The organism is Novosphingobium sp. (assembly GCF_041915465.1).
In the GTDB taxonomy this organism is placed as follows: Bacteria; Pseudomonadota; Alphaproteobacteria; order Sphingomonadales; family Sphingomonadaceae; genus Novosphingobium.
In genome coordinates this window covers 1-56,398 of record NZ_JAYSBK010000007.1, presented here as the reverse complement: position 1 = coordinate 56,398, position 56,398 = coordinate 1, and the positions used below count along the sequence as shown (strand labels likewise).

Below are 56,398 nucleotides of genomic sequence, written 5' to 3'. Positions count from 1 at the left end.
TATGCCATCCAGGGCAGCTTCGAAGGGCTGATCGCGTGGATCGGCGGCAGCCATTCGGGCGTGATGGGCCTGCCGCTGTTCGAAGCGCGCGCGCTGCTGAAAAGCGCCGGGTTCCCTCTTGGCTGAGTGGCTGGTCGAGAGCGGGATCGGCGAAACCCGCGCGATCCTGCTCGATGGCGGCGAGGTTGTGGCAGCGCGGCTCGATTGGCCGGGCGCCTTGGCTGCAGGGCAAGTTGAAGACGCGCGGCTGGTTGCCCGGTCCAGCGGATCGAAGCGCGGCACCGCCCGCTTTGCCAGCGGCGAGGAGGCCCTCGTCAGCGGCCTGCCTGCCGATGCCAGCGAAGGCGCCGAAATCCGCCTGCTCGTCACCCGTGCGGCAATGGCCGAACTGGGCCGCCTGAAACGTGCACAGGCCCGCCCGAGCAAGGAAGCCACCCGCCCGGCTCCCGGCTCCGAGGGCAAGCGCGTGGCGCAGTTCCCGGCGGGCCTGTGGGAAGATGTCTTTGCCGAGGCATGGAGCGGCGAGGTTGCCTTTGCGGGCGGCGCGCTGACCATTACTCCCACGCCCGCGATGACCGTGATCGACATCGACGGTGACCTGCCGTCGCGGCAACTGGCGCTGGCCGCCGTGCCTGCACTGGCTGCGGCGCTGCGGCGGCTGGACCTGGCGGGTTCAATCGGGATCGACTTTCCCACCCTGTCCGACAAGGCTGACCGCCGCGCGGTGGACGAGGGCCTTGCCGCAGCATTGGACCACTGGCCGCATGAACGCACCGCAATGAACGGGTTCGGCTTCGTCCAGCTGGTTTCCCGGCTCGAACGCCCCTCGTTATTGCACCGCCTTGTCCTGAACCGCACCGGGGCCGCCGCGCGGCTGCTGCTGCGCCGGGCCGAGCGCGTGAGCGAACCGGGTGCTTTGCTCATTACCGCCCATCCTGCCGTGCGCGCTGCCATCACCCCCGCGTGGGAGGCAGAGCTGGCCCGCCGCACCGGCCGCGCGTTGCACTGGCGCGAAGATGCCGCGCTTGCGCTTGACGCCGGTTTCGCGCAGGCGTTCCAGCCATGACGACCCCGCCGAAGAAGTGCCCGATCTGCGGCAAGCCCCGCACTGCCGAGCATAGCCCGTTCTGCTCGACCCGCTGCCGCGACCGCGATCTGGTGAAATGGCTCGACGATGGCTATGCCCTGCCCGGCCCGCGCGCCGATCGCCCTGAGGATGATGAGGGATAATCCCCCTCAGGCGCAATTAGGGCCTTGCAAAGCGGGATTTGCTTCGCCATAGGCGCGCTTCCAACCGCGCGGCTGTCCGGAAACGGACCGTTGCCAAAGGGTTGCCCGGATAGCTCAGTTGGTAGAGCAGCGGATTGAAAATCCGCGTGTCGGTGGTTCGAATCCGCCTCCGGGCACCACTTCCCATTTCGCACAAGTTCACCCAAGGCCTTTCAAGGCCGCACGATTCCGTGTATTTGTGCCATATCGAGGCCGTTGGAGTTCGCCCCGTTTCGGCAGCTGCCGGACAAAATGGGGGCCAGTTTTAGGGGCCACGCCTGAAATCAGGTTGGAAGGTGGCCCCCAGAATGGCGCTAACGGATACAGCGATCAAGAATGCCAAGGCAAAGCCCAAGCCCTACAAGCTGGGGGATGCGCAGGGCCTGTTCCTCCTAGTCCAGCCTTCCGGCGGCAAACTCTGGCGTCTCAAGTACCGGGTCAACGGCAAGGAGAAGAAGCTCGCCCTTGGGACCTATCCCGAGGTCACGCTAGCCGAGGCCAGGAAGCGCAGGGACAAGGCGCGCGAGCAGTTGGCCGAAGGCAAGGATCCCGGCCGCGAAAAGGCGCGGGAGAAAGCCCAACGGCACATTGAGGCGGGCAACACCTTCGAGCTTGTCGCCCGCGAGTATTTCGCCAAGCGCAAGCGGGACGGGGACAGGCCTTGGGCGACCATGACCGCCCAAAAGAACGAATACCTCCTTTCGCTGCTCTCCCCCTCGCTGGGCAATCTGCCGGTAACTGACATTCTGCCAACTGACGTGCTTACGGCCCTTCAAAAGATAGAGGCAAAGGGGAACTTGGAGAGCGCACGCCGGGCAATGCAGCTTGCCAGTGGCATCTTCCGCTATGCAATCGCAACCCAGCGCCTCAAGTCTGATCCGACACGAGACCTTCGCGGCGCGCTCACGGCCCCCCGTTCGAAGCATCGCGCGGCCATTCTGGATGCTGGCAAGCTTGGCGAACTGTTGCGCGCGATCGACGGCTATCAGGGCCACGCTCACACCCGCATCGCGCTTGCACTGGCGCCTCACCTGTTCGTGCGGCCTGGCGAGCTGCGCAATGCGTGCTGGGAAGAAATCGACTTTGACGAAGCGGTGTGGACGATCCCCGCCGGCAAGACGAAGATGCGCAAGCCCCACTTTGTCCCCCTATCGCGGCAAGCCCTCGACCTGTTTCGGCAGTCGCTTGCGCTTACCAGCCGCACGAGCGGGTATGTCTTCCCATCGGTGCGGACCAGCGCGCGGCCGATCAGCGAGAACACCCTCAACGCCGCACTGCGGAGGCTCGGCTTCACCAAGGACGAGGCAACCACACACGGCTTCCGGGCAACGGCTTCAACGCTACTCAATCAGGCCCGCGATCCGCGCACCAAGCGCCCGCTCTGGACAGCGGATGCGATCGAACGCGCTCTTGCACATGGCGACAGTGACAAGGTGCGCGCCGCATATCATCGCGGCGAACATTGGCCCGAACGCGTCGAAATGGCAGATTGGTGGAGCGACTATCTCGACGGCCTGCGCGATGGCGCCGACATTCTGAAATTTCCGGGCAAGGCTCGGGGATAAGCGGGAACAGGTGGAGTTGCGACCTCCACCTGTTCCCTAGCCACAACCAGCAAGGAGTGCTGACAATGGATATTCGAGCGAGTGACACGATCCCGACGATTCAGCAATGGAGCGCACTCGTGCGCGGCTACCAGGATGCCAAAGGTGCCCTGTGTGCTTGCGCAGACCTCGAGAGCGAAGAAGGCGAGAGTGTGCAAAGCGCATACTCGGATGCGCTCGACGCTTTCATGACAGCACCCGCCCCAGATGCAGCGGCGCTGCGGGTTAAGCTGGAACGCTTCCTGATTGGCAATGGGGACGAAGACGAACCGGAATTGCCGTGCTGGCCGTCTGAATATGTGAACTCGATCCTAGCGGACGTGCGCAGGATAATGGGCGGCCCCAGCCGCACCGATCGGATGGCAACCGAAATTCAGACAAAGGCCATTCAAATTGAACACCTGATTGCTGCGGCATTCGATGCAATCGACCCGTTCTATCCTGAGGATCCTGACCCCGCAAAGGCCGCGCAGCTGCGGGAAGATGGAGATAGGGTTGCCGCGTTCCTGCCGCTCGCGGTCGAGGTTGCGCGCGAAATCGGCAATCTCGGCGAAAGGATCGAGCGGGCCGCGGCCGCCCAATCAGTGGAAGCCTAGCCCCATAGGGTTGGCATTCGACCGCGAATTGCGGAATGTCATGTGACCGGGGGCTAGCACGGCCAGCGAAAAGGAGGACCCGCCCTCCCTGCCCCCAACCGAACAATTGCGGGAACCGAGCAGCGGGGCACGGTATGGCAATAGAAAAATGGATCGGAATCGCCGAGGCAGTTGAAGACCTGATTAACAGCCGAATGGCCACACTCGTAGACGACCACACATTAGAATCTTATGCCTACGCATACGACATCCTTGTTGGCGCGCTGGCTGACGGCTCGTTGCCCTCCAAGCCTCTCAACATTGATGAATACAGCCTGGAATTCAGCAGCGATGTTGAAGTTCAATCGATCCCGCTTGGGAATGACGGCACCATTCCTCTTGTCTTCTGGCATCACTTTAAAAGCGTGCGAGCTTCAGTACCGGGACTGCCGGTGGATAAGGTAAATGAGGAATATGTAGAGCTCCTTCCCTTTACTTCGTTTCGACAAACACGCCTCAAGGATAATGGCGTGCTTACTGGTGAGGCCGGCGAAGTCATGGTCTTGAGAGCCCAGATACCTGGGTCACTGCCAAAACGCCGGGGGGAACGTGGTCCCTCTAAATACGCTGAAAAAGACCGCCAAATTGCCCAAGAGGCGGCTCGTTTGATCATGGCCGGGGAGCCTCAGTCTAACGTCGTAAAACGGCTTGCTCTGCAGATGGATGGCGCAAGCGAGAACGCAAAGGAATCACGGCTCCGCGGGTTGCTTAAAGGCCATCCCGAAATGAAGAAGAAATAGACAGCATTTCTTCTCGCTCCGATCCGGCCATTCTCGGGAGTAGTTGGTCATCTCCGAACCTAACCGGAAGGAGATGACAAAGTGCAGTCCAACGACACCAAGGCTCCCGCTCAGCGCACCGCCACTGTGCAGCAGCATATCCCCGAAGACACCTTCGGATACCGCCCGGATGAAGCCCGCGCCCGCCTGAGGGTCGGCAAGACCAAGATGGCGGAAATGATCCGCGAAGGCGTTGTGGAAAGCGTTCTGATCGGAAGAACGCGCATTGTCACCCGCCGCAGCATCGAGGCGCTTCTCTTCGGCCAGCAGGCCGCCTGAATGCCCTGTCACTTGGAGGTGCGGGCATGCCTGACCAGCCGATAACCAGCCGCAGACCGATCGTCATTGCACATGAAACCGCCGATGGCTGGCGGATTTCGTCATGGGCTCCGCCAAGCGGAATCTGGCGGCGTATCGGCGAAGACCAAATCTGCCGCGATCTCGACCACGCTCGCCAGCTTAGCGCCGTTCTGAGCTTTACTACCGGTGCAATCATCGCCCTCGACCCCACGCCATTTAGCGCAAAGGGTGCAGCGTGATCGCGGTTCCGCCACTTCTGCCGGGCGGCTGGCGCGGCATAATCGTCGAGCACCATGAAATCGCCGGTACGCGCCTTGCAGCCGTCACGGTGAAGCCGGGCCTTGGGCGCGCACCCCGGCGCCGGTGGTTTGCAGACAGCACCGTCGCGTTGGCGCATGCGCTCGATCAAGCGGAAACTCTCGCCCTCCCTCTCCTCCACCTGGGCGTCGAGGGCGAATGAACATCGCGACAATCCCATTGCGCCCGACCGACCGGACTCTCTCCAACGTCGAGGCCGAAGCAGCATTGCTCGGCGCTGCGCTGATCGAAAACACGGTCCTCGACCTCGCGGCGGAGAGGCTAGCGCCTTGTGACTTCTACGAGCCGACACATGGCCGAATATTCGATCTAGCCGCGCGCCTCCGGGCCAACGGCTCAACCGTTACTGCTCTCACCCTCAAATCGCACCTGTCCGATGACGAAGGGCTCATTGAGCTGGGCGGACTGTCATACCTCGCGCGCCTAACTGGCGATGCGCAGGGGCTCTTGGCACCAGCGGAATTGATCGGGCAGATTGGTGACTTGTCTACGCTGCGCAGAGTTGCCGAGATCGGGAACGATCTCCGCTCAGCGGCGCTTGAGTCCGGCGGGGCAGTCGATCCCGGTGCCATCCTTGCTGACGCTCAGGAGGCCCTCACGAGCTTACGGGCAACGCGGCCCGGCGCGGTGGCTAGCCCCTTCGTTTGGCGCGACCCTGCGACCATTCCGCCGCGGCCCTGGATCGTCGGGCGATGGCTCCTGCTTGGAACAGTTGCCTGCGTTGTGGCGCCGGGAGGAGCTGGCAAATCTACCTTCATCGCGGCTCTGGCGGCATCGCTGGCAAGCGGTCGCGAGATCATCGGGAAGCGCCTTCCTCGTGGCCGTCAGCGCGTATGGCTCTGGAACCTCGAAGATGACCTGGATGAGCTGCACCGCAGTTTAGCGGCGGCCTGTTTGCACCACGACATCGCCCCGAATGAACTTGAGGACTGGCTATTTGTCGACTCAGGCTTGGAGGGCGCGACTCTTTGCACCGCTCGGGATGAGAGAGACGGCTTCCGGCTTGAAACAAGGGCATTTGACGCAGTCGCCACCGAGATCCGCCGCCGCGCAATCGACGTGCTGGTGATCGACCCCTTCGTTTCATCGCACCAGGTCAACGAAAGCGAGAATGGCCGAATTGACGCGATCGCTAAGGCCTGGGCGCGGATCGCAAAGGCAACGAACTGCCTCATCATTCTGGTGCATCATGTGGCCAAGGCAGGTGCAGGAGAGGTCACCGCCAATTCCGCACGGGGCGCAGTCTCGCTCATCAATGCGGCCCGCTCGGTGCTGGTTCTCAACCGGATGGAGGAGGCCGACGCCGACCGGCTGGGGATCGCAGCGGCGGAACGGCGGCGCTACATTCGCATCGGCGACGACAAGTCTAATCGTGCCCCAGCCGAGGCGGCAGACTGGTTTCGCATCGCATCGGTGGACCTGGGCAATTCTGATAGCGTCGGCGCATTGGAAGCTTGGCAGTTGCCCGGCCTCTTTGATGACGTGTCGCTCGATGATCTCCGCACGGTGCAAGCGCGCATTGGAGAGCGCGACTGGCGGGAAAATCACCAGGCCTCGGATTGGTGCGGACGGCTGGTCGCTGAGGTGCTGGGCCTCGATATTAGCGAGAAGGCCGGCAAGGCGAAGGCCGCCGGGATCCTGAAAGAGTGGATCAAAAGCGGCTCCCTTCGCATCGAGGAGCGCGCCGATCGCAATCGTGAAACCCGAAAATATGTCGTCATGGGAGAGCCCGCATGATGGCTGCAGCACCAATCAAACCCAAGTGCTGCAAAGTGCTGCAGTGCTGCGCGCCGTACCTGCAGCACCACAGCCCCCCCTTTAGGGGGGGGCTAGTGCTGCAAGGCGCTGCAGGCACAATCGGCGGTGCGGCATGAATAACGAGCGAGTCCATCTCCTCGACCTGCGCGAACGCATCAGCGCGGCAGGCAACCGCTACCTGTCCGGATGGCTTGGCAAAGCTTCAGTTGTCGCGTTCCTTGATCGCGAGGCTGACGGCGAAGTCTGGAACGTCTTCCTATCCACACCCACCCCCCGAGCGGCTGTTCCTGACGTGCCCCACGGTGCCAGCCGCTCACCCCTTCATCCCACTCAGTCCCGCAAGCATCGGTCTACCGGAAAGCGCACAGTGCCGCCCGGCCAACTCGACGATGATGTTTCGGACCTTTGACCGATCGGAATTACAATGGGCTCAGTTACAGAATTCCCCGCCTTCCTGTCTCTCAAGACGCGCAGCGATGGCAGCGCCAAGGCAACCCTGCTTGCCGAGATCGACGAAGCGCTGGGGGCGGCCGAGCGGCGGTTCGGGCAGTTCAGCAGCGAAGCGAATCGTTTGCTCGACAGCGCGCTTTCGGTGAAGCGCAACAATGTCGGCAGTCTCGACCTTGGCGTAGAGCAGATGAAGGCCGCTGCGGCGGTTCAGCAGGCCCGTGCAATTGCCGCACGGGAAGTCGCGACCGCAACAGCATTGGCCGCCAGGGAAGAGGGTGACTACAGCGCCGAAGCTCGAGCTGCCCGTGCCGCAACCGAAGCTCTCGCCATTCAGGAAGAAAAGGCGGCCCGGCAGGCGCTTTCCCACGCCGCCGCGCTTGAGCAGGTTCAGGAGCGCCTTAACCGTCAGGCCAGCGCGACTGATGCCGTGGTTGTTGCGAACCGACGCGGCACCGATGCCTTCGGAGCCGTGAACAACTCCGTCCGCGCCGGGCAAGTGGCGATGGCGCAGCTCGGTCAGCAGATGCAGGACATGGTTGTCCAGGCCCAGATGGGCACCTCGGCAATCACCATCTTCACGCAGCAGGTTCCGCAGGCGGCGTATGCTCTGACGGGCCTAGCGGGTAGCGCGAGCAAGACCCAGGCTGCAATTGGCCGCTTCGCCTTGTTCCTGTCCGGCCCATGGGGCGCGGCGATTTTCGCAGCAACGGCTATTCTCGGGCCGTTCATTGCAGGCTTGTTTGAAACTGCCGACGCTGCGGATAAGGCTGGCGACAGCTTTAGATCCGCTGCGGCTGATGCGCGCGACCTGATCGGCGCGATGAACGCTCTGGCGCTTAATCAGAAGCGCATGGACCTGAACAAGCTGACCGAAGAGCAGTTCACGCTTGAGAACTCCATCTCCAAGAGGGTCGATCCTAATGCCGCCTATTGGGAAAGCCGTGGCCGTCCAGATGCGCAGAAGGACCGCCTCCGCGAGATCAAGCTCGAAAAGGCCCGCCTCGAAAGCCTGATCGCCATTGCCGATCGTGAGAACGCAAAGATTGAAGCCGACGCCAAGAACAAGGACAGGCACAAGAAGTCGTCCGATGGCAGCGCCAAGGCCGCGGAGCGCGAAGCGAAGGCCCTTGAAGGGTTTGGCGACCGCTCGGCTGAATCTATCCAGCGGATCAATGAGCAGTTCAACGAACAGCCGAAGCTGATCGACCAGGCCGCGCAGGCGACCCGCAAGCTTGACGACATCATCAAGGATCTGAGCGAGCGCAAGCCGGCTGGCTTCCAGCAGATGATCAAGGACGCGCAGGACACTAAAGCGGTTGTGCAGGACGCGCTTATCCGTCCGTTCCGCGAGTTCGATCAGGATGCCGAGCGCCGCGTTCAGGTGCAGCGCCTTATGGTCACTGGACGCGAGGACGAGGCCGATGCCTTGCAAGCGATCTGGAGCCTCGAATCCCGCCTTGGCCCGCTCAGCGAAGAGCGTAAGCAGCACGTCCGCGAAACCGTCATTGCTGAGAACGAAGCCATGCGCGCGCTCGAAGGGCAGCGCACGATCATGGAGGCGTACCTCGACACGACCCGCTCGGTTCGCACCGAACTGGAGAACCTGTTCCAAGGCAAGACGGTCAACTTCAAGGATCTGTTCAAGCAGCTCCAGTCGAAGGTGCTGGTTGAGCAGTTGTTCGGCCCGGCGCTGCGCAGCCTGGAGGATTACGTCAAGCAAAACACGTTCGGGCCGGCGGTTGACGATCTCAGCAAGGAGACGAAGCGCGCGGGCGGTGCGGTTGGCGATTTTGCCGATGCGATGGACACCGCGACCCAGCGCATCCTCAACGGCCCTAGCGCAGCCAATGACAACTATGTGGGCGGCGGCGGGGTTTCCAGCATCCTCGCGATGGGCTTGGCTCAGGTAAAGGGAAGCGGCGCGGCTGGATCGGCCGGCATGGCTGGCTTGCCGCAACTCTATCTCGACATCTTGAACAAGCTGCCGATCTCCGTCACCGGCCCGCGCCTGACCGGCGGGGAAATGCACTCGATACTCAAGCTTTCCCCGGAAGCCTATTTCGCGAGGATGGCTCAGTCGATCGTGAAGCCGTTCACATCGGCTCTTGATGAAGCATTGGGCGTCAAGTTCTTCGCCAAGCTCGATCCAATGCTCTCTGGCGCATTTACCGGGTACATGACCGGCGGTTCGACCGGCGGCCTTCTTGGCGCACTGCAAGGCGTTGTGGGCGCGAATACCAAGCTCGGCAAAATCCTGGGCAAGGGCATGGAAGGAGCGGCGACCGGAACGATGATTTCCGGCATCGGCAACATGCTCGGCCTCAAGATGTCCGATACCGGCGCGCAAATCGGCGGCGCGCTTGGCTCCGCGCTTCCTATTCCCGGCGGCGCGATCATCGGTTCGGTTGTAGGCGGCCTGATCGGAAAGCTGTTCCACAGCGCAAAGTGGGGCAACGCCACACTCAGCGGCGGGAATCTCAATCTCGGATCTAACCAGGCTGATATGGGTTCGGCAGCCGGCAGCGCTGGTAACGAAGTCCAGAGCGCTCTCGAAAAGATTGCGTCGTCGCTCGGCGCCACCGTTGGGAATTACCTCGTCTCAATCGGTGTGACCGATAACAAGTGGCGCATTTCGACGACTGGCCGCACTGGCGAGCTCAAGTCCAAGTACAGCGACGTGACCGTCTTCGGCACCGGCGATGCGGCTTATGCGGAAGCGGTGAAGGCCGCGATTGCCGATGCGATCAAGGATGGCGCTATTCAGGGCCTTCGAGCCACGACCCAGCGCATTATCCAGATGGCAAAGGACGTTGATACCGGCGTCCAGAACGCGATCGACTTCGAAAGCGTCTTCAAGCGCCTGCGCGAGTACAAGGATCCGGTTGGAGCTGCGATCGACACCCTCGATGCCGAGTTCAAGCGGCTCAAGGGCATCTTCGACTCGGCTGGTGCCACGGTGGCGGAATATGCCCAGCTCGAAGAACTCTACGGGATCGAGCGCGCGAAGGCGATCAAAGAGGCGAATGACAAGATCATCTCGTCAATTCGCAGCCTCTACGAAGATCTGACGATCGGAGACAGCGGGCTTTCACTGCGCGAGCGCCTGGCAAATGCTCAGGCCAAGTATGATCCCCTGAAAGCGCGCGTCATGGCCGGCGATACGACCGCCTATGACGACTTCGCCCAGGCTGCGCGTGACCTGCTCGACATCGAGCGCCAGATGTACGGCTCGCAAAGCCCGTATTTCGACCTGTTTAACGAGATCAAGAACCTCTCCAAGTCGGTTCTCGACGGCCGGGGGGCGATTGACGCCGCTTCGACCAACTCAGACAGCCCGTTCACATCGAGCACTGCCGCAACTGCCACCGCGAACGATAACCAAGTTGTCGTGAATGCCTTGGGGCAACTTGGTCTTACCTTGCTCGACGGACTGACGCCGCAGCTTGCCGCAGTAAATCTCAACCTCGATCGGATTGGCCGGATCGTCGAAGCCGGCACGAACAACCCAACCCCCTTCCCCTCGTTCGCCACCGCGGCGAACTACTTTTGAAAGGACACACGGCAATGAATTCAACAGCAAAAGCAACCGATGCGCTCGGCAAGTTGGGCCTCGCCCGCGTCAATGGCGTTGTGATGACCGAAGCCGAAGCCACCGCCATGCAAAAGCGTCGAGCAACATCGGCCAAGAATAAACCCCAATTGGCCTCTGCTAATGCAAAGGCACCAACCGCAAAGCTTGACCTGGCTCCCCTAGCAAAGGCAATTGCCGACCAGGCAGCTTTGACGGGAGAGTCCCCCGTGATCGGAAGCAAGGCTGCGGCTAGCTCTGCGCCTGCCGCTCCTTCGGCGCCTTCCAATAGCTACGTTGGAAACCGTGACTCCTGGGATGAAGCACGTGCAGACATGCTCCTGCGGACTGGGAGGGCCTGAGCATGGACCAGCATCAAATTCACCAAGCCGCTGAGCGGCTGGAAGCTCTCGACCTTTCGCAGGAGGTGAAGACGCTCGCCGAGCTCCAGGCCATCGCAACCGAAGTAGAGGCTGCACAAGACGCCGCCTCACGCAGGATCAGGGAGATCGGCGACATACTGGAAAGCCAACGAATTGATGCCGAGGCAATCGCTGATGCACTTGTCGCGGGACAGTCGCCCAGCGAAGCCGCAACGGCTGGACCTAGCGCCGATTCACTGCGTGACGAAAAGCAGGCACTGAAAGAAGGGCTGAGCAACCTCAACAATCGGCTGGAGGCTGTTCGCCGCGAAGCCGATGCGCTGCGCGACGAAGCCTACCGCAAGATTGCCATTGCAGCGCGCCCTTTGGCTGACATTATCGAAGCCGACTTGCGCGCCGCAGCTGAGCATATCGTAACAGCATATGCCGCGGCTTCAGCTCTTCATGACGTAACGCGCGGATTTATCAATCTCAGGGGCATGGCCAATACTGCCGCGCAGGCGGTGACTGGTGCGCGCAACATCCTAGGAGATCGAGAACGAGTGCAAACGCCGACCGAGGTCATCCAGGCTCTGACCCCGATCGCAAAGCACGCAACGGCCCTCAAGGCACGGCCGGCTCAATCCTACGTCAAAATCTAGCCATCCAACGTGCTTCCCGCCTTAACATGGGGGGTGGGCTGCACTGGATCCCCGCCGAGCTTGAGCGGGCAATCTGGGCGGTCGGTCTTGTTCAGTCCTTGGCCGGCCGCCCTTTCAACCCACCGCCAGACTCAAACTTCAAACTCATACTAATTCTAATGCGGGAGCTAGGTCCGAAAAATGCGGTCCCTGAGCGCTTAGACCGCCTGAATACCGGGGGTAGGACCCGCAATTCATTCAGAAAGCCCGTTTAGGCGCCTTCTGAATCTCGCACTGTCCCCGATCGATGAAGTTGTATTTGATGACTGTTCGCACAATTGACAGGTCGGTTCGGCTCACCACGTAGCGAACGCCTCCATCGCTAAAGACAACCTCGGATGGGCGGAAGACGCCGGGAACTTGCCTGGCGTATCCTGTACTGACGATCAGAAACGATACTTGGCCGGCCCCCTCATCAATCGTCATATCCACTTGCGAGGTCTGACCATCGGCAGAGATACTGCAGCTGAGATATGTCGGGGCAGCAAGTGCTGGGAGAGGGGCCAGCACTCCAAGTGCGGCAATCGCCTTGGCTAGAGTCCGAAACTGCATAGAACCTCCAACGAATCGTTGCAGCAACATCCACTTCGAGAGCTCGGCCCGCAAGTATGCGCGGTACGGGCTAAGAGGCGCTTCGCACTTGTGGATAACTGAGGGCAGGCACGCCAATTTGGTGGCCACAATGGGGGCCACACATTGGTCCCAATTCCCGAACGGCTAGGAATTCTGCGAATTACTGAACATTTTGCGATGACGCCTCCGGCACCACTTTTCTTCCAGATCGGAAAATCAGCCCTTCAGGCTCCCATGCGCCGTCAGCGCGCGGGCGCGCCCTTCGGTATGGGCGATCAGCTTGCGCGGATAGCCGCGCACCGGCAGCGCGGGATCGTGGATCTCGGCGTCCGAAAGATGCGCAAGCTGCGGCACCCATGTGCGGATATAGGCGGCCGCGTCGAACTTCTCCGACTGGCTGAGAGGGGCCATGATCCGAACGAACATGTTTGAATCGACGCCGGTTCCCGCGCTCCACTGCCAGTTGACCGCGTTGGAGCCGTAATCGGCATCGACCAGCGTATCCCAGAACCATTCCTCGCCGCGCCGCCAGTCGATCAGCAGGTGCTTGATGAGGAAGCTCGCCGCGATCATCCGCACGCGGTTGTGCATCCAGCCCGTTGCCCAGAGCTGACGCATCCCCGCATCGACGATGGGATAGCCGGTGCGGCCCTGCTGCCATGCCGCAAGGTCGGCCTCGGCCGCCTCGCCTGTGCGCCACGGGAACGTGTCATAGGCCTCGCGCGCGTTGCGGCTGCCGTAATCGGGCAATTGCAGGATCACGTTCTGGGCGTAATCGCGCCAGCCGATCTCGCCGAGGAAGGTCTGCACGCTGCCCCCGGCATCGGCCACCGCATGCCAAATCGTCGCGGGCGAAATCTCGCCAAAGTGCAGGTGCGCGGAGAGGCGCGAAGTGCCTTCGACCGCGGGCAGATTGCGGCGCTGCTCATAGCGCGCGGCGCGCCCCGCGAACGCGGCAAGGCGGTCTTGCGCCCCGGCTTCGCCCGGTTGCCATTCGGCGCGGAAGCCGCCCGCCCAATCGGGCTGGGTCGGAAGCAGACGCCACTCCTCGAGTCGCTCGCTCGCCGGCCATGCCGCCGGCGCGGGGATCACCCTTGGCGCGGGCAGCGGCGGCGCGGGCGGCATCCGCTCGCACAGCGCGCGCCAGAACGGGGTGTAGATCTTGAACGGCGAGCCGCTGCCGGTCAGCACCGTGCCCGGCGGGGCAAGGTAGTTGCCATGATGCAGGTGCAGCGTCAGCCGCCTGGCCACGGCGCGTTCAGCATTGCGCCACCACGGCTCGTAATGGTGCAGCGCGTGGACTTCGCGCGCACCGGTTTCCTCGGCAAGCTGCGCCAGCACCGCATCGCAGGCCCCGCGCCGCAGGATCAGGCGCGATCCCCGTGCCTCCAGCGCCGCGGCCAGGCTGGCAAGGCTGTGGTGCAGCCACCAGCGCGACGCCGCGCCCATGCGGCGGTGGCGCGGGGTTTCATCGTCGAGGATGTAGACCGGGATCACCGGGCCAGCGGCGCAAGCCGCCAACAGCGCGGCCTGATCGGCCAGGCGCAGGTCGCGGCGCAGCCAGAGGATCGAGGGAGAAGCCATGCCCGTCACCTAGGGCGACGGGCGGCTCGCTCCAATATGGCCTTCAGGCCGGGTGCCCTTCGTGCTCTGCCACGGTCCAGGTCTGGCCCTTGGCGAGGAGCTTGGCGAGATCGGTGCTCTTGCCTTCGCGGGCCTTGGCGTCCTGGCCCAGCACGGCGTCCTCATAAGTCGGGCGCGGATCGTCGTAGATCACGCCTAGCGCCATCGGGAAGGCTCCGAACGGCATTTCGACCAGCATGTGCGCGACCGAACGGTTGGTCACGTCATGCACGATCACCTGCGCGGCCTGCCAGTCGCCATCGACGACATCGACCACCTTGAGCGTCAGCGTTTCGTGATCGAGCGCGATGCCCTTGACCCCGCCCGACTTTTCCGAGCCGAACAGCATCGGTTCGCCGTGCTTCAGCCACAGCTGGCGATCCTCGGCGCCCTTGGGGGCGGCGAAGTCTTCGAAGCGGTCCTTGTTGTAGACGATGCAGTTCTGGAAGATTTCCACGAACGCCGCGCCCTTGTGATGGTAGGCCGCCTTGAGCACGTCGGGCAGGTGCTTCGACACATCGAACCCGCGCGCCACGAAGCGCGCGCCCGCGCCCAGCGCAAAGGCGCAGGGCAGCGCCGGCCGATCGACCGAACCCAGCGGCGTGGTCGGGCTGTGGGTGCCCTCGCGGCTGGTCGGCGAGTACTGGCCCTTGGTCAGGCCATAGATCTCGTTGTTGAACAGCAGCACCTGGCAGTTCAGGTTGCGGCGCAGCAGGTGCATCGTGTGGTTGCCGCCGATCGACATGCCGTCGCCGTCGCCGGTGACCAGCCAGATGTCGAGTTCAGGATTGGAGAGCTTGATCCCCGTCGCCACCGCCGGCGCGCGGCCGTGGATGGTGTGGAAGCCGTAGCTTTCGACATAGTACGGGAAGCGGCTGGAACAGCCGATGCCCGAGACGAACACGGTGTTGGCGGGGTCAGCGCCCAGTTCCGGCAGGGTGCGCTGCACCGCTTTCAGGATCGCATAGTCCCCGCAGCCGGGGCACCAGCGGACTTCCTGATCCGATTCCCAGTCCTTGAGGGTCGTGGTGACGGTGATGGGAGTTACAGCGTTCATGCCAGAGCTCCTTCGATCGCGGCTTCGATTTCGGCGATGGTGAACGGCTGGCCGCTCACCTTGTTGTAGGGCCTGGCATCGACCAGGAACTGGTCGCGCAGCACGGTCTTGAACTGGCCGGTGTTCATTTCCGGGACCAGGATGCGTTCATAGGAACGCAGCAGATCGCCCAGGTTTTCCGGCAGCGGCCAGATGTGGCGCACGTGGATGTGGCTGACGTCCAGCCCCTTGGCCCGCGCGCGGCGCACGGCCTGGTGGATCGGGCCGAAGGTGCTGCCCCAGCCCACCACGGCGAGCTTGCCCCGTTCCTCGCCCAGGCACACGTCCTGCGCCGGGATGCCCTTCGCAACGCCATCGACCTTCGCCTTGCGCGCATCGGTCATCGCCTGGTGCGCGCCGGGGCTGTAATCGAGGTTGCCGGTGCCGGGGTTCTTCTCGATCCCGCCGATGCGGTGCATCAGGCCCGGCGTACCCGGCTTGATCCACGGACGCGCGCCCTTGTCATCGCGGGCATAGGGCAGCAGCGTGCCGTCCGGCCCGTTGCGTTCCGCCAGGAACTTTGCCGGGAACGGCTTGAACTGCGCCGGATCGGGCACGGCCCACGGCTCTGCCGCGTTGGCGATATAGCCGTCGGTCAGCAGGATCACCGGGGTCATGTACTGCACGGCGATGCGGCAGGCCTCGATCGCGCATTCGAACGCGTCGCTGGCGCTGCGCGCGGCGATCACCGGCATCGGCGTATCGCCGTTGCGGCCATAGACGGCCTGATAGAGGTCCGACTGCTCGGTCTTGGTCGGAAGACCCGTCGAAGGGCCGCCGCGCTGCGAGTTGACGATCACCAGCGGCAGTTCGGTCATCACGGCAAGACCCATCGCCTCGCCCTTGAGCGCGATGCCCGGACCCGACGACGAGGTAACGCCAAGGTGCCCGGCATAGCTGGCGCCGATGGCCGAGGCGATCGCGGCGATTTCGTCTTCCGCCTGGAAGGTGGTGACGCCGAACTCCTTGAGGCCAGCCAGATAGTGCAGGATCGAGCTGGCCGGCGTGATCGGATAGCCGCCGAAGAACATCGGCAGTTCAGCGAGCTGCGCACCGGCAACGAGGCCGAGCGCGACCGCTTCCGCGCCGGTGATCGTGCGGTAGAGGCCCGGCTTGGTATCAACCGGATCGAGGTGGACCTTCTTGATCTGCCCGCCGATTTCAGCGGTTTCACCGTAGGCATGGCCCGCGTTGAGCGCGGCGATGTTGGCTTCGGCCAGCACCGGGTTCTTGCGGAACTTGGCATTGAGCCAGTCGACCAGCGGGGCGCGGTCGCGGTCGAACATCCACAGCGCCAGTCCCAGCGTCCACATGTTCTTGCAGCGCAGCGCTTCCTTGTTGCCAAGGCCGAAGGGCTTGACCGATTCCAGCGTCAGCGCGGAAATGTCGAAGGCCAGCACGGTCCACTTGGCGAGGCTGCCGTCTTCGAGCGGGCTGACCTCGTACTTCGCCTTTTCAAGGTTGCGCTTGGTGAACTCGCCCGTGTCGGCAATGATCAGCCCGCCGGGCTTGAGCGCGCCGACATTGGTCTTGAGCGCCGCCGGGTTCATCGCCACCAGCACATCGGGCGCATCGCCGGCGGTGTCGATCTCGGTCGAGCCGAAGTTGATCTGGAACGCCGAAACGCCGAACAGCGTCCCTTGCGGCGCACGGATTTCGGCCGGAAAATCGGGGAACGTGGCAAAGTCATTGCCCGCCAGCGCGCTCGACAGGGTGAACTGGCCACCCGTAAGCTGCATCCCGTCGCCAGAGTCGCCCGCAAAGCGGACCACCACGGCTTCGGGGACTGAATTGGTACGAACGTCAGGTTCGGCGAATTGCGTTGCCATGCTTGGTCCTTGTCAAGCGACACCCAGGGTCGGTTCTCGTGCCGGCTGCCCTAGGCTCCTCCCTCTATCCAGCGCAAACAAGAAAATCTGTCGCGCCGCGAAAATGCAAAAAACGCCGATATTCCCGGCTAGTCAACTGGCTTCGCGCGTCTTAACCTGCCGATTAAACGATAGCGAGAGAGGATTTTCCGTGAGCACATCCACCCCCTTCATCCGCGAAGACGTTAAAGGTTTCCTTGCCCTGGTGAACTCGCTGCCCCCGCCAGAGGCGCTGGTGCCCGAAGAACAGCGCGCAGGCTACCTTGGCATCAAGGCCATGACCGAGGCCGATCCGCGCCCCATGGCCGTGATCAAGGACCTGACCTGCCCCGGCCCGGCGGGCGAGATTCCGGTGCGTTTCTATGACGTGCGCGAAAACCGCGATCCTTCGCCCGTCGTGCTGTTTTTCCATGGTGGCGGCTTCGTGATTGGCGATCTCGATACGCACAATTCGCTGTGCACCGAACTCTCGGCCGAGCTCGATATGCCGGTACTCGCGGTGCATTACCGCCTCGCCCCCGAGCACCCCTTCCCCGCCGCGCCGGACGATTGCGAAGCTGCTGCGCGTTGGCTCGCTGCCAGCCCGGCTGAGCTGGACCGCACGGTCACCGGCCTGATCACCATCGGCGGCAGCGCCGGCGGCAATCTGGCCACCGTCACCGCGCGCGCGCTGTGCGACAAGCCGGCTGCCGCGCCGATGCTGCTGCAGGTGCTGCTCTATCCCTGCACCGACGAATCGGAAGATGGCTCGATGGTCAGCTTCGCCGAGGGGCATCTGCTGACCAAGGCGGTGATGGACTGGTTCTATTCGCTCTATCAGCCCAAATCCGGCGATCCGCGCGCCTTCCCGCTTAACGCCAGCGCCGAGGGGATGTGCCCCTCGATCGTCGCCACGGCGGGCCTCGACCCGCTGCAGGACCAGGGCCGCCGCATCGCCGCCAAGCTGGTCGACGCCGGGGTCGACACGCTGTACCTCCACATGGAAGGGCTGACCCACGACTTTTCCTCCACGCGCAAGGCCCTGCCGAGCGCCCAGGCGGAAATGAACCGGATTATTGCCGCCATGAAGTTGATGCTGGCCAAGGTTTCCGCGTAAGGCGGGACCATGTCCGATCCGCACGCCAATCTGCCTTATCGCCCCTGTGTCGGGGTGATGCTCGTCAATGCCGCCGGCCACGCCTTTGTCGGCCGGCGCATCGACATGCGCGAAACCCTGGGCGAGACCGAGGCCGACTTCTGGCAGATGCCGCAAGGTGGGATCGACGATGGCGAGGATGTGCGCGAAGCCGCGCTGCGCGAGTTGTGGGAAGAAACCGGGGTGCGCGAACATCACGTCACCCTGCTCGCCCAGACGCGCGAGGAACTGCTTTACGACCTGCCCGATTTCCTGATCGGCAAGATGTGGGGCGGCAAGTATCGCGGCCAGCGCCAGCACTGGATGCTGGCCCGCTTTTCCGGCAGCGACAGCGACATCGACCTTGCCGCGCACAATCCGCCCGAATTCAGCGAATGGCGCTGGGTCGATCCGCTGACCCTGCCGGACCTGATCGTGCCGTTCAAAAAACGCGTCTACCGCGCCGTGCTGGACGAGTTCAGGGATCTGATCTGATCGGCCGGTAAAAGCCGAACCAGGCAGCCACGCCGCCAATGGCACCGCACACAAGGTAAAGGCACAGCGGAGCTAGCGAGTGTGCGGATAGCACACCGGGTTCTGGTATTGATGGCCAAGCCATCCATACTCCCATCGGCATGGCAAACACCAAGCCGAGCAGACCCCAGACCCATGCTTCTTGCAGTAAGGCAGCTTTCTGTTCGAACCTCACCATGAACGCGATGAAGGGAAACGCAGTCGGGCTGGCGAAGACCAGACCGACCAGCAGAACCATTAATGTGACACTCGCGAAATTCAGCAGTCCGGCGACGGCTTCGCTCAGGTCCCCTGAGATTAGGGCAGCGAAGAGTTGGAGACTTGCCCGAAAACTACTCTCGGTCTCCAACCATAGAAACGCAGCACCGATACCAGCCAGCAAGCCATAGATCAGTGAGCGCCCATAATTGCGTGCTGGCCGCGTCCAAGTGCCTTCAATCGCATCTGGACCAAAGCCACGGCCGGGCATGGCGCGCTCAGTTCGCCGTTACCTGCGGCTCGGCCTTGACCTGATCGGCGCTTACCACCTGCGGCGCAGGGCCCTTGGCGATGGCGGCGGCGAGGTCCTTGGCAGGAGCGCAGTTGGCATTGCCACAAAGTTGTTCAAGCCGCGCGAGGTTGCGCTTCGCCTTTTCGGTCGCGCCCTTTTCGACCAACGCCATGCCTTCGCCGGCGATGGCGAACTGGTTGTCCGGCTCAAGCTCAAGCGCTTCGCGGTAATAGTGCAGCGCCTTGCCCTGCATCCCCTGCTTGCGCGAGGCTTCGGCCAGGTTGAGGTAGATCGCGACATGGCCCGGCTGGATCGCCAGGGCGGATTCAAACGCGTCGATCGCGCCGTCGGCATTGCCACCGGCGAGCGCGGCGCGGCCCTGCTGGACCAGCGCGGCGGCACGCGGGTCAAGCGGCTGGGCGGGCGCGGAATGGCTGACGCTGGCAGTCACAGCGACAAGCAGGGCCAGCGCGGCAGCGGCGGGGGTATAGCGCATCAATTGCTCCTTGAGCGTAGGCATTTGCCGGATTGCTATCACAGCAATTTGAAACGTGCGATGAAAAACCCGTCAGTCCCATCGCGCCCGGGCGAAAGCCGCACACCCCCGCCGCGCGGCGTTCCGGCGCCGAAATCGGGGGTATCGGCGCGCCAATCGGGATTGCGGCGCAAGAAGGCCCCGGCCTGATCCGCGCCCTCGGCATCGAGCAGCGAACAGGTGATGAAGATCAGCCGCCCGCCCGGCCTGACCAGCCCCGCCGCGACATCGAGCAGCCGCGCCTGCAAGGCGGCGAGCCGGGCAAGTTCCTCCGCGGTCAGCCGCCAGCGCGCCTCGGGATTGCGCCGCCAGGTCCCCGCGCCCGAACACGGCGCATCGACCAGCACCATGTCGCAGCCCCCGGCCAGATCCCCAAGCGCGGCCATTTCGCGTCCCGAATCGAGCAGGCGCGTCTCGATGAACCCGGCCCCCGCCCGCTCGGCGCGCGGAGCCAGGCGCGAGAGCCGCGCGCGGTCGCTGTCGCAGGCGATCAGCCGCCCGCGCGCGTCCATCGCGGCAGCCAGCGCCAGCGTCTTGCCGCCCGCCCCGGCGCACAGGTCCACCACGGTTTCGCCGGGCCGCGCATCGGCGATCAGGCAGGCCAGCTGCGATCCGCCATCCTGCACTTCGATCCGGCCGTCCTGATAGGCATCCCATTGCTCGACCTGCGTGCCATAGGGCAGGCGCAGGCCCTGGGGGGCAAGCAGCGGCAATCCCGCGATGGGCAATTCCAGCGTCTCGCGATCCGCCTTCAGGCTGTTGACCCGGATATCGAGAGGGGCGCGCTCCAGCAGGGCGGCGGCTTCATCGCCGGAGATCCCGCTTTCCGCCAGCGCGGCCACCAGCCATGCGGGGGCGATACCCTTCACGGCCACCGGCTCGCCCGGCGCATAGGGAGCGGGCGCGTGGCGCGAACCGTCGAAGAGGGCGAGCAATGCGGGATCGTCCTGCGCCACCCGCAGCATCGCGGCGCGGCCGGTTTCAGGCACTTCGCCGCAGCACCGGATCGCGGCGTAGATCAGGTCGCGCACCGCGCGCCGGTCCTTGCTGCCGGCAAAGCGGCGGGCGCGCAGCCATTCGGCAATGATGCGGTCGGCGCTCGCCCCGCGATTGCGCGCCGCCGCGATCACGAGGTCGAGCACCTCGATCGCTGCCTGAACCCGCGCTGCGGGGGTCATGCGCGGTTACCGCGTCGGGTAGTTCGGCGCTTCGCGGGTGATCGTCACGTCGTGGACGTGGCTTTCCTTGAGACCCGCGCCGGTGATCCGCACGAAGTTGGCCTTGGCGCAAAGCTCTTCGATCGTGCTGGCGCCGGTGTAACCCATCGCCGCCTTGATCCCGCCGACCAGCTGGTGGACCACGTCCTTGGCCGGGCCCTTGTAGGGCACCTGGCCCTCGATCCCTTCGGGAACGAGCTTCATCTGGTCCTTGATGTCCTGCTGGAAATAGCGGTCAGCACTGCCGCGCGCCATCGCGCCGACCGAGCCCATGCCGCGGTACGACTTGTAGGCGCGCCCCTGATAGAGGAACGTCTCGCCCGGCGCTTCCTCGGTCCCCGCCAGCAGCGAGCCGACCATGATCGTGCTGGCCCCGGCGGCCAGCGCCTTGGCCGCATCGCCCGAAGTGCGCAGGCCGCCGTCGGCGATGATCGGCACCCCGGCTTCGCGCGCGGCGCGGGCCGATTCCATGATCGCCGTCAGCTGCGGCACGCCGACACCGGCAACGACGCGGGTGGTGCAGATCGAGCCAGGCCCGATGCCCACCTTGACCGCATCCGCGCCCGCATCGATCAGCGCGCGGGTGGCGTCATAGGTGGCGACGTTGCCGGCCACGACCTGGGCCGAATTCGACAGCTTCTTCACGCGTTCGACCGCGCGGGCCACGTCCTTGTTGTGGCCGTGGGCGGTGTCGATGATCACCACGTCGCATTCGGCGGCAAGCAGCGCCTCGGTGCGTTCAAAGCCCTTGTCACCGACGGTCGTGGCGGCGGCGACGCGCAGGCGGCCGGCAGCGTCCTTGGTGGCGCTGGGATAGGTCACCGCCTTTTCGATGTCCTTCACCGTCACCAGCCCGACGCAGTGGAACGCATCGTCGACCACCAGCAGCTTTTCGATCCGGCGCTGGTGCAGCAGGCGGCGCGCCTCGTCCTGGCTGACCCCGGCGCGCACCGTGGCAAGGTTTTCGTGCGTCATCAGTTCGCGCACCGGCTGGAGCGGATTGTCGGCAAAGCGCACATCGCGGTTGGTCAGGATGCCGACCAGCTTGCCGCCCGCTTCGACCACCGGAATGCCCGAAATGCGGTTCGCGACCATCAGCGCCTGCGCCTCGCCCAGGGTGGCGTCGGGCGAGATCGTGATCGGGTTGACCACCATACCGCTTTCAAAGCGCTTGACCGCGCGCACCGCGGCGCACTGTTCTTCAAGCGAGAGGTTGCGGTGCAGCACGCCGATCCCGCCCAGCTGCGCCATGACGATCGCCATGTCGGCTTCGGTCACGGTGTCCATCGCCGATGACAGCACCGGGATGTTGAGCGCGATTTCCTTGGTCAGGCGGGTGCGGGTATCGGCCATCGACGGAACGATGTCGGACTCCCCCGGCTGGAGAAGCACGTCGTCAAATGTGAGGCCGAGAGGGATGTCCATGGTGCCACTATGCCTTTGCGGGTCTGGATTCGTGGCGGCCCATGTAACGACACGGGGACAAAAGGGCTAGTGCGATTACAAGTGCTTTTTCGCAAGCAACGTTCGTCTACTGCGCGATCCGCGAGGGAACCTTGCGGGGATCGGCAAACCAGCGGGTCAGCGCGACCAGAAACAGCACATCGTCCGCCGCCCCGCCCAGTTCCAGCCCCGGTTTCACCTGGTCGCTGGGGCGATGGTAATCGCTTTCCATGAAAGCATCGACCCGGGCGATATCGCCCCACGAGCTTGACACCATCACCGCCGGAACATCGTGCTGCAGCAGCGCCCAGCCATCCTGGCGGCGAACATAGGCATTGGCCTTGTCATCCTGAACCAGCTTTTTCTTCTGCGCCTTGGCGACGGCGGCGATCTGCGCGTCGAGCGGGGTCATGCCCTTGCCGACAATCGCGATCGGCTGCCCGGCGGGGCCAATCGCGACGGTATCGATATTGAAGGCCGCGACGATATGGCCAAGCGGGATCGGCGGGTCCTGGGCAAAGGCTTCCGCACCCAGCAACCCCAGTTCCTCGCCCGTCGTGGCAAGGAAATAGACATCGCGCTCCATCCCCGGCCCCTTGGCCAGACGCCGGGCCACCTCGGTCAGCACGGCCAGGCCGCTGGCATTGTCGACCGCGCCGTTGCAGATCTGGTCCTCGGCGGGCGGGGCCACGCAGCGCCCGAAATGATCCCAGTGGGCCACCAGCAGCACCGCGCCCAGTTCGGGATGCCGTCCGGGGATCTTGCCAATGACATTGTGCGTCTTGATCCGCGTCTCACGCGTCGTCGCCTCAAGCGAAACGGTGAGATCGAGCGGGCGCGCCACGAAATTTGGCTGATCGGCGCTCTTCTGCAAGCTCACGAGGGTCTGGCCGGAACCGACCAGCAGCTTGTCAAAGGCAGCCGCGGTAACGAACCCCTCGATGTCGCCGCCCAGTTCCTCGCCGGCCAGGAAATAGCCCATGCGCTGCCGGTGACCCGCGACATTATCCATGCTGCGATCACCATCCAGCACGGTCAGCACCGCGCTTGCCCCGCCCTTGAGCAGGGCGTTCTGGCGCTCGGACGTTCCATCCTCCTCGCCGTCGAGCAGCAGCGCCACCCGCCCCGCCAATTCCGCGCGCGGCGGAACGACCTTGCCATCGCCGACGAACAGGATCGGCGCGTTTTCGACGAGGCCGCGCTTGCCGGACGTCAGCACCAGGGTGGCATTGGCCGGCAGGATGATCCGCCGCCCCTTGCGCATGAACTGGGCGCGGCTGCCATCGGGTTCGCGGCCCACGATCGTCACCGGCGCGAACCATGGATTGCCGGGGTCATTGGTGCCGGATTCAAGCCCGATGTCGAACCATTGCTTGCCCAGATAGCGCAGCGTCATCGCCTCGCCATTGGTGCCCGGCTCGCGGCCTTCATAGGCGTCGCTGGCGAGTTCGGTGATGTGCGCGAGCAGCTGGCCCTTGAGCTCGGCATTGGCCTGTTCGGCGCGCGACGGCTTGCGCGGAGCGGCTGAGAGCGGGCTGAACAGCAGCGACGCCGCAAGCAGCGGCGCAAACAAGCGGTTCATCGTTCTCCAAAAACGCTTCATCGCGGCCTAGACACCAGAAACCGGGCCACCCCGCAAGCGCCGACAGCGCGGGAATGGCGGTAAAACCCAACTGGTGGCTCTAAAGTTACACTCGCCAGAACCAGCAACCCTATTCGGCGGTCCAGCCCCCATCCATCGAGATATTCGTGCCGGTGATGTTGGCCGCCGCATCGCGGCACAGGAACACCGCCATTTCGCCGACATCGCTGGGCTGGACGAACTTCTTGGTCGGCTGGCGCGTCAGCAGCACGTCGTTGATCACCTGCTCGCGGGTCAGCCCGCGCGCCGCCATCGTATCGGGGATCTGGTTCTCCACCAGCGGGGTCCAGACATAGCCGGGGCTGATGCAGTTGGCGGTGATGTTGTGCGTCGCCAGTTCCAGCGCCAGCGTCTTGGTCAGCCCGGCCAGGCCGTGCTTGGCGGAAACATAAGCCGCCTTGAACGGCGAGGCGGTGAGCGAGTGGGCGCTGGCGGTGTTGATGATCCGCCCCCACCCGGCCTGCTTCATGTGCGGGATCGCCAGGCGGCAGGCATCGAAGGCCGCCGTCAGGTTGAGCGCGATGATCGTGTCCCACTTGTCGACCGGGAATTCCTCGACCGGGGCGACGTGCTGCATACCCGCATTGTTCACCAGGATGTCGATCGGCCCGGCGCCCGCCATCAGCGCTTCCACGCCTTCGCGCTTGGACAGGTCCGCGCCGACATGGATCGCGCCCAGTTCCTCGCACAGCGCGGCGATCGTCGCCGTGTCGCCAAAGCCCGACAGGACAACCTCCGCCCCTTCGGCATGCAGTGAACGGGCGATCGCCAACCCGATGCCCGATGTCGACCCAGTAACCAGCGCGCGCTTTCCAGCGAGGAACATTCCCGACTCCAACCTGTTTGAGAAATGGCTATAAGCGTATGAATTCGGCTGGATCGGGCGACTTGTCCAGCCCCTGTTAGGGCGCAAGACATGAAGCTGGACGAATTCGACCCCAACGCGATCGACATCGAGGATCAGCGGGGTGGGCGCGGTCGCGCAATGCGGATTGGCGGGCGCGGCGGACAGGTGGGTTGCGGCACTATTCTGATCGCGCTGATCGCCTATTTCGCCTTCGGGATCGATCCCAGCCAGCTGCTTGGCGGGATGGAGCAGATCCAGCCGCCGGCCCAGCAGGAAGGCCCGGCGCAGGGCGGCACCACCGCCGCCGAAAGCTGCACGGTCGATGCCGCCAGCCGCGAGGCGTGCAATGCCCTCTCCTCGCTCAACAAGACCTGGGAGCCGATTTTCGCGGCCACAAACGTGCCCTTCTCGCGGCCCAAGCTGGTATTCTATTCGCAGGCCGGTTCCTCCGGCTGTGGCACGGCGCAGAGCGCGATGGGGCCGTTCTATTGCCCGGAGGACAAGGGCATCTATCTCGACACCGATTTCTTCAAGCAGATGGACCGCGAACTGGGCGCCACGGGCCAGTTCGCGCGCGATTACGTGATCGCCCACGAATACGGCCACCACATCCAGCGGCTTACCGGCATGTCGGGCCAGGTGCGCCAGCTGCAATCGCGCGATCCGCAAAATGCCAACCGCTATTCGGTGATGCTGGAATTGCAGGCCGATTGCTATGCCGGGGTCTGGGCCGCGAAGAACAAGGACCGGCTGGAGCCGGGCGACATGGAAAGCGGGATGAACGCCGCCCATGCCATCGGCGATGACACCTTGCTGAAGAATGCCGGCCGCAATCCCAGTCCCGAACAATTCACCCACGGCACCAGCAAACAACGCATGCAATGGTTGCGCACCGGGATGGAGAGCGGCAACGAGGACGCCTGCGATACCTTTGCGAGCCTGCGGAAGTGAAGCTGACCGATTGCCACAACATCGACGATTTCCGCAGCCTCGCAAAGCAGCGCCTGCCCTGGCCGGTGTTCGACTATATCGACGGCGCGGCCGATGACGAGGTGACCAAGGCGCGCAACACCGCCGCGTTCAACAGCGCCGATCTTGTGCCAGACGTGCTGGCCGGCGTGGAGTCCATCGACACCAGCTGCACGATCCTTGGCCGCAAGAGCGCGCTGCCGCTGATCCTCTCCCCCACCGCGCTGCAACGCGTGTTCCACTGGCAGGGCGAACGCGCCGTGGCGCGCGCGGCGGAAAAGTTCGGGGTGTGGTGCGGGATTTCCAGCCTTGCAACCGTTTCCATCGAGGAAATCGGCGCGCTGATCTCCACGCCCAAGATGTTCCAGCTCTATGTTCACAAGGACAAGGGCCTCAACCGCTCGATGATCGAACGCTGCCAGGCGGCCAAGTTCGACGCCATCGCGCTGACGGTCGACACCATCGTTTCGGGCAAGCGCGAACGCTGCGCCCGCAGCGGCTTTACCTCGCCGCCCAAGTTCACGCCCCGCAACCTGCTGGGCTATGCGATGAAGCCGCGCTGGGGGCTGGACTATGTTTTCCGCGAAAAGTTCGCCCTCCCCAACCTCGACACCCATGTGAAGGAAGGGACCGGCGAGGCCGTGTCGATCGCGGGCTATTTCAACACCATGCTTGACCAGTCGATGGACTGGAAAGTGGCCGAGCAGATCCGCAATGACTGGGGCGGCAAGTTCGCGCTGAAGGGCGTGATGAGCGCCGCTGACGCGCGCCGCGCGGCGGAAATCGGCGCGGACGCGATCATGATCTCGAACCACGGCGGCCGCCAACTTGATGGCAGCCGCGCGCCCTTCGACCAACTGACCGAGATTGTCGATGCGGTCGGCGGGAAGATCGAGATCATCTGCGATGGCGGCGTGCGGCGCGGCACCCATGCGCTCAAGGCCTTGTGCGCCGGGGCCACTGCGGCCTCGGGCGGGCGGCTTTACCTCTATGCGCTGGCCGCCGCCGGACAGGCCGGCGTCGAGCGCGCGCTCGGCATCCTGCAGGACGAGATCGAGCGCGGCATGAAGCTGATGGGCGTCAAGAGCGTCGACCAGCTGACCAGCGACCGGCTGCGCTGGCGCTGAGTTTCCGACTTCATTTCCCGTCACCCCGGACTTGATCCGGGGTCCAGCTGCCATGCCCCGAGCTCGCCGAACAAGCGGGATCCCGGGTCAAGCCCGGGATGACGGTTGGAATAGAGTGGCTGACGATGAACTCACTTGTCGCGAAAGCGCGGACCTAGCCCAAGGTAGATCACATAACCCATCGCTAGAAATATTGACGCTGCGAAACCCAACACAACTGGGACCGCAATCGCGTCTGGCATGTTTGGAAACAGGAACAGTGCCGCGCCTGTCCCAAACATGACCCCAGCAAGCGCTATCGCAAACGCTTTCGAACTGCGGACATTCTGCCACATCTTGGCGATTGCGTCCCCGAAAGGCGTCCAGACCGAAGGGACGAAATGCGAAACGACCAAGAGTACGAACAGAATAAGGAGCATATCCATTCCGCACATTACTCCTTCCCCAGCGCCTTCCTGATCGGAGCGAAGGGGCCGAACTTGTGCTGCTCGGCGCTGAAGCTGTCGGCATAGGGGCCATAGGGCGCGTCGACCGGCTTTTCCTTGCGCTTGGGATAGTCGGCGTCCAGCCCTTCCTTGTGCGGGCGCGGCTGCGAGATGAGATAGGCGGCGACGTCCCAGGCATCTTCCTCGCCCACCACCGGCGCGCGCCAATCGGCGCCGTGCGGCATGTTGCTGCGCACGAAATTCGCCGCCGTGCCGAGCCGCGCCATACCCGCGCCGTCGTTGAAGCTGTCCGGCCCCCACAGCGGCGGCACGGCATAGCCCGGAGCCCCGTCGTCCGCGCGCTGGCCCTGCCCGTTCTGGCCGTGACAGGCCGCGCAGGTCTGCACGAACACCGCGCGCCCGCGCACCGGATCGGCGGCGCGGGTCAGTTCGGCCATCTTGCCGCTGCCGCGCCCCTTGGTCTTCGCGCCCGCCGGACGCCCGGTGGAGAGGAACTGGATATAGGCGACCATTGCCTTCATTTCCGGGCTGGCATCGGGCATCGCACGGCCGTTCATGCTGCGCATCAGGCAGCCGTTGATGCGGTCCTCCAGCGTACCGATCCGCCCCTCGCGCGCACGATAGCTCGGAAAATCGCCATAGACGCCGACATAGGGCAGACCGAACTGCTTGGTACCCGCCGCGATGTGGCAGCTCTGGCAATCGAGGTTGTTGCCCGCAAAGCGCAGCGCCGGATCGGCCGCCGCCGGACCGATCAGCGCCGCCGTATGGCTGACCAGCTCGCGCCCGCGCCGCACCATGCGGCCCCACTCGTCATCGGGCAGGCTGCTCACATCGGGCACGTTCCAGGCATCCGCCCCGCGCGTCGGCGCCGCCCCCGGACGCCCGCTCAGCGTCAACAAGGCCACCCCGGCCCCCACCGCCAGCACCGCCACCAGTCCGATCGCCTTGTTCATGCCCTGCCCGCCCTGTCTGTCTCGCCGATTGTGCCTGCACTTGCCCGTTCAGACAAGAAAGGCCGGAGTGCTTCCACCCCGGCCCATCCGTTTTCCATGCTGAAGCAGCAGCTTAGTAAACGCGCTTCTTCGGCTTGATGTATTCCACATCGTCGGTCAGCGTGAATTCGTGGACCGGGCGATAGTCGATGCGGACATCGCCGCCCTGACCGCCCCAGCCGTTGAACCAGGCCGCGGTGTGCTTCATCCATTCGGCGTCGTTGCGATCGGGGAAATCCTCGTGCGCGTGGGCGCCGCGGCTTTCCTTGCGGTTCTGCGCGCTGTGAAGCGTGACAGTGGCCTGGCTGATCAGGTTGTCGAGCTCCATCGTCTCGACGAGGTCCGAGTTCCAGATCAGGCCGCGATCCGACACGTGGATGTCTTCCATCCGCTTGTAGGTTTCAGCAAGCTTCGCCTTGCCTTCCACCATCAGTTCGTCGGTGCGGAACACGGCGGCGTGCTGGCTCATGCAGCGTTGCATTTCGGTGCGGATTTCGGCCGTGGGCGAACCGCCCTTGGCGTTGCGGAAGTGGTCGAGGCGGGTCAGCGCGAGGTCGGCGCTGTCCTTGGGCAGTTCGGCATGGGCCGAATTCGGCTTGATCAGTTCCTTGAGCCGCAGGCCCGCCGCGCGGCCGAACACCACGAGGTCGGTCAGCGAGTTCGAACCCAGGCGGTTGGCACCGTGGACCGAAACGCAGGCAGCTTCACCCACCGCAAACAGGCCGGGGACGACCGTTTCGGGGTTGCCGTCGGCACCGATGGTGACGACTTCACCGTGATAGTTCGTCGGGATGCCGCCCATGTTGTAGTGCACGGTCGGCACCACCGGGAGCGGCTGGCGGGTCAGGTCGACACCGGCAAAGATCTTGCCGCTTTCGGTGATCCCCGGCAGGCGCTGGGCCAACACCGCCGGATCGATGTGATCGAGGTGCAGATAGATGTGGTCCTTGTGCGGACCGACGCCGCGCCCTTCGCGGATTTCCATCGCCATCGAGCGCGACACGACGTCACGGCTGGCAAGGTCCTTGGCCGAGGGGGCATAGCGTTCCATGAACCGCTCGCCTTCGGAGTTGGTGAGATACCCGCCCTCGCCGCGCGCGCCTTCGGTGATCAGCACGCCAGCGCCGTAGATGCCGGTCGGGTGGAACTGCACGAATTCCATGTCCTGCAGCGGGAGCCCTGCGCGCAGCACCATGCCGCCGCCGTCACCGGTGCAGGTGTGGGCCGAGGTGCAGGTGTAGTACGAACGGCCATAGCCGCCGGTCGCCAGCACCACCGCCTTCGAGCGGAAGCGGTGGATCGAGCCATCGTCCATGCACAGCGCGATCACGCCGCGGCATTCGCCGTTCTCCATGATCAGGTCGATCGCGAAGTATTCGATGAAGAAGTCGGCGTCGTACTTCAGGCTCTGCTGGTAGAGCGTGTGGAGCAGCGCGTGGCCGGTCCGGTCCGCCGCGGCGCAGGTGCGCTGCACCGGCGGGCCTTCGCCCATGTTCTGCATGTGGCCGCCGAACGGGCGCTGGTAGATCGTGCCGTCGTCGTTGCGGCTGAAGGGCATCCCGGCGTGTTCCAGCTCGAGAATGGCCTGCGGCGCTTCGCGTACGAGGTATTCGATCGCGTCCTGGTCACCCAGCCAGTCCGACCCCTTGACGGTATCGTACATGTGCCAGGTCCAGTGGTCCGGCGTGTTGTTCTTGAGACTGGCGGCGATCCCGCCCTGTGCCGCAACGGTGTGCGAACGGGTCGGGAAGACCTTGGTAATGCAAGCGGTGCGCAGGCCGGCTTCGGCCGAGCCCATCGTGGCGCGCAGGCCAGAGCCGCCGGCGCCAACGACGACCGTGTCGTAAGTGTGGTCGATGATCTTGTAAGCAGGGGCGTTCATTGACTTAGGCTCCCAGCACGAGGCGGATCACGCACAGCAGGCCAAAGCCCGCCCCGGCGAAAGTGGCAAGGTTAAGCGCCGCGATGGCGGCGAACTTGTTGGCGTGTTCGTGGACATAGTCTTCCACCAGCACCTGCAGCCCAAGCCGCGCGTGCCAGAAGGTGGACAGCACGAACAGGCCCAGCAGGGTGCCCGGCAGCGGCCGCGCGACCCATTCGTGGACCGTGCCGTAATGCAGGTTCGGCAGGCCGACCAGCGAAGCCAGCAGCCAGATCCCTGTCACCAAGTTGCCGATGGCGGTGAAGCGCTGCACCAGCCAGTGGTGCGTACCCGAGTGCGCCGAGCCGTGGCCGCGCACGCGTCCGATCGAAGTTCCGTTACCCATGTTGCGTCAACCTCAGCGGAGGACCGTCGCCCAGGTGGCGACAGTCAGCACGATGGCGATGATCGGCGTTGCGGCCGACCAGAAAGCGTTGCTCTTCAGTTCGAAACCCGCGCCGATATCGAGCACGAAGTGACGGATGCCAGAGCACATGTGATTGAAGAAGGCCCAGGTCAGGCCGACCAGCACGACCTTGCCGTACCAGGCGCCGGCGTGGGTCAGGAACGCGTTGTAGCTTGCCTCACCCCCGGCGAGCGCGCCGAGCCAGTAGAGCAGCACACCCAGGCCGACGAAGGCCATGCCATCGCCGCTCACGCGGTGCAGGATGGAAACCAGCATTGCCGGCCCCCAACGCCAGATTTGCAGATGCGGCGAGATCGGACGGTTCTTCGCGGCGGCCATGCGGCGGTATCCCCTTAGATTGCTGATGCGGGCGGCAAGCGCCCTTGCGCACCCCCCTTAATCAAAACGCCGCCCTGTGCAAGCCGTGGCTTGGCGGTTTTCTCGCACTCGCCTAGAGCAAGCCGCATGACCACCCTTACCGCTCTTGTCACCGGCTCCTCGCGCGGGATCGGTGCCGCTACTGCCGCCGCCCTGCGCGCGCGCGGCGTCACCGTGATCGGCCATGCCCGCAGCGCAGTCGATTCGCAGACGATTCCCGCCGATCTGGCGGATCCCGCCGCGCCTTCGCGAATCTGGGAACAGGCGCTGGCGCGCAGCGGCGGCAGGATCGACCTGCTGATCAACAACGCCGGGCTGTTCGAGGCGAATCCGCTTGGCCTGTCCGACATCGAATGGCTCGACAACTGGGAAGATACCCTGCGGATCAATCTGACCGCCGCGGCGGAACTCTCGCGCTTTGCCGTGAAGCACTGGCTGGAAGGCAGCCGTGCGGGCCGGATCGTCCATATCGCCAGCCGCGCCGGATACCGGGGCGACTCGCCCGACCACTGGCACTATGCCGCCGCCAAGGGCGGGATGATCGCCATGCACAAGACCATCGCCCGGCAATATGCGGCGAAGGGCGTGATGAGCTATGCGATCTGCCCGGGCTTTACCGACACCGCGATGGCGGACGATTACCTCGCCAGCCGGGGCGGCCCCGGCCTGCTCGCCGACATTCCGCTGGGCCGGGTCGCCACGCCCGAGGAAATCGCGACCATGGCCGTATTCTGCGCGCTCGACGCGCCCGAAAGCATGACCGGCGCGGTGCTCGATGCGAACGGGGCGAGCTATGTCCGCTGAACAAAGCTGGAAAATCACCGCCTTTGCCCCGCGTGCCGTCATCGAAGGCGCCTTGCTCGCCCACGAGGACGCGCTCGACTGGGATTACGACATCGTCATTTCCGGCAGCGAAATCGCCGAGGACAAGCCCGACGACTGGCAGCTTGAAGCCTGGTTGCCGCGCAAGCCCTCGAAGGCCGACCAACAGGCCGTGGCTGACCTGTTCGCCGGAACGCCGCCAAAGTTCGAGATTGAGCGCCTCCCCGACGTCGACTGGCTGACCCAGAGCCAGCAGGGGCTGGAACCGATCCGGGCAGGCAAATTCTACGTTCACACCCCCGATCACCCTGCGCTCAGCGAACCGGGGGTGCGCGATTTCTGCATTCCCGCCAGTCAGGCCTTCGGGACCGGCCAGCACGCCACCACCGCCGGATGCCTTGCCATGCTGACCCATATGAAGGCCGAGGGTGTGGTGATCCGCAATCTGGCCGATATCGGCACCGGCACGGGCCTGCTCGCCTTCGCCGCGCTTGACCTGTGGCCGCGCGCGCTGGCGACGGCGAGCGACATCGACGAGGTGTGCCTTGGCGTGGTGACCGACAATGCCGCCGACAACGGCGTGGCGACGGGCGGGCGCGGCGGCGAACTCGTGATGCTCGCCGCCGACGGGATGGACCACCCGCTGCTCGAAGCGCGCGGCCCCTATGACCTTGTCATCGCCAATATCCTGGCCGGGCCGCTGATTTCCCTCGCCCCCGATTTCGGCAAGGCGCTGGTGCCGGGTGGGCACCTGCTGCTCGCCGGTCTGCTGGAAACGCAGGAGCCGCAAGTGCGCGCCGCCTGCCGCCGCGCCGGGCTGCGGCTCGCCAAGCGGCTCGTCAATGGCGACTGGTCGATCCTGTGGCTGCGCAAGCGGGCGACTGCGCGCCAGCCATGAACCTGCGCGACTTCATCCTGCTGGTTTGCGTCTGCCTGATCTGGGCGATGAGCAATGTCGTGTCCAAGATCGTGGTCGGCAACTGGGGGGTTCCGCCGCTGTTCTTTGCCGGGGTGCGCTTTGCGATCGTCGTTCTGGCCACCCTGCCCTGGCTACGTCCGGTGCCGCGTCCGCTGTGGCGGATCGTCGCAATCGGGCTGCTGATGGGGGCGGGCAATTTCGCGCTGCTGTTTGTCGGCCTGCAGACTTCGACGCCATCGGCGGCGGCGGTCGTGGTTCAGGCCGGGGTGCCGATCACCACCCTGCTCTCGATCGTGATGCTGGGCGAGCGGATCCACTGGCGCCGCGCGCTGGGGATCAGCCTGACGCTGGCCGGCGTGCTGATCGTGGTCTGGCATCCGGGCATCGCGCTGTCGCGCGGATTGCTGTTCGTGCTGGGCGCGGCCTTTTCCGGCTCGCTCGGCGCGATCCTGATGAAGCAGGCCGAGGAAATCGCCCCGTTGCGGTTCCAGGCCTGGGTTGGCCTGGTATCGGCCGCGCCCCTGCTGGTGGCCTCTGCCCTGGTCGAGCATGGCCAGATCGCCGCCTCGTTCACGGCCGGGCTGCCGTTCCTGGCGGCACTGCTGTTTTCGGCGCTGGTGGTCTCGGTCGGGGCGCATACGGCCTATTACGGCCTGATCGCCAGATACGAGGCGAACCTGCTTTCCCCGCTCACCCTCATCACCCCGCTCTCGACGATCGGGCTTGGCGTGCTGATCACCGGCGACCAGCTTGATGCGCGGACCATCGCCGGTTCGGCCATCGCGCTGATCGGCGTGCTGATCGTAGCCGTAAGGCGCACCGGCGCGCCAATCGCCCAGGCCCAGGAGCACGCCTGATCCGATAAAATTGTGTTAACCTGGGCGGGCTACCCTGCCGCTCATGGGCTTTCAGGGGATCCCTTCAAACCGCCACGGTGCGCGCCGGTCCAACCGGCTGCGGCTGGCCGTGCCCGCCTCGCTCTTGTTGACCCACGAAACCCGCCCCTGCCTGATCGAGGACATTTCCGCGACTGGCGCCCATATCCGTCTGCCGCAGCCGCTGCCAGTGGGACGCTCGCTGATGCTTGTGTTCCACGAGCTGCGCCTGTTCGCGACCGTGGTGTGGAGCGAGGGGCAGGAATGCGGCTTGCGCTTCGCCCAGCCGCTTGAGCGCGAGGACATGGAAGGGATGCTGTGGATCCGCGAAAACCGCGAACTCTATGACCGGATCTGCCAGTCCGGCCACGCCGAGGACTGGTCGAACGGCCTGCGCGACTAACCGAATGCCGGACTGATCGCGCCCTGATCGAGCGCCAGCGTTTCGTCCAGCAGTTCCAGCGCATTGCGGGTAAACAGCGCCATGTTGGCGATGCGGTCGTCGTTGTGGGTTTCGCTGACCCGCACCCGCTCGATCCCCGGGCCAACCACCGCGCAGCAGCTCTGCCCCGAAGGCACGCCGAGCGGATGGGTGCTGCCGCCGGCCGAACCGCTCTCCGCGATCCCCCAGGCCACCCCGAACCGCTCGCGGATCGCGCGCGCCTGTAGCAGGGCATATTCCGGCGTCGCGGACTGCATTCCTTCATAGGCCCCGCGCGGCAGGGCAAACATCACGTCGCGCGCCTTGAACGAATAGACGATCCCGCCGCCGACGAAGAACTTGAGCGCCCCCGGCACCGTCAGCAACGAAGCCGAGATCAGTCCGCCGGTCGCCCCGTCGGCCACCGCGATCTTTTCGCGCCGATCCTTCAGCGCAGCGGCAATTCGTGCCGCGATCAGATTGAATTCGTTGAGCATTTGCGACCCGTCAGTTGGCTTTGGCGGGTTTTATCCGATATCCGGCGCGGTGCAATTGGTTTGGTGGCAGAATGATCACGTCGAGTGGTTTTCCGTCGAAAAAATCCGCCCCCGACAGTTTGCCGAACAACGGCGCGACCTCGTCACGCGGAGCTGTGGTGCCGACTTCCAGCAACCAGACCCACTCGTCCGTCTCGGGCCAGTGGGCCAGCGCCAGCCAGACTTCACTGATCCGGGGGTCACCAGCAGCGATAGCCTCGATTCCGGCAATCAACCGGTCGGGGCGCTGCTTGGCCTGCCCCATTTCGATTGGCGTGTCCTTTTTCAAGGTGCGCGAAACGGGGCGGCCAAGCAGCATGGAAACGTCGCTGGCAGTCCAATAGACGCCATAGTCGGCGCCGGGATTGAGCACGACCCCGCCCGCTTTCCCGTCGGGACCATCTGCCAGCATTTCCAGTGCCGCGCGCCCGTTCATGGCGATATAGCCCGTGCCTGGGCCAAAGAAGGCCGCGATGCGCCCGATCGAGGTGAAGATCGCGGGGATAGACTTGCCATCCTGGTCTCTCGCGTTGAGCAGGTTCAACTTCTCGCCCGCCTTCAACTGTCTTTCCCCGGCCTCGGCAGGCCTTTCGGGTGTGGCCAGATAGACCTCCGATTCGAGCAGCAACTTGTTGAAGGCGTCTCGTTGTTCAGGATCGGTCGCGGCCAGGATCAACGCCTCTTCCAGCGGGTTCTTTGCCTTGAAACCCTGCTTCGGCTCGGACACCTGCGGCGCAGGCTCTGCCGCCCATGCGGCGGGTGCAAAGGCCAGCGCGGCCAGCGCGAAAACGATCGCCCGCACCGCCGCCCTATCCCGCCGCCTTGACGATCTCGGCCCAGGCGGCCTCGTCGATCACTTCGATCCCCAGCGCAGCCGCCTGCTTGAGCTTGCTGCCCGCGCCCGGCCCGGCGACCACCAGGTCGGTCTTGGCCGAAACCGATCCCGCCGCCTTGGCGCCGAGCCGTTCGGCCTGGGCCTTGGCCTCGTCGCGGCTCATGGTTTCAAGCTTGCCGGTGAACACCACCGTCTTGCCTGCAACCGCGCTGTCCTTGGTCTCGATCACGTAGGGCGGCGGGCTGACTTCAGACAGAAGATCGTCCCACACCGCGCCGTTGTGCGGTTCATGGAAGAAATCGCCCAAGGCCTCGACCACGGCGGGGCCGATCCCGTCGATGGAAGTCAGCTCCGCCTTCGCTTCCTCATCGCCCGTGTGGGCGCGTTCGGCCACGTCGCGCAGCGCCGGAAGCGTCACGAAGCGTTTGAGCAAATCGCGCGCCGTCACCGCGCCAACATGGCGCACGCCCAGCCCGAACAGCAGCCGCGCGGCGTCAGGACTGCGCTTGGCCTCGATCGCGGCGATCAGGTTGTCGACCGACTTGTCCTTCCAGCCCTCGCGCTCGAGGATTTCCGCACGACGGCTGCGCAGGCGGAAGATGTCTGCCGGGCTTTCCAGCCAGCCGAGGGCAAAGAACTCGTCGATGGTCTTTTCCCCCAGCCCCTCGATATCGAGCGCGGCGCGGCTGACGAAGTGCTTCAATCGCTCGGTCCGCTGCGCCGGGCAGATCAGCCCGCCGGTGCAGCGCACATCGACCTCGCCCTCTTCCGCAACGGCTTCGCTGCCGCATTCGGGGCAATGGTCGGGGAAGTGATAGGCGGGGCGCTCTGTCTCGCGGGTCAGGTTTTCGACCACCTGCGGGATCACGTCGCCCGCGCGCTGGATCACCACGCGGTCGCCGATCCGCACGCCAAGCCGGGCGATCTCGTCGCGGTTGTGCAGCGTGACGTTGGAAACGACCACGCCGCCCACGGTGACTGGCGTCAGCCGCCCGACCGGGGTCAGCTTGCCGGTGCGACCAACCTGGATGTCGATTGCCTCCAGCGTGGTTTCGGCGCGTTCGGCGGGGAACTTGTGCGCAATGCCCCAGCGCGGCGCCTTGGCGACAAAGCCGAGCCGCCCCTGCCAGTCGAGCCGGTCAACCTTGTAGACCACGCCGTCGATATCATAGCCCATTTCCGCGCGCGCGTGTTCGATGCTGCGGTAATGCGCGACCATCTGCTCGACAGAAGTGCATCGCGCCAGCAGCGGCGAGACGGGCAGGCCCCATTCGGCAATCCGCTGCATCATTTCAAACTGGCTGCTAGCGGGAACGGCGCTCGCCGCGCCCCAGCCCCAGGCAAGGAACCGCAAGGGGCGACTGGCGGTGACGCTGGCGTCCTTCTGGCGCAGCGAACCGGCGGCGGCATTGCGCGGATTGGCAAACAGCTTGTCGCCGCGTTCTTCCTGTGCGGCGTTGAGCGCGGCGAAATCGGCCTTGCTCATGTAGACCTCGCCCCGCACTTCGAACACGTCGGGCACTTCGCCCGCCAACTGGTGCGGAATGTCGGCAATCGTCAGCACGTTGGGCGTCACATCCTCACCCACCTGCCCGTCACCGCGCGTCGCGGCGCGCACCAGCTTGCCCTGTTCATAGCGCAGCGAGCAGGACAGCCCGTCGATCTTGTCCTCGGCCGTCATCACCACTTCGGCGTCCTCGCCCAGCGCCAGGAAGCGGCGGACGCGGGCCGCGAAATCGGCCACGTCCTCGTCCGAAAAGGCGTTGTCGAGGCTGAACATCCGCACCTCGTGCGCCACCTTGGACAGCGGCGAGGCGGCGACATCGTGGCCGATAAGGCGGCTCGGGCTATCCTCGCGCACGAGGTGCGGGAAAGCCGCCTCAAGCTCGGCATTGCGGCGCACCAGCGCATCGAATTCCGCGTCGGAAATCTCCGGCGCATCGTGCGCGTGATAGAGCTTGTTGTGGTGCGCAATCGCCCGCGCAAGCCGCATCAGTTCATTGGCGGCTTCGGCTTCGGAAATAATCGTCACACTCCCTCCAACAACCGGTCCGCCTGCGCACGCGCTTCCGCAGTCACTTCCGCCCCGGAGAGCATCCGGGCGATCTCCTCCTTACGCCCGCCAGCATCGAGCAGCGCGACCGAGGTGCGCGTGACCGTGCCTTCGGAGCTCTTGGCGATCATGTAGTGCTGCCCGCCGCGCGCGGCGACCTGCGGGCTGTGGGTGACGGCCAGCAGCTGCCCGTTGCTCGCAAGCCGCGCCAGCCGTTCGCCGATGGCGCTGGCCACGGCCCCGCCGACGCCGCGGTCGATCTCGTCGAAGATCACCGTCGCCGCGCCGCCTTCTTCGGCCAGCGCCACCTTGAGCGCGAGGATGAAGCGCGACAGTTCGCCGCCCGATGCGATCTTGTTCAGCGGCGCAAAGTCCGCGCCGGGATTGGTGGAAATCAGGAATTCGACCGCGTCGATCCCGGCCCCGCTCCACCGGTCTTCGGAGAGGCGCGTCACGCTGGTGCGGAAGCGCGCGGCATCGAGTTTGAGCGGCGCGAGTTCCCCGGCCACTGCCGCATCGAGCCGCAACGCGGCTTCGCTGCGCAGCGCGGACAGCGCCTCGGCCTTCTCGCGATAGGTCTTGCCCGCTGCCTCGGCAGCGGCTTCCAGCCCGGCAATCTGCGCCTCGCCGCCCTCGATCGCATCGAGGCTAGCGCGCATTTCGCGCATCGTGTGCGGCAGATCGTCGACCTGGCAGCCGTGCTTGCGGGCGGCGGCGCGCAGATCGAACAGGCGGGTTTCTATCCGGTCGAGCGCGGCGGGATCGTGGCTCAGCGCCTCGGCGGCGCGTTCCAGCTTGTCCTCGGCCTCGCTCGCCTCGATCACCGCGCGGTCGAGCGCGGCCAGCGCCTCGCCCAGCAGGGGATGCTCGCCCGCGATCCGGTCGAGCCGCCGCGCCGCGCTGCGCAGGGCTGCCAGCGCCGAATCCGATCCGGCCCATAGCGCTTGCAGCGCGGCAAGGTCGTCCGCCAGCCTTTCGCCCTTCTGCATCGCGGCGCGCGCTTCGGCGAGTTCGGCTTCCTCGCCCTCGACCGGGGCAAGCGCGGTGAGTTCGGCAAGGTGGGCGAGCAGCAGGTCGCGGTCGGCACTGGCCTGCGCCACGCGTGCCCGCGCGCCGTCCAGTTCGTCGCGGGCCGCGCGCCATTCGCTCCACGCTGCTTCCACCCCGGCCACATCCCCGCGCGCATAGCGATCGAGCAGCGCACGGTGGCCGCGCGGATTGACGAGGCCGCGATCGTCGTGCTGGCCGTGGAGTTCGACCAGCGAGGCGGACAGTTCGCGCAGCAGCGCGGCGCTGACCGGCTGGTCGTTGACGAAAGCCTTGGAGCCGCCGTCAGCCTTGAGGCGGCGCTTGATCAGCAGCGGCTCACCCGGTTCGATGTCCACTTCCGCTTCGGAGAGAACTGTTCGGATCGCAGCGGGCAGCCGGTCGAATTCAAAGCTGGCGGTAACGCTGGCCTGATCTTCCCCTGCGCGGACCAGCCCGCTGTCGGCGCGCGCGCCCAGCACCAGTCCCAGCGCATCGAGCAGGATCGACTTGCCCGCTCCCGTCTCACCCGTGAGCACGCCCAGACCGCCGCTGAAATCGAGGTCCAGCGCCTCGATCAGCACGATGTTGCGGATAGAGAGACGAGTCAGCATGTTCGCCGCCTGTTCTAACGCGCGATTATCCGCGCGTCACCGGGAAATGGTCCGCTTTCCCCGACTGTCACAGTCGCGTCACATCGCCACACAACCGCAATGCTGGCGGCCCAATGGCGACTTCGATGAACCAATCGAAGGGGACCTGACCGATGCCGATTCGCCCCACTGGCGACAAGAGCCTGCCCGCCTGGCTCGACCTGCCCGAACCGCGCGGGTTCCGCCCCAAGCGGCGTTATCGCACCGTCTGGATCAGCGACATCCACCTCGGCACGCGCGGCTGCAATGCCGAAATGCTGCTCGATTTCCTGCGCTCGATCGAGTGCGAGACGCTCTATCTGGTCGGCGACATCGTCGATGGCTGGCGGCTGCGCAAGGGCTGGTACTGGCCCGATGCCCACAACGAAGTGGTCCGCCGCGTGCTCAAGCTGGCGCATCGCGGCACCCACGTGGTGCTGGTTGCAGGCAACCACGACGAAATGCTGCGCCCCTATGCCGGGATGAGCTTCGGCGGGGTCGAGGTCGCGCTCGAGGCGATCCACGTGACGGCAGACGGCCGCCGCTTGCTGATCACCCACGGCGACGGGTTCGACCAGGTGGTGCTCTACGCCCGCTGGCTCGCGTTTCTCGGCGACAAGGCCTATTCGTTGCTGCTGCGGCTCAACGTGGTGCTGAATTCCGTGCGGCGGCGCTTCAAGCTGCCCTACTGGTCGCTGTCGGCGTACCTCAAGAAGCGGGTCAAGAACGCGGTCCAGTTCATCGGCGCCTTCGAAGATGCCGTCGCCCACGCCGCGCGCGACCGGCAGGTCGACGGGGTGGTCTGCGGCCACATCCATTCCGCCGAAATCCGCCAGATCGGCGAGATCACCTATTACAACGACGGCGATTGGGTCGAAAGCTGCACGGCGCTGGTCGAGGACCACACCGGCGCGATGGCGATCGTCGACTGGGCAGCCGAAAACCGCACCGCCGCCGCCGCCAAGGGCGCGCCTGCAAGCACCACCAGCGAAACCGAGAACGACATCGCGCCCGAAAAGGAACCGGCATGAAAATCGCAATCTGCACCGACGCCTGGCACCCGCAGGTCAACGGCGTCGTCCGTTCGCTGGCGATGACCGTTTCCCAACTGATCGAACGCGGTCACGAGGTCGAGCTGATCACGCCCTCGCAGTTCCGCACCCTGCCGCTGCCGGGCTACAGCGAGATCCGCCTCGCCCTCGCCCCGCGTTTCGGCACCCGGCGCACGCTGACCGACTTCAAGCCCGACGTGGTCCACATCGCCACCGAAGGGCCGATCGGCTGGAGCGCGCGGGGCTGGTGCATGGCGCGCAAGGTGCCTTTCACCACCGCCTTCCACACCCGCTTCCCGGATTATGCCGCGGTGCGCACCGGGCTGGACGCGGAACGGTTCTGGCCGTTCATCCGCCGCTTTCACGCGCCTTCGCGCGCGGTGCTGGTATCGACCCATTCGCTGGCCACGGAACTGGCCGCGCGCGGGCTTGGCCAAACCCGGATCTGGTCGCGCGGGATCGACCGCAGCCTGTTCCATCCCGGCCATGCGCCGCTGCCCGAACTGGCCGCCCTGCCCGGCCCGATCCAGCTCTATGTCGGCCGCGTCGCCTCGGAAAAGAACCTGCCCGCGTTCCTTGAGAGCAAGGTTCCCGGCACCAAGGTCGTGGTGGGCAACGGACCGGACCTCGCCGCGCTCAGCGCCCGTTATCCCGACGTCCGCTTTCTCGGCGCGCTCGGCGGCGACGCCCTCGCCCGGGCCTATTGTTCGGCCGACGTGTTCGTCTTCCCCAGCCGCACCGATACCTTCGGACTGGTGCTGATCGAAGCGCTGGCCTGCGGCGTGCCGGTGGCGGCCTATCCCGTGGCTGGCCCGCTCGACATCATTGGCGCGCACGGGCGCGGCGCGGACGGCAGCTTCCCCGCCACGGTCGGCGTGCTCGAGGAAGACCTCGACATGGCGATCCGCAAGGCGCTGCGGCTTGATCCGCTGGCGGCGGCAGTCATCGGCGCGGGCTTCAACTGGGACCGCGCAACCGACCAGTTCCTGGCGGCCCTGCACGAAGCCGCAACCGGCGCAGCCTCGCCCGCGGTCAGTCCTCTGTACCGTCGAACGGCGGTACCGGCGTAATCGGATCGGCCAGGGTTACCTTGTCGAGCATCGCGGCCATTTCGTCGCGCAGGGTGACCATCAGCCCGCGCAGGCGGCATTCCGCCTCGGGTAGGCAATTGGCGCAATGTTCATGCGCATTGCGCGCGGCACAAGGCACCAGCGCCAGGCTGCCGCGCGTAAGGCGGATGATGTCGCCATAACGGATATCGACCGGGGCGAGCGCCAGTTCATAGCCGCCGTCACGCCCGCGGTGTGAAATCACCACCCCTTCGCGGACCATCTCGCTCAGAATGACGGTCAGGAACTTGCGCGGGATGTTCTGGCTTTCGGCGATTGCGTCGAGCCGCACAGGCCCCTGCCGCCAGGTGTCGGCCAGGTGCTGCAAGGCACGGATCGTGTAGCGGGTTTTCTGTGACAGCATGACGAGAGCGCACAAAAGCGCTCGCCGCCTTTAAAAGTCAACCTGCCAAGTAGAAACGCGGCGCGATTAGCGCGCGGAAATTCCCGGCGCGTGCTTTTGCATCAGGTCGTAAGCCTTCTTGTACCACTCGTTACCCGGATAGTTCGCGCCCAGCACGGCGGCATATTTCTGCGCTTCTTCGGGTACGCCCAGCGCCAGGCTGGTTTCGACCATGCGGAACAGCGCCTCGGGCACGTGGCTGGTGGTCTGGTACTTTTCGATCACGTTGCGGAAGCGCAGGTTGGCGGCAAGCCACTTGCCCGAACGCTCGTAGCTGCGGCCGATCTCCATTTCCTTGCCGGCCAGATGATCGTTCACCAGGTCGATCTTGATGCGCGAGTCAGCGGCATATTCGGTGTTGGGATAGCGGCGCACCACTTCGTTCAGCGCATCGAGCGCCAGCATGGTGATCTTCTGGTCGCGGTCCACGTCGCTGATCTGTTCGTAATAGCACAGCGCGATCAGGTAATAGGCATAGGGCGCATCGCGGTTGCCGGGGTGGATCGACAGGAAGCGCTGCGCTGCCTGAATCGCCTTGGTGTAATCGCGGGCGACGTAATAGGAAAAAGCGCTCATCAGCTGGGCGCGGCGGGCCCAGGGCGAATAGGGATGCTGGCGCTCCACCTCGTCGAACAGGGCGGCGGCAATCTTGGTATCGCCGCGATCGAGCCGGTCCTTGGCCGCCATGTAGAGCGTATCGACGTCGCGCGCGACGAAGGCCGTATCCTTGGCCTTGCCGCCCCGGCCGGCACAGCCAGACGTGAAGACAAGCGCCGTGGCGGCAGTGGCGAGGATGGCGAGCTTCAGCGGCGATCGGGCGTACATGGGGATGGCCTATAACCAGCCACAGCCTGAACGCCAAGTGAAAGCCAAGCCCGCGCGCCGGGTTTTGCGCTCAAATGTTGATGCTGGTCGGAACCATGCTGGGCAGCAGGAACGGATAGGCCACGCGGCGCTGCGCGTTGCGGGCAACGATCCGTTCTTCAACCTTCATCAGCGCGCCCTGGAAGCGCACCAGCGGCCCCTCCGGGCCGGTCACGGCCGGATCGGCAAACCACGCCGGATACGGGAAATCGCGGCTGAGATAGGTGCCAAGCGGGCGGTAGTGCAGCGAGCCGAGCAGGTAGAGCACCTCTAGCTGCTTCAGCGCGAGCTGCGATGGCGGCATATAGCTCAGCCATTCCTGCCGGTCGTGACCGTGCCGCTCCAGCGGCGCGGCCTGCCAGCCGGCCCCGGTTACGGCTGGCGCAAACTCCATGATCGCGGCCTGCGGAAAGTTGACCGCCGCGTGCTGCGCGCTGGCGGTGAACAGGATCATCGTGGCGGTATCGACCAGCTGTGCGCGCGTGGTTATCGCTCCAAAGCCCTTGACCTGCCCTTCCCCGGCAATCGCCGCGGCCCAGGCGGCCAGTTCGGTATCGCCGACCACATCGCTGTCCGCCGCGTAATAGAGCCCGACATAGCCCTGAACCCATTCGTGAATTGCCTGCCAGACCAGCAAGGCATCGTCGCGGTAAGGGAAATCGGGCAGCATGCCAGCATCATCCACACCGCGCGCCTTGAGGTCGTGCGGCAGCATCTTGGCATTGAAATCGAAGGCAAAGCGCGCGTCGGCGGCCATCTGCTGGCTGGAGGCGATGGTGCCGCCGAAGATCCGGTCGATCGGGCCGTTCGGCGTGATCAGCGATGTCGCCGCCTCGTAATTGATGAACAAGGTGCCTTCGAAATGCGGCACCAGCAGCGCCCACAGCGGGTGGACTTCGGCCAGGTGGCGGCGGGTTGCCACGGCCACGGCCTCGATCACCAGGTGGGTGTGGGCAAGGTGCGCAAACAGTTCGTGGTAATTGCCATCGGCCACCTGTACGATCAGCTTGGCGATTTCCCAGCCCCATTGCTCGTCGGCGCGCACGGTTGGCGTGAAGATCGGATTCTCGTTCGGGTCCTGGCCGCACTGGATCGCAACCGGCACCAGGCTGGCCCCGCCCGGCGGCACGGCGAACAGCGCAATCGGGCAATAGACGTATTTCGCTTGCCCATCGGTGCTGCCGGGGACAAGCACGGACAGGGCTTCGTAGTCGAGGATATAGAGCCGCCCTTCGGCAATCGCCGATGCCAGCGTGTCGCCGTTAACGACCGCGGCATAGTGCGCCTCGGTCAGCGGCAACTTGGCGGGCAGCGCGTCGACCCGCGCAATCAGCATCGGGTTGGGACCGGCCACGCGCAGGCGCGCAAATTCGTGGTCGTCCTGAAAGCACCAGGCGATCCCCGGCAGCGGCACGTCGCGGAACAGCTCGCGATAGGTTTCAAGGCTGCGCGGGAAGGCATTGCCCAGCGCCGCCTCCTTGGCCTCGCCCAGTTCAAGGATTGCGCAAAGCTTGCGCGCGTGATCCTCGAAGCGGGCCGCCAGCCCCTCTTCGCCCAGCGCGAGCAGCTCCATTTCGACGTCCTGCGCCAGGCGCGACCAGATCGTGCCGCCGCTGGTGTTGTGGGCGATCTTGGCCTTGATCGCGGCGACTTCGGCAGAGATCGCGGCGGCGATGGCCGCGCTCGCGGCGATCCCGGCGCTATCGCTCACCGCGCCCCGGCTTTGCGCTTCCTGCTGCACGGCAAGGTGGTTTTCGACCAGCTTGACGAAGATTTCGGTCAGCAGCACCCACCAGGTCAGCGTTGGCGTTTCGGCGGCCGGCAGACCCTTCACCACCGGCACTTGCGGCAGCGAGGGAACCTGCGTGGTCCATTCGTAGCCGACCCGCGTCAGATCGAGTTGCAGCGCGCGCGCGATCTTCTTCGCTGCGGTGTCATTCTGGGGCAGAGAGGGTTTGGCGGGCGCGCAATGCGGCATGGACCTGGCTCCTGATGATGCGTCTGGCGTCGCGCCGCAGGGTTAGGGCAACATGGTTAAGATTTCGGGACCAGGCGCGTAGAAACCATTCTGAACCAAATACCTGCAAGCACGGCAGCTTAACCAAACCTTCAACGTTCGCCCCGTATTCATCTGCAGCATGAGCACCCGGGGGCAGCGCATCCGCGAATTCTTCGCACCCACCATTCCGGCGGAAATCCGGGATGAATTCGTGCTGCTTTCCGCCGCGCAGCTGCAGCAGCAATCGCGCTGGCTGTTCCTTGCGCTGCTGTTGACGACGCCCACGGCCGCGCTCGCGGCGTCAGCCGATGCCAATGTCTGGGTGCGCGTTGGCACCCCGATCGCGATGGCGCTGGCCTGCCTTGCCGGATTCCTCAACGTCAGCCGCGACCTGCGCCTGGTCGGCAAACCGCGCCGCGCCGCCAAGTTCATCCGCGAAGGCACGATTTCATCCAGCCTGATCGCCGTGATGTGTTCGACCTGGTGCGTCTATTCCTGGCTCGGCGCGCCCGAGGCCGAGCGGATCTATTACCCGATGATCATCGCGCTGGGCGCATTCTCGACCGCTTACTGCGTATCGAGCGCGCGGGTCGCGGCGATTGCCAACCTGGGGATCAACCTCATCCCGATGTCGGTGCTGCTGTTCACCTCGGGCAGCCGGATGGACCTGGCGGTGGCGGTCAGCCTGCTGATCGCGGGCGCGTTCCAGCTGCACATGATCGTCCAGAACCAGCGCAACGTCGTGAACCTCCTAAGCCTCCAGCGTCAGGCGCGCGAGCTGGCGCTGTCCGATCCGCTGACCGGCCTGCTCAACCGCCGCGCGCTGCTCGACAACGCGCTGGCACTCGGCGGCGGCGAGCATCTGCGGCTGATGCTGGTCGATATCGACAACTTCAAGGCGATCAACGACGGCTTCGGCCACGACACCGGCGACGAAGTGCTGGTCCGCGTGGCCGAGCGGCTCGCCTGCCAGGCCGAGATCCGCGGCAGCGTGGCGCGCATCGGGGGCGAGGAATTCGCGATCCTGGGCACGGCGGAGGAACTCCCCGCCAGCCTTGCGCTCGCGGTGCTGGCCGATATCCGCAACGCCGCGATGCCGCACGCCCAGCAGGTCACCGTCAGCATCGGTGTGGCCGAGGGCCGGATCGCGGGCGAGGCGGACTGGCGCGAGCTGTTCAACCGCGCCGATACCGCGCTCTACAGCGCCAAGACCGGCGGCCGCAACCGCATCGTCGAGGACGCCGCCGCGCCCTCCCCTGCCCCCGCTATCGCGGCCGCCTGAGCCTTATTCCCAGAACGCCACGCAGCGCACCTCTATCGAGGAGCGGATTTTCGTATCAGGCAGGCTGGTGTCGTGAAAGGCGGTGTGCGGGCAGCGCCAGGTGACCGAATGGTCGCTGTCGTAGAACTTGAACAGCAGCACATCATCGCGGTCCATGTTCGAGAAGTACCACCAGCGGTGCGCATCGCGCTGGCGCAGGATCGTGGCGGCGATCATCTGGTCCTCGCCCACGACCGGCGCGGTCAGCGCCTCGCCCACCGGAAACTCATCGACCACGAACAGGGTGTTGTTCGCCAGCTCGTCCCCCACGATCGAGCGCCCGTCCATCAGCGCCAGCGGCCAGTCCTGCGGCCCTTCGCTGAAGGTGCGCCAGAAGCTGAAGCAGCAGTGCCGCGAATAGCCCGGCCCGCCGGGCCGCCGCTCGGCATAGAGCCGCGCCCCGGCGCGTTCGCCGGTCAGCGGGTTATAGTCGATATGCGCCTCGCCCGCCTGAGGCTGCAGCCCACCGGAATGCTGATAGCCCGCCACCTTTTCCGCCGCGCGCTGCGAGAGGTCGGCCGTGGTGCGCTGCATCCAGCCCTGCACCGCGACAAAGCTCGCCCCGGTCAGCGCCTTCACCGCCTCGGCCACCTCGTCGTTATAGAGCGCGTCAACCACCGCCCGGTCGGCAAAATCCCCCACGGCCGAGCGGTGCCGCCCGATCATGAAGCCGTGGGTGCCGAGCGTGAAGTGATCGCGGATCGGCATCCCGTCGCGCATCGGCATCTGGTGGTCTGCATAGTCGCCGGTGTTGATCTCCGCCCCCTGGCTGACATAGCGCCGGGTGACGTAATCGCCCTCGTCCAGATAGCGGATCCACGCCGGGAACGTGCGCGCGCGCGCCTCGATCTCGTCCGGCTGCGCCGTGGCTTCAGTCATCTCGCTCTCCTGCCGGCGCCGGGGCCGATCGTGTTTGTATGCGTTGCTGACAATCCTACCGAACGTTAGCGTTGCCGCAAGGGCCAAGCCGCCCGCCCGAAACAATTTTCCTACTCCCGCCCCATCGGTCATGTTCCCAAGCCCTCCCCTGCTCGAGACCGCCCCCATGACCATTTCCAAGGCCCGCCGTGCGCCCAAACCCGGCACGATCCCCGATTTCCGCCCCGTCCCGCGCCACTACAACCGTCACGACGGCTGGACGGAAGAGCGCCAGCGCGGCTTCATCGCGGCGCTGGCCGATACCGGCAGCGTCAAGGCCGCCGCCCAGCGCGTCAACATGACGCCCGAAGGCGCCTACCAACTGCGCCGCCACCCGGAGGCGGAGAGCTTTCGCCAGGCCTGGGAAACCGCACTGGCGCTGGGCGTGCAGCAACTGGAAGACATCGCGATGGAGCGCGCGCTCCATGGCCAGGAAGTGCCGGTCTATTCCTATGGCAAGCTGATCGGCAGCCGCGTGGTCTACAACGACCGCCTGCTGATGTTCCTTTTGCGCAACCGCGCCCCCACCCGCTTTTCCGCCGACGGCCGCGTCACCGCGCGGCGCAGCGCCATCGGCGACCCGCAGCTCGCCACCCAGCTATCGCGGCTGAAAAAGCAGTGGCGCAAGGAATGGGAAGCCGAACGCGAAGCCCAGAGCAAGGCCGACGCAGCCCCGGTGATCGAACAGCTCAACGCCAAGCTGGAGAAGATGCGCCAACGCAGGCTTGCGGCGATGAGCCCGAAGGTGCGCGAAGCGTGGGAAGCGTATCAGGCGGCGGCGGAGGAGGATGGTGGTGGGTAAAAGTTTGGCACACTGTCAGCCCAATCGAACGGCAATCACGTGCTCAGCGTTCGAAGCCATGAAACTGTCGATGCCATGACAGAAATTGCGGATGTGGTCGATACGCGACAACTTCAGGAGTGAGCAACCGCCCTGTCTTATTGATGACTGCCTCCACACCTTCGCGGTCATTCACCTTGCGGTGAACCAGAATCGAAAGGTCATCTGCAAATCCGATCAAGCCACGATCGAACATCCAATGCGCTGTGCCCGACAGGGCCAAACCATTTCGGACACTATCGGGTCCACCATGTTCAACTGGCCTGATATGTGCGGCCTGCGCCTCCAATCGCCCCCCACCATTGACGAGCTTGAAGCCAGTGATCGCACACCGCCCATCATAAGCTTCCATCACCGCTCGGCGAAACGCACGGTCCCGGAAGGGGCGTGAAACAAGCGATTGAACCAAAGGGCGTTCAACCTCGAACGGAACCCGAACTTCTTGCACTCGATCCAAGGGTTCCGGATCTCCAGTTCGAGGCAAAAATTCTTCCTCTGGCAAACCAAGCGCGACAATGCGGGCAAAGTCTGAATTCGACAGCAGACGAACCGCAGCCTGTGCGTTTGCCAAGTCTCTTTCGACAGGCTGACCATCCACAACATGGGGAACAGTTGGAGAAAACGGTAGGTAACTACCTGGTTCAATCAAGGCACGATAACGATCTGTTACGTCGGGATCAGAAATAATATTCGCGACCTTCGCCACAGCGAAAAAGCCCTTGGATTGGGGAATTTTCACTGGCTCACGATAAACAATCCAGTCGCCGACCATTTGCTTGGCCCGGCTGAGATAGCTCTTCGGGAACTGGTAATGCATTTCGGGGATGTCATCGTAGACCGAGCCATCCTTGTGCATGAAAACGCCGAAGGTCATACCTTGCTACATTTCCCTAATTACCGGCGAAAATCCAACCGATTGCTTACTGATGCAATCTCAAGGGCGGGTATGCAAGCGCCCACCCCTAGCCCCTCCCGCTTGCGGGAGGGGTTGGGGGTGGGTTGATGCGGCGATAAGCTCGCTCAATCGGGTTACCACCCCTTCGACGTTGTCCAGCACGTCCTGATTGGTGAAGCGCACCAGCCGGAAACCATTGGCCTGCAGCCAGCCATCGCGGCGCGCATCGTGGTCCTGCCGCAAGTCATGCGAAAAGCCGTCGAGTTCAACGATGAGGTTGAGTTCCCGGCAGAGGAAATCGGCGAAGTATGGGCCGACGGGCATTTGCCGACTGAATTTCACGCCAAGTTGCGAGCGGGCGAGATAGCGCCACAGCAGCCGCTCGGCAGGGGTGGCGGCATTGCGCAGTTCGCGGGCGCGGGGCGTGTTGCGCGGTTTGAACGCGGGCATGGGGTGTTGGGTAACTGGCGGGGGGATTGGCCGCAAGTGTTTGTGGTTGGATTGGAAGGGTGCCCACCCCTAACCCCTCCCGCGCGCGGGAGGGGGACTTGCAAGGGTGCGCTGGGCTTCTCCCCTCCCGCATGCGGGAGGGGTCGGGGGTGGACCTTGGGCCTACTCTTCACCCATTCTCAACGCAGCAATGAAAGCTTCCTGCGGAATCTGCACGTTACCGTACTCGCGCATCCGCGCCTTGCCCTTCTTCTGCTTTTCCAGCAGCTTCTTCTTGCGGGTGATGTCGCCGCCATAGCACTTGGCGGTGACGTCCTTGCGCATCGCGGCGATGGTTTCGCGGGCGATCACCTTGCCGCCGATCGCGGCCTGGATCGGGATCTTGAACAGGTGGCGCGGGATCAGGTCTTTCAGGCGCTCGCACATGTGGCGGCCGCGTTCCTCGGCGACGGAGCGGTGGACGATCATCGACAGTGCGTCGACCGGCTCGTTGTTGACGAGGATCCCCATCTTGACGAGGTCGCCCTCGCGCAGGCCGATCTGTTCATAGTCGAAGCTGGCATAGCCGCGGCTGATGCTTTTCAACCGGTCATAGAAATCGAACACCACTTCGTTGAGCGGCAGTTCATAGCTGATCTGCGCGCGCCCGCCCACGTAAGTAAGGTCGGTCTGGATGCCGCGGCGGTCCTGGCAGAGCTTGAGGATGGAGCCGAGGTATTCGTCGGGGGTATAGATCGTGGCCTTGATCCACGGTTCGTCGATCTGCTCGATCCGGCTGGGATCGGGATAGTCGGCCGGGTTGTGGAGCATGATCTCGCGCGCGTCGTCGGTCTTCGATTTGCGCAGCTGGATGCGGTAGACCACGCTGGGCGCAGTGGTGATCAGGTCGAGGTCGTATTCGCGGGTGAGGCGTTCCTGGATGATTTCCAGGTGCAGCAGGCCCAGGAACCCGCAGCGGAAGCCAAAGCCGAGCGCGGCGCTCGATTCCATTTCGAAGCTGAAAGACGCGTCGTTGAGGCGCAGCTTGCCGATGGACTCGCGCAGCTTTTCAAAGTCGGCCGCGTCGACCGGGAACAGGCCGCAGAACACCACGGGCTGGACTTCCTTGAAGCCGGGGCAAGCCTCGGTCGCGCCCTGCTTGACCGTGGTGATGGTGTCGCCGACCTTGGCCTGGGCGACGTCCTTGATCTGGGCGGTGATGAAGCCGATCTCGCCGGGGCAAAGCTCGTCGAGCTGCTCGATCTTGGGCGTGAAGCAGCCGACGCGGTCGATCAGGTGTTCGGTGCCGCCGGCCATGAACTTGACCTGGAGGCCCTTCTTGATCGCGCCGTCGATGACGCGCACCAGGATGACGACGCCGAGGTAGGGATCGTACCAGCTGTCGACCAGCATGGCCTTGAGCGGCGCGGCGCGGTCGCCCTTGGGCGCGGGGATGCGTTCGACCACGGCGTCGAGCACGTCCTCGATCCCGATGCCGGACTTGGCGGAGGTGAGCACCGCGTTCGAGGCATCGAGGCCGATGATCTCCTCGATCTCGTTCTTGACCTTTTCGGGTTCGGCGGCGGGCAGGTCGATCTTGTTGATGACGGGGACGATCTCGTGGTCGTGCTCGATCGACTGGTAGACGTTGGCCAGCGTCTGCGCCTCGACCCCCTGCGCCGCGTCCACCACCAGCAGCGCGCCCTCGCAGGCGGCGAGGCTGCGGCTGACCTCATAGGCGAAGTCGACGTGGCCGGGGGTGTCCATCAGGTTGAGCTCGTATTCGAGCCCGTCCTTGGCCTTGTACTTCAGGCGCACCGTCTGCGCCTTGATGGTGATCCCGCGTTCCTTCTCGATGTCCATGTTATCAAGGACTTGCGCGCTCATCTCGCGCTCGGACAGGCCGCCGGTGAACTGGATCAGGCGGTCGGCCAGCGTGGACTTGCCGTGGTCGATGTGGGCAATGATGCTGAAGTTGCGGATACGCGAAAGGTCGGTCATCCCGCGCCCTTAGCCGCAGAAGATCAAACTGTCAGCAGGCTTGCTTGCCCGCCCGAAAATCAGGCCGCCCGCACGCTTTTCACCTTGGGATCGACCTGCCCGAACTTCGGCAAGGAAATCGGCATCCCCGGCTGCTGCATCAAATGCATCGGCGACTGTCCCGGGGCCAGTGCGGTCAGCGGCATTCCGGCCTGAGCCAAAACGTAGGGGGATACCCGATGGCGGGTGCAAAGGCCCCCCGCCCCGTCGTCAACCAACGGCTGTTCGAATTCCAGTCCCTGCATCGATCCAGCCGAACGCCGCACGTTCGCAACGGATAGCTGGCCTTCGCCAAAGTCGATCACGAACTGCGTGCCGATGGGAACATCGACCAGACCTTCGACCATGCAGCCCGAACGCGACAGGTTCCGCATGGTGACTTCATAGCGGTGATCCTCGTGGATCAACCCAACCTTGCGCAGCACGGTGCGACGCTCCGGACGGTACTTGCTGGGGCCATCGGGTTCGATCACCCATTCCCCGCTCATCATCGCTTCGCAGACATCTTCGAACGAGACCGCTGCGGCATAGATAAAGCCCTGGATCTGCCCGACCTTGAGGCGGCGCATGGCTTCGAGTTCGTCGTGCGCCTCAATGCCCTCTGCGGTCGTCTCCATTCCGAGCGCTTCGGCCAGGCTAACAATCGCCGTGATGATTGCGCTGTTGCGGTTGTCCTTTTCGGTCACGCCGCGGATGAACGACTTGTCGATCTTGATCTTGTCGAACGGAGCATGCTGCAGATAGCTGAGCGACGAATAGCCGGTGCCGAAATCATCGAGCGCCAGTCGCACGCCCAGCATCTTTAGTGCGACGAACATGTCTTCGGTCGCGGCGCGATCACCCAGGAAGATCGATTCCGTCAGTTCCAGCTCGAGCCGCTCTGGCGCCAGTTCGGATTGGGCCAGAGCCTGGGCTACCACCGCAGCAAAGCCCGGATTGGAGAACTGCGCCGCCGAAACGTTGACGGAAACCCGCGGGCTGCCCGGCCACTGCACAGCATCGGCACAAGCCTGCTTCAGGATCCAGTCGCCAAGCGGGCCAATCAGGTTCGCCTCTTCCGCAATCGGGATAAATATTGACGGCGGCACATCGCCCAGTTCGGGGTGCTCCCAGCGGGTGAAGGCCTCGAGCGACACGACCTTGTTGGTCAGCGTATCGATAATCGGCTGGTAGACGACCCGCATCTGATCGTTGCCAAGCGCATCGCGCAGGTCGTCCTCGATCTGGCGGCGGCGTTCGGCCTCGGAATGGAGGTCGCTCGAATAGAACCGGAACTGGCCGCGTCCGCCATCCTTCGAGGCATAGAGTGCCAGGTCGGCCGAGCGTACCACTTCCTCGCTCGTGATCCCGTCATACGGAGCTATCGCGATCCCGACCGATGCGCCGATAACGCAGCGGCTGCCCTCGATCTGATAGGGCTGCGAGACCATCGTGATGATCGTCTTGGCAATTTCACCCAGGCGGCCGCGATCGTCGATATCGGGCAGCATGATCTGGAATTCGTCACCACCCAACCGGCCGATTTCGCAGTTCTTGTCCGTGACCACCCGCTGCAAGCGCTGCGCAACCTGCTTGAGCAATTCGTCGCCTGCCGGGTGACCCAGGGTATCGTTGACCTGTTTGAACCGGTCGAGGTCAATCATCATGACCGCACACGCGCGCTTGGCGGTCTTGTATGCCGTCAAGGTCGCGCCGAGGCGCTTGCCCATGCGGTGCCGGTTTGCAAGGCCCGTCAGCGAGTCATATTGCGCAAGCCGCGAGGCATCCCGCTGGCTCTGCCGCGTGGCGGTGATATCCGTTCCGTTGCCGCGATACCCAACGAAATTCCCGTCGGATCCAATCTGCGGCCGGCCCGAAATCGACCACCAGATTTCCGCGTCATCGAGGGCCGCACGCACCGGCAGGTCGATAAAGGTCTTCCGGGCCGAAAGGATCAGCGGAAGCGTCCGCTCGACCGTATCGTCTTCGTCGCGTTCGAGCAGGAACAGCGATTGGATCGGTTGGCCCAGCAATTCTTCGCGCGAACGCCCCATGCGCTGCGCCACGACATCAGAGATATAGGTCAGTCGGCCGTCGCTGTCGCTTGCCCAGAACCAGCCGATTCCCGACGATTCATAGTCCCGCAGCAAAAGCAAGGCCTGGCGCAGTTCCTGGTTGGAGACAGGCGCAGTCGGCACCTGCAACGACGAATCCCCCTTGCCCCCCAGCAAGTTGCGAAATCGTCCCAGCCGTGAACCCCCAACTTCAGCCATATGGGCGCCAATTCAATCCTTTGTCGCGCGGTTACCAGTTAGCGTCGATTTATAAGCAAGCATGGTTTCCGAAAGTCTAATGCCTAGGCAAATTCGCGTATTTTCCGCCATTCCCGCGTTCAATTATCCCTTCTGAGGACCGTATTTCGAAGCCGAGCACCCGGCGCCATCTGTGAAACAACCGCTATTCGCCCACCTTCATCGAGCGCGAGCGGCGCCGCGAATTCCATTCCCATGCGATCTTCCTGGCTCCACCGGGTGGTTGCAGTGACGGTCTGGCCTTCTGCCAGGATGATCCGGAAAATCGTGCCGGGCGGCACATTCCAAAGGCCTTCGACCATTGCACCGGTCGTGGAGAGGTTGCGGATCGTGCCATGATAGTGTTGCCCGTTGTGGTCGAGCACCACCTTGCGCAGCATCGTCTGGCGAGCTGCACGCGCTGCCCTTGGCCCCTTGGCGATGGCGGAAAGCCCGGAATACAGCTTTTGTGTCGCCTGATCGCGCGACAGCGGCTTGGCGTAGATGTAACCCTGAACGTGACTGCAACCCAGCATTCGCACCAGATCGAGTTCGTCCAGCGTCTCCACGCCTTCGGCGGTTGTTTCCATCCCGAGCGATTCAGCCAGACTGACAATCGAGGTAATGATCGCACCATTGCGGCTGCCCGCGATCGTGGCGCCGCGCACGAAGCTCTGGTCAATCTTGATCTTGTCGAACGGCGCCTTTTTCAGATAGCCGAGCGAGGAATAGCCGGTGCCGAAGTCGTCAAGCGCAAGTCGCACACCGACCCGCTTCAGCGCCGTGAACATCGCCTCGGTGCCGTCATCATCGTTGAGGAACACGTTTTCGGTAATTTCAAGCTCAAGCCGCTCAGGATTGACCTGGGCGGCAGCCAGGGCATTCGTGATGATCGCCGGCAACGCGGGATTTGCAAACTGCAACGGTGACACGTTGACGGCGATGCGGACGCTCTCTGGCCAAGCGGCCAGATCCCGGCAAGCGGTGCGCAGCGCCCATTCCCCGATCTGGGCGATCAGGCCGCTATCCTCTGCGATCGGAATGAACCGGGAGGGCGAGAGAAATCCGCGTTCCGGGTGGTTCCAGCGCAGCAGTGCCTCAAAGCCCGTGATGCGTTCGGTCGAGGTATGGACAACCGGCTGGTAATAGAGTTCGAGACCGCCGTTGGTGATCGCATCGCGCAAATCCTGCTCAAGCTGGCGGCGCTCTTCCGCGTCGCTGTGCAGGTCGGCCGCATAGAAGTGATGGCGGCCGCGTCCGCCATCCTTTGCCGCGTAAAGCGCAAGGTCGGCGTTGCGGATGATCGCCTCGCTGCTGACGCCGTCGTCCGGAGCCATCGCGATCCCGACCGAAGCGCCGATCATGACGCGGTGGCCTTCGATGAGGTATGGTTCGGACAGGTCGTGAATGATCCGCTTGGCAAGCTGAGCCAAGGCATCGCGGCGATGGTGACCGGCAAGGATGACCTTGAATTCGTCCCCACCCAGACGGCCCACGCGCCCGCTTTCGCCGACCGCCCGAACAAGTCGGCTCGCCACCTGCTTGAGCAGCGCATCGCCGGCCGGATGTCCCAGCGTATCGTTGACTTGCTTGAAGCGATCGAGATCAAGCAGGAACACGGCGCAGGCACGGTGATCCATGTTCGGCGCCGAGAGAATCTTCTCCAGCGTCTGGGACATCTGGAAGCGATTGGCCAGACCGGTCAGCGAATCGTAATGAGCGAGGCGCGAAGCATGTTCGGCGGACCGCTTCTTTTCCGTAAGATCCGCGCCCGATCCGCGGAACCCCACGAAATTGCCGAAACTGTCGTAGATCGGACGCCCGCTTACCGACCACCAGCGCTCCTCGCGCTGGGTTGCAGCGCGCAGCGCCAGTTCGCTGAAGCTGGAGCGCGCGGTGAGATGGAACGCAAGCGTCCGCTCGCTTTCCTGTCCGGCGGGATCCGGCACAAACAGCTCGGTAAACGAGCGCCCCACCAGGTCGCGGGTTTTCCTTTGCAGCAGCTTGCCGATCGTCGGCGAAACGTAGACCAACTGCCCGCGCCGATCGGTTTCCCAGAACCAGCCCTGTCCAGTCTGTTCGTATTCGTGGAGGATTTCCTCCGCGCGCAGCTGGGCTCGCTGGCGTTCGGCATCGCGCTGTGCGGCTTCCCGGTCGGCCCGCGATTGCCGGATCGAGGTATAGATCGCAACAAGTCCGCCAACGATGAGCGTGAAGAAATTGCCCCGCGCCTCGCCAGTCATCGACACGCCCGCCCACAGCGCGCCTTGCGCAATGATGATTGATGGGACCCGGCGATTGAGGATCACCGCTGCAAGCGCGCCAACGATGACGAGAATGCCCATCGTATCCTGCCAGGGCGCGCCGACTCTGGCGGTCCAACGGGCCAATGCCGCCCCGAACAGCAGCATCGGAGCGCCAACCAGCAGGGCATGGAGCGTATAGCGCCCACCCTGCGTGTGCAGCTTGGATTGTTCGAACTGCCGCGCCCAACGGGTTGAAGCGGTCAAGGCGCAAGCGGCCAGGATCATCAGCAGCGTCGAGATGCGCGGTACCTTGAAGGTCTGAATGCCAAGAAGGATCACCGCTCCTAAAAGGGCCGGTGACATCAGCACCCAGTTTGGCTCAATCAGCGACTGAACCAGATCAGGCAATTCGGCCCGCCGACGTTCGACACGGTTGGTTATGGCCGCATGGGTTGAGCGCCCACCAGTCCCCAAGGGGGCTTCCGCACTATTGCGGGTCCTGTGCTTTTCCTCGTCTTGGCCGGGCGCACGGGTATCGTCGCGCGGATCGAGCGCGCGATTGCCGGATGGATCCGGCGCGGTCCCAGCGACGGGGCCCTGTCTCGCAAGGTTGGCGGACATGCCAACTCCAATGGGCTAGAAGCACTTGCCATTCGGTTAAATTTACCATTGGTCGCCGCCGTAATTCGCGACTTTTGGCAATTGCGCCAAGCCCTCAGGGCAGCGGCTTGAAATGGCGACCGGCAACGTGCATCGTGACGCTCAACAGCGACGAAGGGCCACCACGGACCCGCAGGAAGGGAGGAAAGCGCCAGTCTCCGGTCATGGCGCACAGGTTATGACCGCCAGTCCTTGGAAGTTGTAGAAAAATGGTGCGGGCGCGACTGGCGATATTGACGCCTGTCAGAACCGCGCCGACAACGC

General features: G+C 64.5%; 52 protein-coding genes and 1 tRNA gene (1 of these 53 cut by a window edge). 25 read left to right on the top strand and 28 right to left on the bottom strand.

Annotated features, from left to right (window positions below; genetic code table 11):
* The 13 genes from ACE3SN_RS02880 to ACE3SN_RS02820 form a co-directional block, all read left to right on the top strand.
* Positions 1-126 carry the final stretch of a nucleoside triphosphate pyrophosphatase gene (locus ACE3SN_RS02880; protein WP_374527281.1) on the top strand. Its footprint begins 450 nt before the window's first position, so 126 of the gene's 576 nt are visible here — the last part of the coding sequence; its start codon lies off the left edge, out of view; the stop codon is at positions 124-126.
* Positions 119-1,066, top strand: coding sequence for a ribonuclease E/G (locus ACE3SN_RS02875; protein ID WP_374527278.1), 948 nt, complete (start codon positions 119-121; stop codon positions 1,064-1,066). Before ACE3SN_RS02880 ends, ACE3SN_RS02875 begins: the two co-directional genes overlap by 8 nt.
* Positions 1,063-1,230 carry a DNA gyrase inhibitor YacG gene (yacG, locus tag ACE3SN_RS02870; protein WP_374527276.1) on the top strand — a complete coding sequence of 56 codons (168 nt, stop codon included), beginning with the start codon at positions 1,063-1,065 and terminating at the stop codon, positions 1,228-1,230. Before ACE3SN_RS02875 ends, yacG begins: the two co-directional genes overlap by 4 nt.
* A gap of 103 nt (positions 1,231-1,333) precedes the next feature.
* Positions 1,334-1,409: transfer RNA gene (locus tag ACE3SN_RS02865), tRNA-Phe, on the top strand.
* Positions 1,410-1,577: 168 nt separating this feature from the next.
* Positions 1,578-2,834 (top strand): tyrosine-type recombinase/integrase, encoded by a 1,257-nt coding sequence (locus ACE3SN_RS02860; protein WP_374527274.1) that lies wholly within the window; start codon positions 1,578-1,580, stop codon positions 2,832-2,834.
* A 65-nt stretch (positions 2,835-2,899) separates the two neighbouring features.
* Complete coding sequence (locus ACE3SN_RS02855) at positions 2,900-3,469, top strand: hypothetical protein (RefSeq protein ID WP_374527272.1); 570 nt, start codon at positions 2,900-2,902, stop codon at positions 3,467-3,469.
* 134 nt (positions 3,470-3,603) lie between these two features.
* Positions 3,604-4,248 (top strand): hypothetical protein, encoded by a 645-nt coding sequence (locus tag ACE3SN_RS02850; RefSeq protein ID WP_374527270.1) that lies wholly within the window; start codon positions 3,604-3,606, stop codon positions 4,246-4,248.
* An 81-nt stretch (positions 4,249-4,329) separates the two neighbouring features.
* A complete protein-coding gene (locus ACE3SN_RS02845) occupies positions 4,330-4,566 on the top strand; it encodes a hypothetical protein (protein WP_374527268.1) in 237 nt (78 codons plus the stop codon).
* Positions 4,567-4,592: 26 nt separating this feature from the next.
* Positions 4,593-4,826, top strand: coding sequence for a hypothetical protein (locus ACE3SN_RS02840; protein ID WP_374527266.1), 234 nt, complete (start codon positions 4,593-4,595; stop codon positions 4,824-4,826).
* Positions 4,827-5,043: 217 nt separating this feature from the next.
* Entirely contained in the window at positions 5,044-6,642 is a 1,599-nt protein-coding gene (locus ACE3SN_RS02835; RefSeq protein WP_374527264.1) for an AAA family ATPase, read from the top strand.
* 613 nt (positions 6,643-7,255) lie between these two features.
* The gene (locus ACE3SN_RS02830; protein WP_374527262.1) at positions 7,256-10,663 is read left to right on the top strand and encodes a hypothetical protein; all 3,408 of its coding nucleotides are present in this window, start codon (positions 7,256-7,258) and stop codon (positions 10,661-10,663) included.
* Between the two features lie 14 nt (positions 10,664-10,677).
* Positions 10,678-11,043, top strand: coding sequence for a hypothetical protein (locus ACE3SN_RS02825; RefSeq protein WP_374527259.1), 366 nt, complete (start codon positions 10,678-10,680; stop codon positions 11,041-11,043).
* A gap of 2 nt (positions 11,044-11,045) precedes the next feature.
* Positions 11,046-11,705, top strand: a complete 660-nt coding sequence (locus ACE3SN_RS02820) for a hypothetical protein (RefSeq protein ID WP_374527257.1) — start codon at positions 11,046-11,048, stop codon at positions 11,703-11,705.
* A gap of 828 nt (positions 11,706-12,533) precedes the next feature.
* Here ACE3SN_RS02820 and ACE3SN_RS02815 read toward each other — a convergent pair.
* From ACE3SN_RS02815 to ACE3SN_RS02805, 3 genes are read right to left on the bottom strand one after another with little or no spacing between them, the layout of a single operon-like run.
* The gene (locus ACE3SN_RS02815; protein WP_374527255.1) at positions 12,534-13,901 is read right to left on the bottom strand and encodes a deoxyribodipyrimidine photo-lyase; all 1,368 of its coding nucleotides are present in this window, start codon (positions 13,899-13,901) and stop codon (positions 12,534-12,536) included.
* 43 nt (positions 13,902-13,944) lie between these two features.
* Entirely contained in the window at positions 13,945-14,997 is a 1,053-nt protein-coding gene (locus ACE3SN_RS02810; protein WP_374527253.1) for a 2-oxoacid:ferredoxin oxidoreductase subunit beta, read from the bottom strand.
* A complete protein-coding gene (locus ACE3SN_RS02805) occupies positions 14,994-16,865 on the bottom strand; it encodes a 2-oxoacid:acceptor oxidoreductase subunit alpha (protein ID WP_374527251.1) in 1,872 nt (623 codons plus the stop codon). Before ACE3SN_RS02805 ends, ACE3SN_RS02810 begins: the two co-directional genes overlap by 4 nt.
* Before the next feature lie 190 nt (positions 16,866-17,055).
* Between ACE3SN_RS02805 and ACE3SN_RS02800 the strand changes: the two genes are divergently transcribed.
* Entirely contained in the window at positions 17,056-18,000 is a 945-nt protein-coding gene (locus tag ACE3SN_RS02800; RefSeq protein ID WP_374527249.1) for an alpha/beta hydrolase, read from the top strand.
* Between the two features lie 9 nt (positions 18,001-18,009).
* Positions 18,010-18,513, top strand: a complete 504-nt coding sequence (locus tag ACE3SN_RS02795) for an RNA pyrophosphohydrolase (RefSeq protein WP_374527247.1) — start codon at positions 18,010-18,012, stop codon at positions 18,511-18,513.
* On the opposite strand, the gene ACE3SN_RS02790 is transcribed toward ACE3SN_RS02795, so the two are convergent.
* From ACE3SN_RS02790 to ACE3SN_RS02765, 6 genes are all read right to left on the bottom strand, one after another.
* Complete coding sequence (locus ACE3SN_RS02790; protein WP_374527245.1) at positions 18,497-19,021, bottom strand: hypothetical protein; 525 nt, start codon at positions 19,019-19,021, stop codon at positions 18,497-18,499. The two genes, ACE3SN_RS02795 and ACE3SN_RS02790, sit on opposite strands and share 17 nt — an antisense overlap.
* A 7-nt stretch (positions 19,022-19,028) precedes the next feature.
* Positions 19,029-19,538 (bottom strand): tetratricopeptide repeat protein, encoded by a 510-nt coding sequence (locus ACE3SN_RS02785; protein ID WP_374527243.1) that lies wholly within the window; start codon positions 19,536-19,538, stop codon positions 19,029-19,031.
* Positions 19,539-19,576: 38 nt separating this feature from the next.
* The gene (locus ACE3SN_RS02780; RefSeq protein WP_374527241.1) at positions 19,577-20,755 is read right to left on the bottom strand and encodes an RsmB/NOP family class I SAM-dependent RNA methyltransferase; all 1,179 of its coding nucleotides are present in this window, start codon (positions 20,753-20,755) and stop codon (positions 19,577-19,579) included.
* A 6-nt stretch (positions 20,756-20,761) separates the two neighbouring features.
* Positions 20,762-22,219 carry an IMP dehydrogenase gene (gene guaB, locus ACE3SN_RS02775; protein WP_374527239.1) on the bottom strand — a complete coding sequence of 486 codons (1,458 nt, stop codon included), beginning with the start codon at positions 22,217-22,219 and terminating at the stop codon, positions 20,762-20,764.
* 106 nt (positions 22,220-22,325) lie between these two features.
* A complete protein-coding gene (locus ACE3SN_RS02770) occupies positions 22,326-23,819 on the bottom strand; it encodes a M28 family peptidase (RefSeq protein WP_374527237.1) in 1,494 nt (497 codons plus the stop codon).
* Between the two features lie 130 nt (positions 23,820-23,949).
* On the bottom strand, positions 23,950-24,705 hold the full coding sequence (locus ACE3SN_RS02765) for a 3-hydroxybutyrate dehydrogenase (protein ID WP_374527235.1): 756 nt from the start codon (positions 24,703-24,705) through the stop codon (positions 23,950-23,952).
* A 90-nt stretch (positions 24,706-24,795) separates the two neighbouring features.
* Between ACE3SN_RS02765 and ACE3SN_RS02760 the strand changes: the two genes are divergently transcribed.
* Entirely contained in the window at positions 24,796-25,677 is an 882-nt protein-coding gene (locus ACE3SN_RS02760) for a neutral zinc metallopeptidase (RefSeq protein WP_374527233.1), read from the top strand.
* On the top strand, positions 25,674-26,822 hold the full coding sequence (locus ACE3SN_RS02755; protein WP_374527231.1) for an alpha-hydroxy acid oxidase: 1,149 nt from the start codon (positions 25,674-25,676) through the stop codon (positions 26,820-26,822). The genes ACE3SN_RS02760 and ACE3SN_RS02755 overlap by 4 nt, the downstream gene beginning before the upstream one ends.
* A 131-nt stretch (positions 26,823-26,953) precedes the next feature.
* On the opposite strand, the gene ACE3SN_RS02750 is transcribed toward ACE3SN_RS02755, so the two are convergent.
* The 5 genes from ACE3SN_RS02750 to sdhC form a co-directional block, all read right to left on the bottom strand.
* Positions 26,954-27,247 (bottom strand): hypothetical protein, encoded by a 294-nt coding sequence (locus ACE3SN_RS02750; RefSeq protein ID WP_374527229.1) that lies wholly within the window; start codon positions 27,245-27,247, stop codon positions 26,954-26,956.
* An 8-nt stretch (positions 27,248-27,255) separates the two neighbouring features.
* The gene (locus ACE3SN_RS02745) at positions 27,256-28,224 is read right to left on the bottom strand and encodes a c-type cytochrome (protein ID WP_374527227.1); all 969 of its coding nucleotides are present in this window, start codon (positions 28,222-28,224) and stop codon (positions 27,256-27,258) included.
* A gap of 112 nt (positions 28,225-28,336) precedes the next feature.
* Complete coding sequence (sdhA, locus tag ACE3SN_RS02740; RefSeq protein WP_374527225.1) at positions 28,337-30,145, bottom strand: succinate dehydrogenase flavoprotein subunit; 1,809 nt, start codon at positions 30,143-30,145, stop codon at positions 28,337-28,339.
* A 4-nt stretch (positions 30,146-30,149) separates the two neighbouring features.
* Positions 30,150-30,530, bottom strand: coding sequence for a succinate dehydrogenase, hydrophobic membrane anchor protein (gene sdhD / locus ACE3SN_RS02735; RefSeq protein WP_374527223.1), 381 nt, complete (start codon positions 30,528-30,530; stop codon positions 30,150-30,152).
* A gap of 12 nt (positions 30,531-30,542) precedes the next feature.
* Entirely contained in the window at positions 30,543-30,929 is a 387-nt protein-coding gene (gene sdhC, locus ACE3SN_RS02730; protein WP_374527221.1) for a succinate dehydrogenase, cytochrome b556 subunit, read from the bottom strand.
* A 126-nt stretch (positions 30,930-31,055) separates the two neighbouring features.
* Between sdhC and ACE3SN_RS02725 the strand changes: the two genes are divergently transcribed.
* Genes ACE3SN_RS02725 through ACE3SN_RS02710 form a run of 4 tightly spaced genes read left to right on the top strand, consistent with a single transcriptional unit; the run spans position 31,056 to position 33,987 of the window.
* Positions 31,056-31,772: an SDR family NAD(P)-dependent oxidoreductase gene (locus ACE3SN_RS02725; protein ID WP_374527219.1), complete on the top strand. Its 717-nt coding sequence runs from the start codon at positions 31,056-31,058 to the stop codon at positions 31,770-31,772.
* Positions 31,762-32,688 (top strand): 50S ribosomal protein L11 methyltransferase, encoded by a 927-nt coding sequence (locus tag ACE3SN_RS02720; protein WP_374527217.1) that lies wholly within the window; start codon positions 31,762-31,764, stop codon positions 32,686-32,688. The genes ACE3SN_RS02725 and ACE3SN_RS02720 overlap by 11 nt, the downstream gene beginning before the upstream one ends.
* Positions 32,685-33,566, top strand: coding sequence for a DMT family transporter (locus ACE3SN_RS02715; RefSeq protein ID WP_374527215.1), 882 nt, complete (start codon positions 32,685-32,687; stop codon positions 33,564-33,566). The genes ACE3SN_RS02720 and ACE3SN_RS02715 overlap by 4 nt, the downstream gene beginning before the upstream one ends.
* A gap of 43 nt (positions 33,567-33,609) precedes the next feature.
* Positions 33,610-33,987, top strand: a complete 378-nt coding sequence (locus tag ACE3SN_RS02710) for a PilZ domain-containing protein (protein ID WP_374527213.1) — start codon at positions 33,610-33,612, stop codon at positions 33,985-33,987.
* Here ACE3SN_RS02710 and ACE3SN_RS02705 read toward each other — a convergent pair.
* From ACE3SN_RS02705 to recN, 4 genes are all read right to left on the bottom strand, one after another.
* A complete protein-coding gene (locus ACE3SN_RS02705; protein WP_374527211.1) occupies positions 33,984-34,502 on the bottom strand; it encodes a CinA family protein in 519 nt (172 codons plus the stop codon). The two genes, ACE3SN_RS02710 and ACE3SN_RS02705, sit on opposite strands and share 4 nt — an antisense overlap.
* 10 nt (positions 34,503-34,512) lie before the next feature.
* A complete protein-coding gene (locus ACE3SN_RS02700) occupies positions 34,513-35,268 on the bottom strand; it encodes an enhanced serine sensitivity protein SseB C-terminal domain-containing protein (RefSeq protein ID WP_374527209.1) in 756 nt (251 codons plus the stop codon).
* Positions 35,269-35,350: 82 nt separating this feature from the next.
* Positions 35,351-37,369, bottom strand: coding sequence for an NAD-dependent DNA ligase LigA (gene ligA, locus ACE3SN_RS02695; RefSeq protein WP_374527285.1), 2,019 nt, complete (start codon positions 37,367-37,369; stop codon positions 35,351-35,353).
* A gap of 35 nt (positions 37,370-37,404) precedes the next feature.
* Positions 37,405-39,069 carry a DNA repair protein RecN gene (recN, locus tag ACE3SN_RS02690; protein ID WP_374527207.1) on the bottom strand — a complete coding sequence of 555 codons (1,665 nt, stop codon included), beginning with the start codon at positions 39,067-39,069 and terminating at the stop codon, positions 37,405-37,407.
* A 152-nt stretch (positions 39,070-39,221) separates the two neighbouring features.
* Here recN and ACE3SN_RS02685 point away from each other — a divergent pair, with 152 nt between their 5' ends.
* Positions 39,222-40,118, top strand: coding sequence for a UDP-2,3-diacylglucosamine diphosphatase (locus ACE3SN_RS02685; protein ID WP_374527205.1), 897 nt, complete (start codon positions 39,222-39,224; stop codon positions 40,116-40,118).
* Complete coding sequence (locus tag ACE3SN_RS02680; RefSeq protein ID WP_374527203.1) at positions 40,115-41,209, top strand: glycosyltransferase family 4 protein; 1,095 nt, start codon at positions 40,115-40,117, stop codon at positions 41,207-41,209. The genes ACE3SN_RS02685 and ACE3SN_RS02680 overlap by 4 nt, the downstream gene beginning before the upstream one ends.
* Here the strand turns inward: ACE3SN_RS02680 and ACE3SN_RS02675 are convergent.
* From ACE3SN_RS02675 to ACE3SN_RS02665, 3 genes are all read right to left on the bottom strand, one after another.
* Complete coding sequence (locus tag ACE3SN_RS02675; protein ID WP_374527201.1) at positions 41,172-41,612, bottom strand: Rrf2 family transcriptional regulator; 441 nt, start codon at positions 41,610-41,612, stop codon at positions 41,172-41,174. The genes ACE3SN_RS02680 and ACE3SN_RS02675 overlap by 38 nt on opposite strands.
* A 66-nt stretch (positions 41,613-41,678) precedes the next feature.
* The gene (locus ACE3SN_RS02670; protein ID WP_374527199.1) at positions 41,679-42,476 is read right to left on the bottom strand and encodes an outer membrane protein assembly factor BamD; all 798 of its coding nucleotides are present in this window, start codon (positions 42,474-42,476) and stop codon (positions 41,679-41,681) included.
* 70 nt (positions 42,477-42,546) lie between these two features.
* Positions 42,547-44,493: a lipoxygenase family protein gene (locus ACE3SN_RS02665; protein WP_374527198.1), complete on the bottom strand. Its 1,947-nt coding sequence runs from the start codon at positions 44,491-44,493 to the stop codon at positions 42,547-42,549.
* Between the two features lie 160 nt (positions 44,494-44,653).
* Between ACE3SN_RS02665 and ACE3SN_RS02660 the strand changes: the two genes are divergently transcribed.
* The gene (locus ACE3SN_RS02660; RefSeq protein WP_374527197.1) at positions 44,654-45,796 is read left to right on the top strand and encodes a diguanylate cyclase domain-containing protein; all 1,143 of its coding nucleotides are present in this window, start codon (positions 44,654-44,656) and stop codon (positions 45,794-45,796) included.
* 3 nt (positions 45,797-45,799) lie between these two features.
* Here ACE3SN_RS02660 and ACE3SN_RS02655 read toward each other — a convergent pair whose 3' ends face one another.
* A complete protein-coding gene (locus ACE3SN_RS02655) occupies positions 45,800-46,714 on the bottom strand; it encodes a CmcJ/NvfI family oxidoreductase (protein WP_374527196.1) in 915 nt (304 codons plus the stop codon).
* A 166-nt stretch (positions 46,715-46,880) separates the two neighbouring features.
* On the opposite strand from ACE3SN_RS02655, the gene ACE3SN_RS02650 reads away from it, so the two are divergent.
* On the top strand, positions 46,881-47,555 hold the full coding sequence (locus ACE3SN_RS02650; RefSeq protein ID WP_374527195.1) for a hypothetical protein: 675 nt from the start codon (positions 46,881-46,883) through the stop codon (positions 47,553-47,555).
* A 43-nt stretch (positions 47,556-47,598) separates the two neighbouring features.
* Here the strand turns inward: ACE3SN_RS02650 and ACE3SN_RS02645 are convergent, their stop codons facing one another.
* The 6 genes from ACE3SN_RS02645 to ACE3SN_RS02620 form a co-directional block, all read right to left on the bottom strand.
* Complete coding sequence (locus ACE3SN_RS02645; RefSeq protein WP_374527194.1) at positions 47,599-48,468, bottom strand: HNH endonuclease; 870 nt, start codon at positions 48,466-48,468, stop codon at positions 47,599-47,601.
* Between the two features lie 60 nt (positions 48,469-48,528).
* Positions 48,529-48,939, bottom strand: coding sequence for an endonuclease domain-containing protein (locus ACE3SN_RS02640; protein WP_374527193.1), 411 nt, complete (start codon positions 48,937-48,939; stop codon positions 48,529-48,531).
* A gap of 162 nt (positions 48,940-49,101) precedes the next feature.
* Entirely contained in the window at positions 49,102-50,919 is a 1,818-nt protein-coding gene (gene lepA, locus ACE3SN_RS02635) for a translation elongation factor 4 (RefSeq protein WP_374527192.1), read from the bottom strand.
* Positions 50,920-50,978: 59 nt separating this feature from the next.
* Positions 50,979-53,135: a putative bifunctional diguanylate cyclase/phosphodiesterase gene (locus ACE3SN_RS02630; protein ID WP_374527191.1), complete on the bottom strand. Its 2,157-nt coding sequence runs from the start codon at positions 53,133-53,135 to the stop codon at positions 50,979-50,981.
* A gap of 194 nt (positions 53,136-53,329) precedes the next feature.
* Positions 53,330-55,837, bottom strand: a complete 2,508-nt coding sequence (locus ACE3SN_RS02625) for an EAL domain-containing protein (protein ID WP_374527190.1) — start codon at positions 55,835-55,837, stop codon at positions 53,330-53,332.
* Positions 55,838-56,189: 352 nt separating this feature from the next.
* A partial coding sequence (locus tag ACE3SN_RS02620; RefSeq protein ID WP_374527189.1) for a hypothetical protein occupies positions 56,190-56,398 on the bottom strand: 209 nt, incomplete at its 5' end.

What these genes read in the sequence shown, in the direction of transcription:
- yacG (WP_374527276.1), top strand. Translation starts at nt 1,063, where the DNA reads ATGACGACCCCGCCGAAGAAGTGCCCGATCTGCGGCAAGCCCCGCACT.
- ACE3SN_RS02860 (WP_374527274.1), top strand. Translation starts at nt 1,578, where the DNA reads ATGGCGCTAACGGATACAGCGATCAAGAATGCCAAGGCAAAGCCCAAG.
- ACE3SN_RS02855 (WP_374527272.1), top strand. Translation starts at nt 2,900, where the DNA reads ATGGATATTCGAGCGAGTGACACGATCCCGACGATTCAGCAATGGAGC.
- ACE3SN_RS02850 (WP_374527270.1), top strand. Translation starts at nt 3,604, where the DNA reads ATGGCAATAGAAAAATGGATCGGAATCGCCGAGGCAGTTGAAGACCTG.
- ACE3SN_RS02840 (WP_374527266.1), top strand. Translation starts at nt 4,593, where the DNA reads ATGCCTGACCAGCCGATAACCAGCCGCAGACCGATCGTCATTGCACAT.
- ACE3SN_RS02835 (WP_374527264.1), top strand. Translation starts at nt 5,044, where the DNA reads ATGAACATCGCGACAATCCCATTGCGCCCGACCGACCGGACTCTCTCC.
- ACE3SN_RS02825 (WP_374527259.1), top strand. Translation starts at nt 10,678, where the DNA reads ATGAATTCAACAGCAAAAGCAACCGATGCGCTCGGCAAGTTGGGCCTC.
- ACE3SN_RS02820 (WP_374527257.1), top strand. Translation starts at nt 11,046, where the DNA reads ATGGACCAGCATCAAATTCACCAAGCCGCTGAGCGGCTGGAAGCTCTC.
- ACE3SN_RS02815 (WP_374527255.1), bottom strand. Translation starts at nt 13,901, where the DNA reads ATGGCTTCTCCCTCGATCCTCTGGCTGCGCCGCGACCTGCGCCTGGCC.
- ACE3SN_RS02810 (WP_374527253.1), bottom strand. Translation starts at nt 14,997, where the DNA reads ATGAACGCTGTAACTCCCATCACCGTCACCACGACCCTCAAGGACTGG.
- ACE3SN_RS02805 (WP_374527251.1), bottom strand. Translation starts at nt 16,865, where the DNA reads ATGGCAACGCAATTCGCCGAACCTGACGTTCGTACCAATTCAGTCCCC.
- ACE3SN_RS02795 (WP_374527247.1), top strand. Translation starts at nt 18,010, where the DNA reads ATGTCCGATCCGCACGCCAATCTGCCTTATCGCCCCTGTGTCGGGGTG.
- ACE3SN_RS02790 (WP_374527245.1), bottom strand. Translation starts at nt 19,021, where the DNA reads ATGCCCGGCCGTGGCTTTGGTCCAGATGCGATTGAAGGCACTTGGACG.
- ACE3SN_RS02785 (WP_374527243.1), bottom strand. Translation starts at nt 19,538, where the DNA reads ATGCGCTATACCCCCGCCGCTGCCGCGCTGGCCCTGCTTGTCGCTGTG.
- ACE3SN_RS02780 (WP_374527241.1), bottom strand. Translation starts at nt 20,755, where the DNA reads ATGACCCCCGCAGCGCGGGTTCAGGCAGCGATCGAGGTGCTCGACCTC.
- guaB (WP_374527239.1), bottom strand. Translation starts at nt 22,219, where the DNA reads ATGGACATCCCTCTCGGCCTCACATTTGACGACGTGCTTCTCCAGCCG.
- ACE3SN_RS02770 (WP_374527237.1), bottom strand. Translation starts at nt 23,819, where the DNA reads ATGAACCGCTTGTTTGCGCCGCTGCTTGCGGCGTCGCTGCTGTTCAGC.
- ACE3SN_RS02765 (WP_374527235.1), bottom strand. Translation starts at nt 24,705, where the DNA reads ATGTTCCTCGCTGGAAAGCGCGCGCTGGTTACTGGGTCGACATCGGGC.
- ACE3SN_RS02760 (WP_374527233.1), top strand. Translation starts at nt 24,796, where the DNA reads ATGAAGCTGGACGAATTCGACCCCAACGCGATCGACATCGAGGATCAG.
- ACE3SN_RS02750 (WP_374527229.1), bottom strand. Translation starts at nt 27,247, where the DNA reads ATGGATATGCTCCTTATTCTGTTCGTACTCTTGGTCGTTTCGCATTTC.
- ACE3SN_RS02745 (WP_374527227.1), bottom strand. Translation starts at nt 28,224, where the DNA reads ATGAACAAGGCGATCGGACTGGTGGCGGTGCTGGCGGTGGGGGCCGGG.
- sdhA (WP_374527225.1), bottom strand. Translation starts at nt 30,145, where the DNA reads ATGAACGCCCCTGCTTACAAGATCATCGACCACACTTACGACACGGTC.
- sdhD (WP_374527223.1), bottom strand. Translation starts at nt 30,530, where the DNA reads ATGGGTAACGGAACTTCGATCGGACGCGTGCGCGGCCACGGCTCGGCG.
- sdhC (WP_374527221.1), bottom strand. Translation starts at nt 30,929, where the DNA reads ATGGCCGCCGCGAAGAACCGTCCGATCTCGCCGCATCTGCAAATCTGG.
- ACE3SN_RS02725 (WP_374527219.1), top strand. Translation starts at nt 31,056, where the DNA reads ATGACCACCCTTACCGCTCTTGTCACCGGCTCCTCGCGCGGGATCGGT.
- ACE3SN_RS02720 (WP_374527217.1), top strand. Translation starts at nt 31,762, where the DNA reads ATGTCCGCTGAACAAAGCTGGAAAATCACCGCCTTTGCCCCGCGTGCC.
- ACE3SN_RS02715 (WP_374527215.1), top strand. Translation starts at nt 32,685, where the DNA reads ATGAACCTGCGCGACTTCATCCTGCTGGTTTGCGTCTGCCTGATCTGG.
- ACE3SN_RS02710 (WP_374527213.1), top strand. Translation starts at nt 33,610, where the DNA reads ATGGGCTTTCAGGGGATCCCTTCAAACCGCCACGGTGCGCGCCGGTCC.
- ACE3SN_RS02705 (WP_374527211.1), bottom strand. Translation starts at nt 34,502, where the DNA reads ATGCTCAACGAATTCAATCTGATCGCGGCACGAATTGCCGCTGCGCTG.
- ligA (WP_374527285.1), bottom strand. Translation starts at nt 37,369, where the DNA reads ATGCGGCTTGCGCGGGCGATTGCGCACCACAACAAGCTCTATCACGCG.
- recN (WP_374527207.1), bottom strand. Translation starts at nt 39,069, where the DNA reads ATGCTGACTCGTCTCTCTATCCGCAACATCGTGCTGATCGAGGCGCTG.
- ACE3SN_RS02685 (WP_374527205.1), top strand. Translation starts at nt 39,222, where the DNA reads ATGCCGATTCGCCCCACTGGCGACAAGAGCCTGCCCGCCTGGCTCGAC.
- ACE3SN_RS02680 (WP_374527203.1), top strand. Translation starts at nt 40,115, where the DNA reads ATGAAAATCGCAATCTGCACCGACGCCTGGCACCCGCAGGTCAACGGC.
- ACE3SN_RS02675 (WP_374527201.1), bottom strand. Translation starts at nt 41,612, where the DNA reads ATGCTGTCACAGAAAACCCGCTACACGATCCGTGCCTTGCAGCACCTG.
- ACE3SN_RS02670 (WP_374527199.1), bottom strand. Translation starts at nt 42,476, where the DNA reads ATGTACGCCCGATCGCCGCTGAAGCTCGCCATCCTCGCCACTGCCGCC.
- ACE3SN_RS02665 (WP_374527198.1), bottom strand. Translation starts at nt 44,493, where the DNA reads ATGCCGCATTGCGCGCCCGCCAAACCCTCTCTGCCCCAGAATGACACC.
- ACE3SN_RS02660 (WP_374527197.1), top strand. Translation starts at nt 44,654, where the DNA reads ATGAGCACCCGGGGGCAGCGCATCCGCGAATTCTTCGCACCCACCATT.
- ACE3SN_RS02655 (WP_374527196.1), bottom strand. Translation starts at nt 46,714, where the DNA reads ATGACTGAAGCCACGGCGCAGCCGGACGAGATCGAGGCGCGCGCGCGC.
- ACE3SN_RS02650 (WP_374527195.1), top strand. Translation starts at nt 46,881, where the DNA reads ATGACCATTTCCAAGGCCCGCCGTGCGCCCAAACCCGGCACGATCCCC.
- ACE3SN_RS02645 (WP_374527194.1), bottom strand. Translation starts at nt 48,468, where the DNA reads ATGACCTTCGGCGTTTTCATGCACAAGGATGGCTCGGTCTACGATGAC.
- ACE3SN_RS02640 (WP_374527193.1), bottom strand. Translation starts at nt 48,939, where the DNA reads ATGCCCGCGTTCAAACCGCGCAACACGCCCCGCGCCCGCGAACTGCGC.
- lepA (WP_374527192.1), bottom strand. Translation starts at nt 50,919, where the DNA reads ATGACCGACCTTTCGCGTATCCGCAACTTCAGCATCATTGCCCACATC.
- ACE3SN_RS02625 (WP_374527190.1), bottom strand. Translation starts at nt 55,837, where the DNA reads ATGTCACCGGCCCTTTTAGGAGCGGTGATCCTTCTTGGCATTCAGACC.